Below are 57,671 nucleotides of genomic sequence, written 5' to 3' on the forward strand. Positions count from 1 at the left end.
TTTTATAGCATTGGTATTTATGAAATAAATAGGTATTACATCGGATCATAAATTGCTATAAAAAAAACCTCTGAAGAATTTCTTCAGAGGTTTTTTAGCGTTTAACCAACGTAGTTAGTTAGTTCAAAGTGTTGTTATGCTAGCATAGCTGTAACATCTGCAGTTTTAACTGTTTTAACAATTCTAGCTGCAATCTTGTATGGATCACCATTAGAAGCTGGACGACGATCTTCTAGCCATCCTTTCCAACCATTTTCTACAGTGATGATAGGAATTCTTATAGAAGCACCTCTATCTGATACTCCATAAGAGAATTCATTAATAGACTGTGTTTCGTGCTCACCAGTTAATCGCTGATCATTAAACTCACCATACACAGCAATGTGTTCTTTTGTAACTGGTCTAAATGCTTCGCAAATGGTTTCGTAAACTTCTTTAGATCCACATGTTCTTAAAACTTCGTTAGAGAAGTTTGCGTGCATTCCAGAACCGTTCCAGTCTCCCTTGATAGGTTTTGGGTGATAATCTATATAGTACCCATATTTTTCTGTAAGACGATCTAATAGATATCTGGCTACCCATATCTCATCTCCTGCTTTTTTCGCTCCTTTAGAGAATAATTGAAATTCCCACTGTCCACTAGCAACTTCTTGGTTGATTCCTTCAAAATTAAGTCCTGCATCAATACAAAGATCGGCATGCTCTTCTACGAAATCTCTACCATGAGTGTTTTTTCCACCTACAGAACAGTAGTACATTCCTTGTGGTCCAGGATAACCACCAACAGGGAAACCTAATGGTAACTGTGTGTTCCTGTCCATAATAAAGTATTCTTGCTCAAAACCAAACCAGAAATCATTGTCATTATCATCAATAGTAGCTCTTGCATTTGATTCATGAGGAGAACCATCAGCATTTAAAACCTCTGTCATTACCAAATATCCATTTCTTCTTGTAGGATCTGGATAAATAGCAACAGGTTTTAATAAGCAGTCTGAAGAACCGCCTTCTGCTTGTCTTGTAGAACTACCGTCAAAAGACCAAGTTGGGCAATCTTCAAGCTTTCCGCTAAAATTTTCTTCAACTTTTGTTTTACTTCTTAGATTAGCGGTTGGCTTATAACCATCTAACCAAATATACTCTAATTTTGATTTACTCATAATTAATACTTTATAAATTGAACTCTGTATAGAGGACAAATTTAGTTTTCTTTTTTATAAACATAAAAAAAACAAGGGGTTAAAGTTGATTTATTACCTAAATTTTATTAACACCCTAGTTTTTTAGGGGGTATTTTTAAAAATATTCAATTTTAAAAGAGTATATTTTCCATATTAACAATAAAAACTTGTTTTATATTTGTAATAAAACTCACTCAATTATGTCAACACTCAGATTTCAGGCCTTAAGAGAAACATTAAATCGTGATTATGTGGTCGTTAATGAAACAGAACGCCGTTCTGTATTGTTTGGAGAAAATGTTTTTAATCAGGCAACAATGTTACAGTCTTTAACTAAAGATGCATACAATAGTGTAATGGACGCTATTGAGAGTGGAGCTAAAATTGATCGTAAAATAGCAGATCAAATTGCCTCTGCGATGAAAGACTGGGCATTATCTAAAGGAGTAACACATTATACACATTGGTTTCAGCCACTTACAGGAGCTACAGCAGAGAAGCATGATGCTTTTTTCGAAACTGTCGGTGATGGGAAAGCTATAGAGAGGTTCGGAGGTGGGCAGTTAGTGCAACAAGAACCAGATGCTTCTTCTTTTCCGCATGGAGGAATTCGTAATACTTTCGAGGCGCGAGGATATACCGCTTGGGATCCAACCTCGCCAGCTTTTATTTACGGAACGACGTTGTGTATCCCTACAGTTTTTGTAGCATATACTGGTGAAGCTTTGGACTATAAAACCCCATTGTTAAGGGCATTACAAGCTGTAGATCACGCAGCAACAGCGGTGGCAAAGTATTTTGATAAAAATGTAAAAAAAGTGAATGCTTCTTTAGGTTGGGAGCAGGAATACTTCTTGATTGATAGCGCTTTGGCATACTCAAGACCGGATATTGTCATGACCGGAAGAACACTTCTTGGGCATTCTTCGGCAAAGGGGCAACAATTAGATGATCATTATTTTGGTAGTATTCCCACTAGAGCTCTAAATTATATGATGGATTTAGAGATTGAATGTATGAAACTTGGCATTCCGGTAAAAACAAGACATAATGAAGTTGCGCCAAATCAATTTGAGTTAGCACCTATATTTGAAGAAACAAACTTAGCAGTAGATCACAACTCCTTACTTATGGATGTTATGGAGAAAGTTGCAGCCAGACACAATTTAAAAGTGTTATTGCACGAAAAACCATTTGCAGGAGTAAATGGGTCAGGAAAACATAATAACTGGTCTTTAGGGACTAATACAGGTGTTAATTTATTAGGACCTGGTAAAACTCCAATGAGCAACCTTCAGTTTTTAACGTTTTTCATTAATACGATAAAGGCAATTAATGATAACGAAGAATTAATGAGAGCAGGAATAGCCTCTGCCAGCAATGACCATCGCTTAGGGGCAAACGAGGCACCGCCGGCAATTATGTCTGTATTTATAGGCGAGCAATTAACCGCCGTACTTAAAGAATTAGAAGGAGTTACAGATGGTAAATTATCACCACAAGAGAAAACGGATCTTAAGTTAAATGTAGTAGGAAAAATACCTGAAATTTTATTAGATAATACCGATCGTAATCGAACTTCGCCATTTGCTTTTACAGGAAATAAATTTGAGTTTAGAGCTGTTGGTTCTAAGGCAAACTGTGCTAATCCCATGACTATCCTTAATACTATTGTTGCCAAGCAATTAGTTGATTTTAAGAAAGAGGTTGATGCTTTGGTAGATAAAAAAGGATTGAAAAAAGATGAGGCTATTTTTAATGTTTTAAGAGAATATATAAAGAAGTCTAAAAATATCCTTTTTGAAGGGAATGGATATAGCGATGATTGGGAAAAAGAAGCTAAGAAGAGAAAATTGAGTAATAACAAAACAACTCCAGAGGCATTAAAGGCAAAAGTCTCTAAAGAAAATATAGCGCTGTTCGAAAAGATGGGGGTAATGAATAAAACGGAAGCCGAGGCTCGCTATGAAATTGAGGTTGAAGAATACGCGCTTAGAATTCAGATAGAAGGTCGTGTACTCGGAGATATTGCCCGTAACCATGTTATCCCAACTGCTATTAGATATCAAAATATGCTCATTAATAATGTTTCTGGTTTAAAAGAACTTTATGGTAAGGATTTTGGAAAATATGCTAAAGAACAAATGGAGATCATCGAAGAAATCTCTGAGCATATTGGTAAAATTAATGCCAAAGTAAATGAAATGACAGATGAACGAAGAAAGGCTAATAAGTTATTAGACTCAGAACAGAAAGCTGCCGATTATTGTGATAAGGTAAAACCTTTGTTTGATGAAATTAGATATAGTTGTGATAAATTAGAATTGCTTGTTGATGACGAATTATGGCCTTTGACTAAATATAGAGAGTTGCTTTTTACGCGATAAAGTAAGAATTCACTGACGAAGACTGTTTTTGTATTATTTTTAACAAAAAAAATATATTTGTTAAATCCTTTTAAACTCGTAATAATATACTCATATTACGGGTTTTCCGTAACGCTTTTCATCGAATTGTTACGAAATTCGTAAAAATAGCCTTAATATTTTCATAGATTTGTCCTTGTCATAATTTATGACAGCACCCCTAAGATCTCCCCGAAAATACTATAATACTAAATTGGAATTAAAAAATTATTTTTTTTAACCTAATGGCTTGTATGTGGTTTTAACAAAAAAGTAAACTCATTAATCACTTTAAATATTTTACGTATGAAAACAATGATTCTTAGTCTAGCAGCTTTATTAAGTGCATCGGTGGTGATGGCACAAGCAAATGCTAGTAATGTTAGTCAAGAAGGGGAAGATAATGTTGCCAATATTTCTCAAGTTGGATCTTTTAATTCTTCTATGACAATTCAAGCAGGTGGAGGAAATAATGCAGAAGCTATTCAAGGGGATGCATTTGATTCAAGAAGCGGTATTGTAGAACAAACTCAAACAGGAGATAAAAATTCTGCTTTCGCAAAGCACGAAGAAGATGAGAACCAAGTGTATCAAGTACAGGTTGGTAATGGAAATTCTGCTAGTGCCACTCAAAATTTAGCATTCTTTGGAGGAGATAACTTTACTTTACAAACTCAGGAAGGCGATGGTAATGATGCTGTGTCTTCACAAGAAGGTTTAGGTAATACAGCTTTTCAGGAACAATTAGGTGATGGTAATTCTGCTACATCTACACAAGAAGGTGTGGATAACTTTAGCGATAGTTACCAAGAAGGAGCATTTAACACGGCTACTATAGCACAAGTTGGAAGCACTAACATTTCACAACAAACACAATTCGGAGAAGCAAATATTGCTAATGCAGAGCAATGGGGTACAAACAATTTCGTAATCCAAGACCAACAAGGTGGAGGAAACCTTGCAACTTCTATACAAGGTAGTGTTGCTTTCGACTCTAGAGGAGGAGAAGTACAACAAGTACAAATTGGTGATGAGAACGAAGCGTTTGCTAATCACGAAGAAGACGACAATACAATTCTTCAAGGTCAAATAGGAGATGCTAATAGCGCAAGTGCAGAGCAAAATTTAGGATCTTTTGGAGGAGATAACTTCTCTATCCAAATACAATCTGGTAACGGAAACGTTGCAGAAGTATCACAAAATGGAAGCAATAACAGTGCTGATCAATTACAAATTGGAGACGAAAATGTTGTAACTGCTGTACAAAATGGAACTAACAATGTTTCTGATCAGGATCAGAATGGTGTAGGTAACCTTGCTCAAGTAACTCAAGATGGTTCTGATAATACAAATATTCAGGATCAATCAGGTAGTGGTAACGTAGCAACATCTATTCAAGGAAGTTTCTTGTTTGATTCTAGAGGTGGTACTGTAGATCAGTTTCAGTCTGGAGAAAGAAATAATGCATTCGCACAGCACGAAGAAGATAACAACGTAGTTACTCAAACTCAATTAGGAAACGGGAATAGTGCTTCTGTAACACAGAATTTATTATTCTTTGGAGGTGATAACTTCACGCAACAATTTCAAATTGGTGATGGTAATATAGCTGAAGCTTCTCAAGAAGGTGATTTTGGTATTAACGGAGAGAATAATATTACTAGCCACATTCAGTTAGGTGATGAGAATATAGCAATGACATCTCAAAATGGAGCAGGTAACATAAGTGATATTTTCCAATCAGGAAATGGAAACATAGCTGAAGACACTCAGTTCGGAACGGATAACTTTACATTTGTTACTCAGACCGGTGATGCTCATAGTAGTATAATTCTTCAAGTTGGATCTAATAATTCATCAGTAGTTACTCAGACTAACGGTGCTGGAGGATTTTAGTAAGATTTGAATAAAATTTAATATCTTTAGAAGAGTTATGCTTAATCGTATAGATAAGCATAACTCTTTCTTAGTTTTTTAATTCCGAAAAGATGAAGAATACTATTTTATATTCATTAATGTTTGTTTTTCTTTCTGTGGTAGGTACATATGCACAGAATAATGATGAAGATCAAATTCTTGTTACAGATCAGGATAAATTTATAGCATTGTCACAAGTAGATAATTTACTATCTCAAGGAGCAAGAAATCAATCTTCTATATCAGAAGGAATAAATTCGGTTTTTATTCAACAAATAGGGGCTAATAATACTGTTTTTTCTAATATTGTTGCAGAGTCTTCTGATATTAAAATTTTTCAGAATGGTAATGAAAATACCGTCGAAATCAATGAATCTTCAAAAGAAATAGAAAAAGTAATTACTCAAAACGGTAATAATAATTCTGTAGTTGATTTTTCTTTTAACCCTGAAATATCTACAAATTTACAACTCCTTCAAGAAGGCGATAATTTGATTTTTGAACGTTTTGGAAGTAATGAATTATCCAAAAACCTTAAATTCAAAATGTCTGGAGATGCCAAAACTATAATAGTTAGAAGTTTTTAATTACCAATTACCCAATAAGAATGTATGAAACTGAAACTCATCATACTTTTTCTTTTTACTTTGATTTTTCAGGTTTCTATAGGCCAGTTTGTTAACGTTGATGTTGCAGCTAAAATAAAGACAGAAACCATTGATGGTGCTGTTGCTGTAACAAGTACCGCAACAAACACTACTGAGGTCTATAAGAGCTTGAAATATGTGTTCACAGTTTTTAAAACCGATGCCCAAAATAATATATCAAAAAATAATCAAGAAGGTAGATTTACCTTAGAAGCTAATGAAAGTAAAGAATTATCAAAAGTTTCGATAAGTATAGAAGATACAGATAACACAGTTGTGTTACTTTTACTCATTTATGAAGAAGATGTAATCATAGGGAAAGATCGCATAGCATTTAATGAGCAAATTAAAAAAGAACCTCAAAAAACTGAAGAAGAAGAGTCTGATGATGGATTGGAGCTAAAAGGTATTGTTGTAGAGGAAACCAAAACCAAACCTGGTAGAGATTTTTATGAATTTTTCTATAATTCTTACTCACTTAATCAAATAAATGGTTCTAAAGTAGTAGGAGTGTTTGAGTCATTAAGTTTTGGCCGGACCACAATTATTCAAGTAAAAATAGAGGATAATGTCATACATAAGTTTATAAGTAAACCTGACTTGGAATATTTAGAACAGATGTCAAAAATTTCAATTCGAAAAGTGTATAAATATTTCAAAGACCTCAAAAATCAGAAGAAAGATATTTTCCGATATTAAAAGTATGTAAGAATGAAATCAATTGTAATTAGTATATTTTTTATTTTTTCAATCTATAACCTTTCCTTTGGGCAAGATTTGATATATAGGCCAATAAACCCTGCCTTTGGGGGAGATACATTTAATTATCAGTGGCTTCTAAGCTCTGCAGAAGCACAAAATAAGTTTACAGATCCTAATGATACAGGTAGAGACGAAAGATCAGATCTTGAAAGATTTACTGAAAGTTTAAATAATCAGTTATTAAATGAAATATCCAGATCATTATTTGATGATCAATTTGGTGAAGGTGGTCTTACAGAGGGTACTTTTAGTTTTGGGTCGCTTTTTATAGAAATCTTTCCTTCGGGAGAAGGTTTAGTGATCAATATACTAGATACAAGCACCGGAGATCAGTCCCAAGTAATAATTCCTAATTAATTTTTAATGTACTATAAGTTTTATAAAGTAATCGCAGTAATTTCTTGCGCACTTTTATTGACCGGATGTGGAGCATATTTTAACCAGCCCATTACGGTAGAAAGCGCCAGAATTGGTGAAGATACAGAAGTTACTAAATCACTAAGAAATATTCCGTCACCAGTAGAACCAGTAGTGGTAGGGGTGTACAAGTTTAGGGATCAAACGGGGCAATATAAACCCACCGAAGCAGGAAGTACTTTTAGTACCGCAGTTACACAAGGGGCAACCACAATTTTAATCAAAGCACTCGAAGATTCTAAATGGTTCGTCCCAATAGAAAGAGAAAATTTAAGCAATTTGCTTAATGAGCGTAATATCATACGCTCTACACGAAAAGAATATAGAAAAACCAAAAATCCAAATGAACCTCAATTACCACCTTTATTATATGCAGGGATTATCCTAGAAGGAGGTATAGTTTCTTACGATTCGAATATAATCACAGGAGGACTGGGAGCCAGATATTTTGGAATTGGTGGATCTACTCAATACAGACAAGATAGAATCACAGTATATTTAAGGGCTGTTTCAACATCTAGTGGAAAAATCCTTAAAACGGTATATGTGTCCAAAACTATTTTGTCACAGGCACTAGATGCTAACTTCTTTAGATACGTAAAATTTAGAAGGTTACTAGAGGCAGAAACTGGATACACAAAAAACGAACCCGGGCAAATAGCAGTGTCTGAAGCAATAGAGAAAGCTGTAGAGTCTCTAATCATAGAAGGAATAGAGGATAAATTATGGAATGTAAATGCAGAACAAGAAGTGGTAAATGAATTAATAGGGAGTTATAAAGCAGAAAAAACCGAAGCGCAGAATACAGCCTTGTATGATCGATATTTTAAAGAAAGAAGAGCTCAAAAATCTATTACTATAAAAGGAGGTGCTGCTTTGATTAGTGGTGATTATAACAATCCAGAACTAACATATTCTGCCGAAATAGGAGCGCGATGGTACTTTAATCCATATATTAATGTAAATGCAAGTATCAATAAATTTGAACTTACCAATGAAAATGCATTTTCAAAAGGATTTAATGCAATAGGACTTAATACCGAATTAACATTACTGCCATTCGAAAAATTATCACCCTTTTTCTTTGCAGGAATAGGGGTAGTTAATGACGATGATTTTGATACTACCGCATTTAAGTTTCAGTACGGTGGAGGAGTGGAATATCTGATTTCTGATAAAATTGGTATTTCGGCTAATGCATCCCAAAACCTTGTGTTGAGTGATGAACTAGATGGTATAGTACAGGGAAAAAGAGATGATCAATATTTTAATTTTTCTTTTGGACTAAACTGGTATTTCGGAAGTCCGGTTAAAAGAGATAAAATTAAAAACTAAAACTGATATAGTTTCTAAAGAATAAAATTGTCAAGTAGATGAAAGAATTTATTATTAAAATAGTGAGCATTTTTGTGATTTTAACTACAGTTTCTTGTAGTGAAGATACTATAGATTTGGTTGGATTAGGCTCTGTGAAAGGACGAGTGGTTAGAATAGGTACTAACGAACCCTTAGAAAATGTAAAAATATCCACAAACCCTGGCTCAAGTACAGTGTTTACTGATGCAGATGGGGCTTATCTTTTAGAGAATGTTCCTTCTGGGGATTATTCGCTTTCAGCTCAGCGAGAAGATTTACTAGCTGTTTTTGAAGGTATTACGGTGATCTCAGATAGAGAATTAGAAGTGGTTTTCGAGATGGATATCGAAACCGCAGGAAACCGTCCACCAAATGCCCCTACATTACTTACGCCAACAGATAATGCGGTAGATCTTCCTATAGATGTAGAATTGATGTGGAGTGCCAGTGATCCCGATGATGATACACTTACGTATACAGTGAGTTTACGAAATGATGAAAATGCTGCTGTAGAACGTTTTGAAAATATAACAGATACTACTTTTACACTTTCTGGACTTTCTTATGGAGTAAAGTATTTTTGGGATGTGGCTGCTAATGATAATATCAATAGCCCTGTAAATAGCAATACCTTTGCTTTTGAAACTGAAACTCCACCAAATAACAGGATTGTGTATACCCGATTAGTCAATGGTAATAGTGTTATCTATTCTGCCGATGAGAGTGGCGGTACAGAGATTTCCCTTTCTGCTACCTCAAAAAATAGTTTTAGGCCTAGAAGAAATGCTAGTACAGGAAAAATTGCCTTTTTACAATCTGTAGGTTCGCAGACACATTTGTTTACCATGAATGAAGACGGATCGGAAGTTAAACAGGTAACATCCTCAATTGGTGTGTCTGGATTTAATCTAGAAGAAATAGATTTCGCCTGGGATGATAATGGAGCAAAACTATTATTCCCAAATCAGAATAGATTATATTCTATTAATGTAGATGGAAGTGGACTCGAAGAGATATATCAAACCACTGGAGATCTTATTACCGAAGTAGATAAAAATGAAAATACCGGAATAATTGCCATAAAAACCAATAATCTGGATGGATATGCCGTACAGATTTTTACAATAGACGAGACTGGAACAGTACAAGATGTTGTGTTGACTGGGCAGAATGGTGCCGCAGGTAGTATTAATTTATCTGTTGACGGAACAAAACTATTATATAGTCGTGATATTTCAGGATCAGAAAACCCTGTTACCTATCGTCAGTTAGATTCTCGTGTATTTATCTATGATTTTGGAGCGATGACTAGTACCGATTTATCCACAGACAAAATACCCGGAACTAATGATCTAGATGCAAGGTTTTCTCCTAATGAAGCTAGTATAATTTTTGTAAATACATCCAATGATGGTATTTCTGCTAAAAACATATTCACCGTTTCAATTACGGATTTAGATGCCAGAACGGCTCTGATAGAAAATGCGGCTATGCCCGATTGGGAGTAATATTAAAAAATCATTAAACTTTAATTCCAAATCCCGATAGAATATTCTCGGGATTTGGAATTTTATGTTTTCAGTTTAGTCTTTGAACTAAATTGAATTATCTTTGCGCTTTAATTTCTAATACCATGAGTCAAGAAGTAAGCAAACGTTACGCACAACGAGGAGTTTCTGCATCAAAAGAAGACGTGCATAGCGCAATCAAGAATATTGATAAAGGACTTTTTCCAAAGGCATTTTGTAAAATTGTTCCAGATTATCTCACTGGTGATGAGGAGTCTTGCCTTATTATGCATGCTGATGGTGCGGGTACTAAATCTTCTTTGGCGTACATGTATTGGAAAGAGACTGGTGATCTTTCTGTCTGGAAAGGAATTGCACAAGATGCATTGATCATGAATATTGATGATTTGCTTTGTGTTGGAGCTACAGATAATATTATGCTGTCTTCTACCATCGGAAGAAATAAAAACTTGATTCCAGGAGAGGTGATTTCGGCAATTATTAATGGTACCGAAGAATTGCTTGCCGAGCTTAATGATTTTGGAGTAAAAATTCATTCTACAGGAGGAGAAACAGCAGATGTTGGTGACCTGGTGAGGACTATCATTGTAGATTCTACGGTTACAGCTCGTATGAAACGTAAAGATGTCATTGATAATGCTAATATAAAAGCTGGTGACGTAATAGTTGGGCTTGCCTCTTTTGGGCAAGCAAGCTATGAAAAAGAATATAACGGTGGTATGGGAAGTAATGGATTAACTTCTGCTCGACATGATGTGTTTAGTAAAGTTCTTTCCGAAAAATACCCCGAAAGTTTTGATCCTTCAGTTCCTGCCGAATTAGTATATTCTGGGAAAACTAAATTGACAGATGAGGTTAAAGATTCGCCAATAGATGCTGGTAAATTAGTGTTGTCCCCTACCAGAACATATGCCCCGATTATTAAGAAGATTTTGTCGAAGTTTGATAATAAAACTATTCATGGAATGGTACATTGCAGTGGTGGTGCACAAACTAAAATTTTACATTTTGTGGATAATTTACATATTGTAAAAGACAATTTATTTGATGTTCCTCCATTATTCAAATTAATACAAGAAAACTCGGGTACAGATTGGAAAGAGATGTATCAAGTGTTTAATATGGGTCATCGTATGGAATTATATGTTGCTCCCGAAGTTGCAGATGAAATTATTTCGATTTCTAAAAGCTTTAATGTGGATGCGCAAATTGTGGGTAAAGTAGAAGCATCTAATAATAAGAAACTCACCATTAAAAGTGAATTTGGAGAGTATATCTACTAACTATAATTACTTAGTGATATTTGAATATTTTTCTTTTAAAAAATCTAATTTGGGATTAATATACTTTTCGCAAAAAGGTTTGTCTGGATTCTTCTGGTAATAGTTTAAAAGCGCTGACCTTGAAGGCAAAAACTCCTTAAATGGTAATACTTTAGTTATTATTAAGGCTTCAAAGTTCTTTTGTTGTTCTAAAAGAAAATGTTCAATAGCATGCTTTATGTCTTCTTCAAAATAATAAATAGCACTTCTGTACTTTTTTCTAAAACTATGATTAACTGTACTTTTATGAGTGTGTAGATGAATTTCTATAAGATCCTTTAAGAGTATTATTTCAGGATGATAGTGCACAATGACGGCTTCAGAGAAATCCATATTTTTGTCCAAACTTTTGATGTAACCTTGCTCAACCTTTATAACACCCTTTAAAGATTGAAAAACAGCTTCTGTACACCAGTGGCAACCACCACCTAACCCTATTTTTTGTGATTCCATACCATTTAAAGATATTAGATTTATAAAAAACCACCTAAAAATATTTATGGTATTAAGACGTTATAATATCCTAAGCCCAAATATCATGAAAACCCCTACATTCTACATTTTTGCTTTATGCCTTGTATTTGTTTTTACAGTTTCGTGTTCATCAGATGATTCTGAAAATTCTTCTGGTAACCCTCAGGTTGTAACTACAGACCTCTCTGGTGCAGAGAATATTCAATTATTTCCGGCAGATCATCCATTAAATATGGATATTTCTGCACAGACAGTTGACCCTAATTCTGATTTAATTTTGAATAATATAGGTCTTAACGAAAGTCTATTTGCAGATTTTGGTAGCGGTTTGTATGAAGGTTCACCAATAGGTATACCCTATGTTGTTGTAGACGGAAGCCAGCCACGTGTACCCATACTATTTAGGGCTAATAATTACGACGGTGATTATGGGGATGAAAGTGATCCAGGGCCATTTCCTATTCCTTTAAATGCTCCAATAGAAGGAAATGGAGGAGGAGATAGCCATATAATCTCTGTAGATATAGAGAATAAAATGTTGTATGAATTGTATAACGCATCACTGGCAGGATTGGGATTCGAGGCTTCGTCTGCGGCAGTTTTTAATTTAAACACAATTGTATATAGACCCGACGGTTGGACATCTGCAGACGCGGCAGGATTACCTATATTCCCATTGTTGGTTCGTTATCCGGAAATAGAAAAAGGAGAGATAGATCACCCTATTCGATTTACTATCACTCGATCAAAAATATATGAAGGGTATATATTACCTGCACGACATTTAGTTTCTGGCGAAACCAGAGACGAGCTACTTCCTTTTGGTGGTAGACTAAGACTCAAAGCTGATTATGACATAAGTAGTTTCTCAGATACAAATCAAATTATTTTAAGAGCAATGAAAAAATATGGGCTAATATTGGCCGATGTAGGTTCGGATATGTTTATAAGTGGCGCTCCTAATGATAATTGGGATAACGATGATCTAAGAAATTTACGACAAGTAACACTGGATAATTTTGAAGTCATTGAGCTGGGAGAGATAACTACCAGAACAAATTGATCTAAAAGTATGTAGAGTATGAAGTTATGAAAATAACTCATGGTCTAACTTTTTGGTTTTAATTTGGGTCTTATCTTCTTGAGACTCTACAAGCTCTATATTATTATCCTGGTTAAATTTTCCTGCCTTTTTTTGAAAAAGAAAAGGTACAGGAACTAAACAGGCAATCATAATAAATAGGATCAAGGCAAATCTCCTCAATATTTTTTTGAATCTTTTCATGTTGTAAATTGATGATAGATGTCATCATCTTTAGGTAAAGATGTGAACGTTTAGAATACACTAAATTGATTTTACATAATGTATAACAGGTGGTTATACTACTTGAAAAGAACCTTCTTCGTCTGGATACGAGATGGTAAAGATTAATCTGTCTAGAAAGCAAACAGTGAATAGGGAGGTGTTGACTTTTGTTTTTGCACGTTGCGTATGAAGCAGTGTTAATTCGTTATTTTTTATATGAAAAAAACAGCAATCAATATGTAGTACCTGTCTTTTTTGATAACAAACAGTTGTAGATGATCGTTCCTTAGGTTGGATGATTAGTTCAGAAGTGATTTGTCTAGCTTCTGGCGATACATAATTAGAAAACCCTCCTAAACTGAATAAAATGGTAATGATAAAAAACCATTTTGTGATCGAATGATGGTGATATGTAACAGCGTAATTTTTCATATCTATTCCAAAAATACGTTTTTTATGATAGAAAAGCATATTTAGAACACTAAGAAGATGTCGGCTTTTGTGCAAAAAACCTTACTTTTGTAACTTCCACAGTTAGGATAGATAATTATGATTGATAAATTAAATATTGTAAAGCAACGATTTGATGAGATAAGTGATTTGATCATTCAACCTGATATTATTGCTGATCAAAAAAGATATATAAAGCTCAATAAAGAGTATAAAGATTTCAAAGCCATAATGGATAAAAGAGATATCTATATAGAGCTAACGAATAATATCAAAGAGGCAGAAGAAATAATCGAGGATGGAAGTGATGCCGAAATGGTAGAGATGGCCAAAATGCAGTTGGAAGAAGCTAAAGAAGAGTTGCCAGCTCTCGAAGAAGAAATACGCTTTATGTTAGTGCCTAAGGATCCAGAGGATGCAAAAAATTGTGTGGTAGAGATCCGAGCAGGAACGGGTGGTGATGAAGCGAGTATTTTTGCAGGAGACTTGTTTAGAATGTATACTAAATATTGCGAAGGAAAAGGTTGGAGTACTAGTGTGGTTGATCTTAATGAAGGTACCAGTGGCGGTTATAAAGAAATTATTTTTGAAGTCAATGGTGAGGATGCTTACGGAACAATGAAATTCGAAGCAGGGGTACATCGCGTACAACGTGTACCTCAGACCGAAACTCAAGGCCGTGTACATACTAGTGCTGCTACAGTAATGGTGCTTCCTGAAGCTGAAGAATTTGATGTAGAATTAGATATGCAGGAGGTACGTATCGAGCGTACTACATCTACAGGCCCTGGAGGTCAATCTGTAAATACGACCTATTCGGCAATTAAATTACATCACGAACCAACAGGAATGATTGTAAGCTGCCAGGATCAAAAATCTTCGCATAAAAACCTGGAGAAAGCTTTAAAAGTACTACGTTCGAGATTATATGAGATGGAGCTGGCTAAAAAACAAGCCGCAGATTCTGAAAAACGTAAAAGTATGGTGTCTTCTGGTGATCGATCGGCAAAGATTAGAACCTACAACTATCCGCAAGGCCGGGTAACAGATCATAGAATTGGATTAACATTATATGATTTGGGTAATATTATTGATGGAGATATTCAAAAAATCATCGATGAGCTTCAGCTAGTTGAAAATACAGAAAAACTTAAAGAATCTAACGAAGTGTTTTAGCTTCTATAAGAGAATGATTATAAAAAAACCGATTCAAAACGAATCGGTTTTTTTATATAGAAATTTTTAATTTACTTCTTTTTTCTTCAGCGATCGTATTATAAAGAATAATCCAGCCAGTATAAAAGGAACACTTAGCCATTGACCTGTGGATAATACATCTCCCAGAGAATCTTCAAATCCTCCCTGGCTTTTTTTAACGAATTCAACGATAAATCGTACGGTCCATAATAAAACTAGAAAAGCTCCAAAAAGAAAGCCTGGATTATTGCGTTTGTCTGTTTTCCAATAGAGTAACCAAAGGATGGCTGCAACAAAAACATATCCAAAAGCTTCATATAATTGTGCAGGATGACGATAAGGAATTGCTTCTAAGGTGTCTGTGAATTTTGGATCATTTACTATAGCAGAGTATGCATCATTAATATTTTTAATTCCAGTTTCTTTTACAGCTTCAGATTTTCTTAATCCATCTCTAACGAATTTAACTCCAAAAGCCGAATCTCCAGATGGATTACCTATAATTTCAGAATTAAAGAAGTTGCCTAAACGTACAAATATGGCCCCAAAAGCAACAGGGATAACTATTCGATCTAGAATCCATAATATATGTTTCTGAATTATATTTTTTGAATAATAATACATGGCGATAATGATCCCAATAGCAGCTCCGTGGCTAGCTAATCCTTGGAAACCAATAAATTCGAATGTTGGTTTAAACCTAAAAGGTAATATAATCTCTAAAAGATTGTTTTTGTAATAATCCCAATCATAAAAGAAAACATGCCCTAAACGTGCACCGATTAAAGTAGCTACTACTGCATAAATGAAAATTGAATCTAATTTCTCTATGGATATGTTCTCACGGATATAGATTTTTTTCATTAAGTACCATCCTAAAGAGAAGGCAACAACAAACATTAAACTATAAAATCGTATTATAAAAAAGCCAAGGTCTATTCCTTCAACGGGGTTCCAGATAATTTTTGAGAATATCATGTATGTGTTTATTTTTCGAGAGTAAATATAGGTATTTAAATGAGAAATGTATTAGGAATACTATAACGAGAAAATGAACAAATAATTTATTAAAATTACGATTGTTGTTTTTTTATTAAGTCACTTTTTGGTCGAATCATTCTCTACTTCAGGTACAGGGTCATAACCACTGCCTCCCCATGGGTGACAACTAAAAATTCTTTTCACAGAAAGTTTACCTCCTTTAAACAGTCCATGTTTTCGCAAAGCCTCAATGGTATAATGAGAGCAAGTAGGTTGATATCGACAAGTCGCTGGGGTTAAGGGAGAGATCAAAATTTGGTATAGCCTTACAAAACCTATAAAAGGCGAAATCAGGATCTTTTTTATGCTAATTTTTGATGCCAATTCTGTTTGCTCTTAGTGTAAAGAAAAACTAGTGCCTTCTCGACCATCTTTTAACTGAATTCCTATTTCTTGAAGCTCATCTCTGATTTTATCACTGGTCGCAAAATCTTTATTCGCTCTTGCTTCGGTTCTTAGTTTAATAAGTAATTCTACTGTGCCAGAAAGCTTATCATTAATATCAGAAGAGGTTTCATGAATATTAACTAACCCTAAAACATCAAAAACAAATTCATTCATGGTTTTACGAAGTAATTCCAAGTCTTGCTTTGATATTGTAGCTTTTTCTTCTTTAATAGTGTTAATAAACTTAACGGCATCAAACAAATTGGCGATCAATATCGGACTATTAAAGTCATCATTCATGGCGTCATAACAAGCCGTTATCCATGCGTTAACATCAAATCCTTCAGTGTTCTTACTTGTCTTTAACCCTTCAATGGTTTGTACAGCATCCATTAGTCTATGAAATCCTTTTTCTGAGGCTTCTAAAGCATCATTAGAAAAATCCAAAATACTTCTATAATGAGCTTGCATCATAAAAAACCGAACAATGCTGGCATCAAAAGGTTTGCCTAAGAAATCGTTATTTCCAGAGAATAATTCTTCTGGAGATATAGTGTTTCCTGTAGATTTAGACATTTTTTTACCATTAAGCGTGAGCATATTGGCATGCATCCAATAGTTTACCGGTGTTTGTCCGCAGGCAGCTTCACCTTGTGCAATTTCACACTCATGATGAGGGAATTTTAAATCCATTCCGCCTCCATGAATATCAAAACGTTCTCCAAGATATTTAGTACTCATTACAGTACATTCTAAATGCCAACCAGGGAAACCATCGCTCCAAGGTGAGGGCCACCTCATAATATGTTGTGGTTCTGCTCTTTTCCATAATGCAAAATCCTGAGGGTTTTTCTTATCACTTTGAGCAGATAACTCACGGGTATTGGCAATCATATCTTCTAGATTGCGGCCACTTAATTTTCCGTAATGATTAGTTTCATTAAACTTTTGTACATCAAAATATACAGAACCATTAGAGATGTATGCAAAACCATTATCGATAATAGTTTTGATGATTTCAATCTGTTCTACAATATGCCCGGTTGCTGTAGGTTCTATGCTAGGAGAAATCGAATTAAATCTAGACATTACATTATGAAAATCCAGCGTATATCGCTGTACAATTTCCATAGGTTCTAACTGTTCTAAACGAGCTTTTTTAGCTACTTTGTCTTCACCTTCATCTGCATCATTTTCTAAATGCCCAGCATCAGTTATGTTTCTAACATAGCGCACCTTGTAGTCCAAATGTTTTAGGTATCTATACACCAGATCAAAAGAAATAAACGTACGACAGTTTCCTAGGTGTACATTACTATAAACCGTTGGACCACATACATACATGCCTATATTACCTTCGGTAATAGGTTTGAATGTTTCTTTTTGTCCTGAAATAGAATTGTAAATTTTCAATTCCTGAATTTTGTACAATGGAGTTACCGCCATAATCTAATGTAATGCTAATAATTATAGTTGAATAAAATTAAAAGGTAGTATCTAACTTAATGTAATCTAAGAATTCTCTTCTTACAGCATCTTCTTTAAATTTACCACCAAATTCACTGGTTACAGTACTGCTTTCGATATCACGAATCCCTCTTGAATTAACACATAAATGCTTAGCGTCAATAACACAAGCAACATCCTTGGTTCCGAGTACTATTTGTAAATCCTGTACTATTTGCATAGTTAAACGTTCTTGTACCTGGGGACGCTTGGCATAATAATCCACAATACGGTTCATTTTGGATAGTCCTACCACAGTGCCGTTAGAAATATAAGCAACATGCGCTCGTCCAACAATCGGTAGTAGGTGATGTTCACAGGTTGAGTATACTGTTATATTTTTTTCTACTAGCATTTCACCATATTTATAGTGATTGCTAAATGTAGAGGCATCTGGTTTTCTTTGAGGATGAAGTCCAGAAAAAATTTCATTTACAAACATTTTTGCTACTCGTTGTGGGGTACCTTTGAGACTATCATCGGTTAAGTCTAATCCCAGAGTTTCCATAATATGTCTAACATCTTCTTTAATCAGAGCAATTTTTTCTTTGTCACTAAGTTTAAAGGCATCTTCTCTAAGAGGAGTGGTAGCGCTAGTAGCTACATGATTATCACCTAGCGCTTCAATAGCTTCAAGGGCCTTGTCAATTTTCACACTTCAATTTTTTATAATTTACTAATAATCCCAACAGGGGGCACATAAAAAAGAGTAATCTTTATGAGTACTCCGATAATATGGTTTGCAAAGATACGATTTTGTTGTTTTACTTGGTAAAAGCTATGTTAAACAATTATATTTTACATATTTCTTAGAGAAGTTGTGTATATTTAAATCCCAAATGTGACTATGATACAAGAAAAATATAGTTTTTAACGTTATATAAAAATGACCAAAATATTATATCAAACCCTATTATGTATAGCAGTTATTCTTATTTGTAATACTACTGTTAACGCCCAGGATGAAGATCTTGCATGTAGAACAGCTAATCCGTTTTGTTCTGATGCCTCTCAAGAATTAACGTTTCCTAATATAACAGGAGAAGATATAAGTTTTCAAGGACTGGGATGTCTAAATACCACTCGTAATTCATCATGGTATTATATTCGTATAGATCAACCCGGAGAGTTGATTTTTGATATTCAACAATGGATGGAGATTAATGTGAACAATACTTTGGATAGAGGAGAAAGGCAATTGGATGTTGATTTTATCGCATGGGGGCCTTTTAATACTTCATTTATAGATTGTGATATATTGGCTACTGGATGTGATAATAATGGAGATGGTGAAAACTTACGTCCAGAAGAGTGTGTTAATAACGTTGATGATCCGGATTATTATACGCAAGGTATTCTTGGTATGGATAATACTAATATTGTAGATTGTAGTTATGCCAGGACTCCTGAAGATAATATTTTTATTGAAACATTTACTATTCCTAATGCGCTATCTGGGGAATATTATATCATATTGATCACGAACTTTTCTGACGAGGCTGGTGTGATACAACTTCAGCAAACTAATCTTGGTGATCCAAATGCAGGGACAACAGACTGTAGTATTTTAGAGCCTGGTGTGGGTATGGATGTAGCTGTTTGTGGGCCGTCTGAGTTTCCGGTTACCATTGAGGGGCGTTTTCCAGATGCGATAGCGTATCAATGGAGGAGAGCCGATTCGGGAACAACTAATTTCCAGAATATTCCTGATCCTGAAGGCGGGGTTCCGTTTTTAGAAGTAAATTCACCAGGAGTGTATGAGTTAATTGGATATTCTGATACTGCTAGAACAGTAGAGGTGGGGAGAGATGATTTGGTAGTTTTAGATGTTTCTGATGCTGTAGTTTCTGTGTCGCATAGTATAGCCGAAGAATCTTTTGCGGGTGCTTACACCATTACTGCAGAAGTGACCGCTAATCCAGATGTTGAAGCAGCTGAATTTACTGATTTTGAATATAGATTAGATAGAGATTTGGGCAATGGGTTTATTGTGTATAGAGAATTTCAATCTTCTCCTGTATTTAGTAATGTCCCACCAGGAGATTATCGAATAACAGCTAGATATGCTAACTGCCCTGATAGTGAAAGAGAGTCAGAAATTTTTATGATTCTCGGGTATCCAAAATATTTTACTCCTAATGGAGATGGTTTTCATGACACCTGGAGTCTTATTAATATAGAAGATCAACCCGATGCCTTGATTTATATATTTGATAGATATGGCAAGCTCCTAAAGCAACTACGTGCAGGTGGAGTAGGTTGGGATGGAACTTATAATGGTAGAAATATGCCTTCTTCAGATTATTGGTTTAGGGTAGAGTTTAATGAGCCCACAGATCCTAATATGAGGCGAAGAGTTTTTGCAGGGAATTTTTCTTTGATACGATAGTAAAACAAAAAAGCGAAAGGCTGGTAAGTCATTACCAGCCTTTCGCTTTTTGAAATAGGGTTGTGTTACTTATCAAAAACCCATGGCTAGGGTAAATGTAAAGTTATCTCTGTACGAATCTACCACAGCAAAATTGCTAAAGCCGGATGCAGGAAAAAATTCTTCTTCTCTCTGTTGCTCTGAATAATCATAAGCAACATCAAATTTAAATTTTCCGAAATTATACCCTGCTCCAACAGAGTATCCTGTTCTGTCTCCAAGAAACAAATCGTTCTTATAAGGGCTTTCTTCGTAGCTAAATCCACCTCTAAAACTCCATTGTCCATTTCTCCATTCTGTACCTAGATTTATGGCGGAAGCACCTTGTAAATTATTACTTATTTCTCTATTAACATCAGAAAAAACAGCACCTTGATCAGAACTCAGTTTGATAGATGAATAATCTTTATAAGAGTAATCTAGGCTGATTAATCCTTGTTGACCAAATAAGAAAGCAATACTTCCTGTAGCTTTTAAAGGAGTGCGTAATCTGTATTCAGGAAAAATATTGACTACCCTTGGATCTATTATTTCTCTACCATCAACATTACTAAATGTTTCTAATCGTTGAGTTGTTTCTTCTTCGATATAATACCAAGTTGGTGTTTCAAAAGAAGCTCCTAAACGAACCATTTTGGATACTTTTGCAATTCCTCCTATTTGAGCCGAAAAACCTGCACCTGTTGTAGATAATCTATTGGTAAAAGTTACTTCGTTTATAGTACTTCCTTGGTTGTTGTTTCTTTCATAAAATTGAGTGATCTTATCATAACTTATAAAATGAGAATTAAGATTGAAACCGACATAATAGTTTTGATTGATTTGTGCACCTCCATTAAGTGTGAACTTACCATTTAACCCTCTATTTTCGATAAAAAATTCTTGGTCAAAAACACCTGAACCAATATTTGAGAAATACAAGGTGTTATCTGGATCGTTAAGATCATTAGCTTCAATCAAAAATGATTCGTGGCCAAGAAAAGCTTGTTGAGTACTAAAACCTTCGGTTTCTCCTAAAAAAGAGTATAAATCATCAATATTTTCTCCAGATCTAAGGGTGATTAAGTCTAAAGGGACTCCTTGCGCTTCATTAAGAAAATAACTGTCTATAGAATTTGTACTTCTCCCAAAGGCAAATACTTCATCGGCATTATCTGCGGTTTGATCATATGCCAAGCCTAAAGAAAATTTATTAACTCCCTTAGAATCCTTATTGTATTCATAAATAAAAACGGCTCCTAATTGATTGAAATTTAGATTGTTAGAGCTATTGTTGCTAAATCCATTAAAATAACTTGCGTCATTATCGATACTACTTGTCGAAAGTGTAACCGATCCATAAGATTCTAAAAAAACGGCAGATCCCGCTGGATTGATTTGTAAAGCAGATAAATCACCACCAAGAGCACCAAAGGCTCCACTCATAGATCTAAAACGAGCTGTACCCATGATGTTTTGTTGCGAGTATTGTAGTGCGTCTGTAATATCTTGAGCGTTCAAAAAAGACATAGACATGACGCATATGAATAGAAATAGCTTTTTCATCTGTTTTTAAATTTTTAATTACAGAATATCTCAAAAATAACAAGATATTCGGGAAAGTTATCTGATAATGGTCAGGTTTAGATGTGTTCTATAGTTTTAACCTCTTCCTCGGCTTCTGCCACCACTGCGGCTACCGCTACTTCTAGATCTGCTTCCTCCACCACGAGAATATCCACTGCTGCGAGATGACCCTCCTCGTGAATAACCCGAACTTCTGCTAGAAGATCTGGAAGGGGTGTACCCTCTGCTTCTGTTTGAAGAAGAACTGCTTCTAGACCGGGTCGTAGAACCAGAATATCGATTAGAACCACTTCTATTAATAGAGGAGGATCTCGATCGAGTACTGTTGTTATTATAATAGCTCGAAGATCTTGTTCTGCTTCTAGAATCTGCGGATACTCTTCTTCGATTGGTATAGTTTTGTCTACTTCTGTTGTAGCTTGAAGAGCTTCTTGATCTTGTATTGTATCTTGAATTGTAATTGGATCCACGACTTCTATTAGAATAGGCATATGCATTTCGGGCACCTCTATTGTATGCGTAATAATTTCTTCCGTAAAATCCTCGATTGAAACCTCTATAAAAAGGGGGGCAATAAAAACCACCACCGTACCATGCGTTACCCCATCCAAAACCAATACCCCATCCTGGGCCATACCATCCGTTCCAACCCCATCCTGCGTTCCAACCCCATCCTGGGCCGTTCCATCCGTTCCAACCCCATCCAGCGTTCCATCCTAATCCCCATCCTGGGCCATTCCATCCCCATCCGGTATTAAATAGATTTACATTTACTTCTGTGGGATTGCTTCCCCATGATGGTTGTCCCGTTTCATAGTTAAGTGCAACATCGGTACTATCTGTAGCATCATATTCCTGGCTAGAATATGAATCGACATCGGTGAAAATCTCACTGTTCTCAATTACATTATCAATCTGAGCAGATTTTTCTGAAAAGTAATTTGAGTAGTAACTTGACTTTGGATTGTTATTATTAGGTTGAGTTTCAATATTTCTTTGGCTTCCTGCTTCTCCATAGATACCATCATTATGGGGTACATATTCATATGAGCTACAAGACGTCAACATAAATATGCTGCCGAGAAGTAAAGCTCCTACAGCACCATTCCTGTGAAAATAATTTTTAGACCGCATATCTTCTTATTTTATTGTTGAACATTACAAATTTAGTTAGTTTTGCGCTAATTAAATTATATTTAACAAAGCCACAACATTTGTGCCAAATAGCAGTTTATGAGCAAGAATTTAACAAAGCGTAGTGAGGATTATTCGAAATGGTATAACGAATTGGTCGTAAAGGCTGATTTAGCTGAAAATTCGGCGGTAAGAGGTTGTATGGTTATTAAACCATATGGGTATGCTATTTGGGAAAAGATGCAAGCAGAATTAGATAGAAAGTTTAAAGAAACCGGTCATCAAAATGCATATTTTCCGTTGTTTGTGCCAAAAAGCCTTTTTGAAGCCGAGGAAAAAAATGCTGAAGGCTTTGCAAAAGAATGTGCTGTAGTAACGCATTATAGATTAAAGACGGATCCCGAGGATGCTTCTAAGTTAATAGTAGACCCAAAAGCTAAATTAGAAGAAGAGCTTATTGTACGGCCTACTTCTGAAGCAATTATATGGAATACTTATAAAGGTTGGATACAATCCTATAGAGATTTACCGTTGCTAATAAATCAATGGGCGAATGTAGTGCGTTGGGAGATGAGAACACGTCTATTTTTGCGTACAGCAGAGTTTTTATGGCAAGAAGGGCATACTGCTCATGCAACCAGACAAGAAGCCATTGCAGAAACTGAGCAAATGAATAATGTGTATGCTGATTTTGTTGAGAATTTTATGGCTATTCCTGTTATAAAAGGTAGAAAAACCGAAAGTGAGCGTTTTGCTGGTGCGGAAGATACGTATTGTATCGAAGCATTAATGCAAGACGGTAAAGCATTGCAGGCAGGAACTTCTCATTTTTTGGGTCAGAATTTCGCAAAAGCTTTTGATGTAAAGTTTACTTCTAAAGAGGGGAAATTAGATCACGTGTGGGCGACCTCTTGGGGTGTTTCTACAAGATTGATGGGGGCATTAATTATGACGCATAGTGATGATAATGGATTAGTGTTGCCTCCTAATTTAGCTCCGATCCAAGTGGTTATTGTTCCTATTTATAAAGGAGAAGAGCAATTAGATCAGATTTCGGTAGTTGCTAATGAGTTAGTTGCAGATTTAAGGTCCAAAGGGATTTCGGTTAAATTTGATAATCGTGATACGTTTAGACCAGGGGCAAAGTTTGCTCAATATGAATTACAAGGAGTGCCTCTTAGAGTTGCTATAGGTCCAAAAGATTTAGAAAAAGGAACTGTAGAGTTGGCAAGAAGAGATACATTAACGAAGCAATTTGTGGCAAAAGATGATGTGGTAGATACAATCGATTCTTTACTTAAAGAAATTCAGGAAAGCTTACATCAAAAGGCAACTCAATATAGAGATGATCATATTACAGAGGTAAATACTTTTGATGAGTTTAAAGAAGTGTTAGAGAGTAAAGGAGGATTTATTTCTGCACACTGGGATGGTACTATAGAAACAGAGCAAAAGATTAAAGAGCTTACCAAGGCCACTATACGTTGTATTCCTTTTGATGCAAAAGAGGAAATAGGGAAGTGTGTTTATAGTGGTGAGCCGTCTAAAATTCGTGTATTATTTGCTAAGGCATATTAAGTTTTAGAAAAAAATAAAATAACACTTGCGCCATTAAAAAATAGTTGTATTTTTGCATCCGCAATTAGGTAAATAGATGGCCCGTTCGTCTATCGGCTAGGACGCCAGGTTTTCATCCTGGTAAGAGGGGTTCGATTCCCCTACGGGCTACAAATATTGAAATTAATTGCAGATTTATAACGAAAGCTATAAATTTGCAATCTTTGAAAGAGAAAATGGCCCGTTCGTCTATCGGCTAGGACGCCAGGTTTTCATCCTGGTAAGAGGGGTTCGATTCCCCTACGGGCTACAAATTTATAGTAAGAAATTTAACAGAAGAGAGATGGCAAATCATAAGTCAGCATTAAAGAGAATTAGAAACAGTGAGACTAAACGTCTTAGAAACAGATATCAGCATAAAACTACGCGTAATGCTATTAAAAAATTACGTGAAGCTGATAAGAAAGAAGCAGAAACTTTGTTTCCTACTGTAGTTTCTATGCTTGATAAGTTAGCTAAGAATAATGTTATTCATAAGAATAAAGCAGCTAACCTTAAGTCTCAATTAGCTAAGCACGTAGCTGCACTTTAGTAGTAGTATACGTTTTACGATAATATAAGCTTTTCCATTATGGTGGAAGAGCTTTTTTTGTTATTATATTTTACGCTATAGACTCGGGTTCTAAGTATGGTAATTACTTGTTTTTCTCTTCTATCCAGCGAGACATAAACTCTGTGCTCCTCATGGTGTGATATTGCAACATATTACCAATAAAGTTATTAGTGCGATGCTCTTCTAGATTGTTTTGTATTGTTTTGATTTGCTGCACTAAATGCTTCGAGAATTCTTCTTTTTGAAAACGGGTATTTATAATTTCTATGCCGTTTTGTTGCGATTGTTGCCAGATATTTTTATCAGAGTAGAGGCGCACGGCGGCTTTTGCAAAATGTACAGGATCATCTGCGACAAAACCATTCCAATCTGATTCTTCATCAAGCATTCCTTCGGTACCGATGGTGGTTGTAGTACTTGGTGTGCCGCAAAGCATTGCTTCGGCAAGTTTCCCTTTGATTCCTGCGCCAAATCGCAAAGGAGCTAAGCATACTCGTGCTTGTTTAACTACTTCCTGTGCATTGTTTGCCCAACCTTTTATATAAAAGCCTTCTTTAGGATTGTTAAGTTGGGTAACCTTTGCAGAAGGATAGGATCCATAAATGTGTACTTCTGATTCTGGTAGTTCTTTTTTGATTAACGGCCAGATGGTTTCTTTAAGGTATATTACGCTATTCCAATTGGGTTCATGACGAAAGTTTCCGATAGTTATAAAATGTTTTCTGTTCTCGTAATTTGGCCAATCCTTTTTTGTTTCTTGGGTTATAGGATTTAATAGAAAAGGTAGGTAGTATAGTAGACTCTCCTTTATTTTGAATGTTTCTGTCAATACTTTCATTTCATAATCTGAAATAATTAACGAAACATCACTTCTATAGATGCTAGCGATTTCTCGTTTGGTGATATCTTGTGTAAATAAATCCTTGGTGTTAAAAGTTTTTTTATTCTTGAATGATTCTTGTCTTGTTTTACGCAAACTATGCAGGTCTTCGGTGTTTAGAATTCGTAACGCTTTTGGGCAGTGTTTTGCTACTCTCCAGCTAAACTGCTCTTCTATCATAAATCTATCGAATATTACGATGTTTGGTTGTAATTGTTTTATAAGATGATCAAAGCTAGGGTTATTGATTTCTATGGGGGTGGTTGTGATATTGTAATCACCGAGGTTAGTCATGTGCTCTGTCTCTGTTGCAGGGCTGGCAAAAGTAATCTTCCAGTTTTGTGATAAAAAAAGCGTAATGAGCTGCATCATTCTACTTCCGGCTGCAGAAGAATTAGGTTCTGGCCAAACGAAACCTATGATTAAAAGTTGGTTCATTTGTTGTTGGGTTTTTACAATCAAAAAAAGCCTCAGTTTTATACTGAGGCTTTCTTATATATTTTGACCGTTATATTTTTATTATAGTTTAGAAAAAAGAGTGTCCATTTTCTCTTTTTGTTCTTTAGCTAGTTCTTGGTCTACCAAGATTCTACCACTATGCTCATCGGTAATTATTTTTTTACGAGAAGCAATTTCCATTTGTACTTGTGGCGGAATAGTAAAGAAAGATCCACCTGAGGCTCCACGCTCAATTGGTACAACAGCTAATCCGTTTTTTACATTCTTTCTGATTCTTTTGTACGCTGCTACTAATCTTTCTTCAATCTCTTTTTGATAATCTTCGGACTTTGAAATTAAAGCTTGCTCTTCTTTTTCGGTTTCAGCTAATATAGCATCAAGTTCCCCTTTTTTGTGCGAAAGATGTTCATTACGCTCGCCAAGTTTGTCTTTAGTCTGGCCAATGATTTCATTTTTCTGAACAATTTGCGCCTTGTGCTCTTTAATGTGCTTTTCTGCCAATTGAATTTCTAATTCCTGAAATTCAATTTCCTTGCTTAAAGAGTTGTACTCACGATTGTTACGTACATTTTTTTGTTGCTCTCCGTACTTTTTGATTAGTGCTTTAGCTTCTTCAATTAGATTCTTTTTGCTCTTAATACCGTCATCAATAGTTTCGAGGTCAGTATTTAACTTTTCTAATCTTTTGTTTAATCCGGTTACTTCATCTTCGAGATCTTCAACTTCTAAAGGTAGTTCTCCACGTACGTTTCTGATCTCATCAACTCTAGAGTCAATTAATTGCAAGTCATATAATGCTCTTAATTTTTGCTCAACAGTAACTTCTTTCTTTGCCATATTTTAAATGTATTGTATAGGATTGGTATTTTTATCCGATAAAATGATTGCAAAATTACTGATTTTTTTTCTAAGATAAGTAACAATTAAGTTTTTTGTGTACTGTTCACTTTCATAATGGCCAATATCTGCTAAAATCAACTTCCCCTCGGCTTCATAGAACTGATGATATTTTAAATCTGCCGTGATAAAAATGTCTGCCCCGGCTCGTTGTGCATTTTTGATTGCAAAACTACCGCTGCCTCCTAAGACAGCAACTTTTTTGATGGGTTTACCTAATAAGACGGAATGTCTTACGCACCCTGTTTTAAATACTTTTTTGAGGTGAGTTAAGAATTTTAATTCGTCTATAGCTTCGGGTAATTCGCCTATCATCCCCATGCCTATATGTTGATTTTTATTTTCAAGAGTCGTGATTTCGTAGGCAACTTCTTCATATGAATGATTTTCGAAAAGAGCTTTTAGTATTTTGCTTTCATTGTGTTTTGGATAGGTGATCTGGATTTGAGTTTCTTTTTCATAATGGATTTTCCCGATCTCTCCAATTGATGGATTCGCATTTTCTGAAGCTTTAAAAGTCCCTGTTCCTTTTACAGAGAAGCTGCAATTATCATAATTCCCGATACTACCCGCTCCGGCTTCAAAAAGCTTGGTTCTTAAATTATCAGCTTCTGCCTCTGGAACAAATGTGGTGAGTTTTTTAATGTTTCCGCCTTGCGGAATAAGAATTTTACGATTAAGAAGTCCTAATTGCTCACACATCATGTAGTTAACTCCATTAATGGCATTATCTAATGCGGTATGAATGGCAAAAATGGCAATGTCGTGTTTGATGGCTTCCATCACAACGCGTTCTACATATGTAGTACCGTTGAATTTTTTGATTCCTTTAAATACAATGGGATGAAAGCTAACGATGAGGTTACAATCGTTTTTTATAGCCTCGTCTATTACGCTTTCTAATGTGTCTAAAGTGACCAGAATTCCGGTTACATTAGTGTTCTGATTTCCTACTAACAGCCCAACATTGTCAAAATCTTCTGCATATGCACTTGGAGCGAAGGTCTCAAGGTGTTGTATTACCTCTTTAATTTGCATTTTGATGTGTTTTTGAATATAAATTGAATGTAAAAAAACTTTTGCCAATAATCAAAATTTCGTTTTATACTTTTGTTAGCGAAAAATACCTGTTAAAATTAGAAGTGCATGAATATATTGCGAAAGATACTTTTTCCTATAGTTCCTATTTATTATATCGTGACATGGTTACGAAATAAAATGTATGACCTGGGGATTAAAAAATCCAAGTCGTATGATTTTCCGGTTATCGCTGTAGGTAATCTTAGTGTTGGAGGGACAGGTAAGTCCCCGATGGTTGAGTATTTGATTAAGCTGTTAAAGGATAAAGTTCAACTAGCAACACTTAGTAGAGGATATAAAAGAGAAAGCGAAGGATTTCAATTGGTATCATTATCTTCAACGGCTAAAGAAGTAGGAGACGAGCCTTTGCAGTTTAAAACGAAATTTAACGATGTTATTGTGGGGGTAGATAGCGATAGAAGAAATGGTATTGCTAATTTACGATCAATACAGTCAAAGCCAGAAGTAATTGTTTTGGATGATGCATATCAACACCGAAAGGTAAAGGCAGGACTTTATATTTTACTTACTCCGTATTATGATCTTTATAATACTGATATTGTATTGCCAACAGGAAATTTAAGAGAACCAAGAAAAGGTGCTGATCGAGCAGATATTATTGTGGTAACTAAATGCCCTAAGGATGTGTCTTCTGTTAAAATGGAAGAGATTGCAGAAAAGCTTGATGCCAAATCAGAACAATCTTTGTTTTTTGCTACTATTGAGTACGGGGATCAGATCATAGGCATTTCTGAAACAAAATCCATTGATTGGTTACAAGATATATCTTTTACACTGGTTACGGGGATTGCGAATCCAACTCCGTTATTAGAATATTATACTTCGTTAGGTTTAAAATTTAATCATATTAGTTTTCCTGATCATCACAATTTTACGGACAAAGAGTTAAAAGAATTAGCACATCATGAAACTATAGTGACTACAGAAAAAGATTATGTAAGATTAGTTCCTAACCTTTCTGGAAATAGTTTGTGGTACCAACCCATAAAAATGAAGTTTGTTAAGGATGGGCATTCTTTTGATGATTTAGTATGTGGGTTTATAAAAAAATGAGACCTAAATTGAAGCCTCATTTTGTGTAATTAAGTAGTCGTTTGTTTTTTTACTAATGCTTTATGAAGTTTTGTAAAAAACTCTTCAGTCTTATATGGTTTAGGAATAATATCATTAAAACCGCTATCATAAAACTCATCTAAATTATCGTCTAAGGTAACCGCTGTAAGCGCGATGATAGGTATTTCTTTATCGAATTCTCTAATTTGCTTAGTGGCTTCAATTCCGCTTATGCCTGGCATATGGATATCCATTAAAATTAAATCAAAAGAGTTTTCTTTAGCTTTATTTACTGCAATATCTCCATTGTCGGCTACATCGCATATTATTTTATTTTTTTCTAATATTTTTCTGGTAATTAATTGATTGATTTTATTATCCTCGACAATCAGTATATGCTTTTCGATCATTGCACTATAATCAATCTTCTTGGCTGCTTCGATGTAGTCAGTGCTTTTGTCTTCGAAGATTTCAAATTTTAAATCAAATATAAACTTAGATCCTTTTCCTAATTCACTTTCTAAATTAATTTCACTATCCATTAATGATAAAAGGTTTTTTACAATGGATAATCCTAAGCCGGTACCACCAAACTTTCTATTTATCTGAACAGATCCTTGGGTAAAGTTCTCGAATATACTTTGTTGTTTCTTTTCTGAAATTCCTACTCCGTTATCTTCTATTTCAAAACTAAGGAATACTTTGTTGTCAATTTGTTGGGTGTATTTTACCCGTATCCAAATATCCCCATCTTGAGTAAACTTTATGGAATTGCCTATAAGATTAATTAGAATTTGTGATACTTTTAATGGGTCTCCTTTTAATTTTAAAGGGATTGAATCATCAAACTCATAATGAAGCCTGTTTTTTCTGTCTTTTGCCGATTTACCCAATGCGATTAATACATCGTTAATTCTTTTCTTAAGATTGAATGAAGTATTTTCTATTTCTACCTTATTGGCTTCAAGCTTATTAAGGTCTAAGATATTGTTTATGAGTGATAAAAGATATTCTCCAGAAAATTTAAGAGAGTTGAGATGTTCTTTTTGGTTTGGTGTTGGGCTCTCTTCGAGTAATAAGTGAGTTAAGCCAGTTACGGCATATAAAGGTGTTCTTAATTCATGAGTTATTGTCGACAGAAATTGAACTTTAGCTTCGCTTGCTCTTTCTGCATTTTCTTTGGCAAGAATCAATTCTGTATTCTTGTTTTGTAATAACTCATTTGCCCGAGCTCTAAGATTATTGTTTTTGTATAACGAAAGTGTTAATAATGATAATATTGTAATTAATGCAATACTTAATATGGTAGTTAGGCGCCCTAGTTTTAACGATTTTTGCTGCTGAATATTTTCTTCAGTTAGTTCTTCTATTAAAACATTATTTTCATTAAGATTTAGTTTAGCACCAGCTTCTTGTGCAATAATTTCTTTATTAATGTTAAATAAAGAGTCTTTTATTCTTTGATGGGCTTTTAGGTTATCTAAAGAAGTTAGGTACTCTTTTTTCTTTTCATATATCTGGCTATATAGCTCAAAGCAGACCGACCTAATTTCAGAATAGCCCTTGTTCTTACTAATCTGCATAGCTAAGTTGGTCGTTTTTAAGGCTTCTTCTGCTTGATCTAGCGATAACTGAGCTTTTGCTTTATTAACATATACTTTAGCCTTAAAGTAGTGTTGGTCGTGATCATTAATATAAGGTAGGCTACTATCAAAATGATTAATGGCTTTTTCGGCCTGATTATTTTCAAGTGCTAAAAGTCCTAGGTTTAACTTTACAGGCCCTATTTGATTTTTTATACTGTTTTTTTTAGATAAAACAAGTGCTTTTTCAAGAACAAGACTTGCAGTTTCGTAATCTTGTAGTTTTGTTGCTATAGACCCGTATATAGTATATGCACAGGCTAAACCATTTTCATTATTGTCTTTAGATTGGATTTCAATGGCGCTAAGGATTTGTTCTTCGGCCTTTTTTAAGTCTCCTAATTCTCGATAGAGTTTGGCAAGCACCATATTCGTACTTGCACGATATTTCATGTCTTGATTTTGCAAAGCTAACTCTTTAGCTAAAACCGCATTGGATAATGCTTGCCCTAATTGAGCTTGTTCTATAGATCCAGAAGCTTTTGTTAAATAATTTGCAATAGAGTCCTTGACTTGACTGCTTTTTATGGTATTATTTCCCTCTTGGGAATACGTAAAAAAACAACAAATAAGTAAAGTTACAACTATAGAATATCTAATTGGGGTTGGCATTTTTCCTCTAAAAATCTCAACTAAGATAGTTATTTCTTACAAATGTTAATAATTAAATCAATTATTCTGTGACTATAACCAATTTCATTATCATACCAACCGATGATTTTTACCATTTTTCCGATGACCGATGTCATTAAAGAATCAAACACACAAGAGTGGGGATTACCTATAATATCTACAGATACAATAGGGTCTTCGGTATATGCTAAGATATCTTTTAGGTAAGAGTCTGAAGCATTTTTAAAGGCCTGATTAATTTCTTGAATTGAAATTTCTTTTTTAACATTAAACGTAATATCAGTTAATGATCCATCCGGAACAGGAACTCTAATACCACATCCACCAATTACATTACTAAGCTCAGGAAAAACTTTGGTAAGTGCTTTTGCAGCTCCAGTGGTAGTAGGTACAATAGATTGACTAGCAGCTCTAGCTCGTCTTAAATCTCTGTGTGGCTGATCATGTAAGCTTTGATCTGTAGTGTAGCTATGTATTGTAGTGATGTACGCTTGTTCTATACCACATAAATCATTAATCACCTTAATCATTGGTGCGGCATTGTTAGTGGTACAAGAAGCGTTAGAAATTATTGTTTCCATTCCGTCTAGGATATGATCATTTACGCCCAAAACAACAGTTTTGATGCTATCCTCTAACGGAGGGGCAGAAAGAATAACTTTTTTTGCTCCTGCTTCTAAATGCTTTTCTGCAAGTTCTCTGGTTTTAAATTTACCCGTGGATTCTATAACAATATCAACATCGTATGCCGACCAATTACAATTCTCTGGGGCTTTTTTATTGAGAAGCGGTATGGATTTTTTATTTACTACAATGTGATCAGGTGTATGGGATACCTCAAACGGTAAAACACCATGAATACTATCATATTTTAAAAGATGACTTAGTGTTTTAGTATCGGCAAGATCATTGATTGCTACTACTTGTATGCTTTTATGATTTATTAATAACCTAAAAAGGTTACGGCCTATTCTTCCAAATCCGTTAATGGCTACTTTTATAGGTGTATTCATTAAATCCTTAATTATTGATTTTTTGAATTATGTTAGATGTTTTTGAGCTTTATACGAGGATCTTACCAATGCACCACTTTCTACATGTCTAAATCCCATCTCTAATCCTATCGCTTCGTATTTTTTGAATTGATCAGGCGTTATAAACTCTTTTACAGGAAGGTGTTTTTTACTGGGTTGTAAATATTGACCTATAGTAACAATATCTAAATTTACCTTTCTAAGATCTTCTAAAGTTTGTATAACTTCTTCTTCTTTTTCACCTAAGCCTAGCATGATTCCGCTTTTAGTACGATTGATGCCATTGTCTTTAAGATACCTAAGCACTTCTAGGCTTTGTTCGTATTTGGCTTGTATACGTACCTCACGAGTCAATCTTTTTACGGTCTCCATGTTATGAGAGACTACTTCTGGCTTTACAGTAATTATTCGATCTATGTTTTTAGTTTTTCCTTGAAAATCCGGAATTAAAGTCTCTAAGGTAGTCTCTGGGTTCATTCTTCTTATGGCTTGTATGGTTTCTGCCCAGATAATAGAACCGCCGTCTGCCAAGTCATCTCTATCTACAGAGGTTACTACAGCATGTTTTATATTCATGATTTTTATAGACCGTGCTACTTTTTCGGGTTCTTCCCAATCTACGGTCTCAGGTCTTCCGGTTTTTACACCACAAAAACCACATGAACGAGTACAGGTATTACCTAATATCATAAAAGTAGCAGTACCTTCACTCCAGCATTCTCCCATATTAGGACAACTACCAGAGGTACATATTGTATGTAAATTGTATTTATCAACTAAACCTCGAAGTTCTGTATATTTTTTTCCTGTGGGAAGTTTTACACGTAGCCATTTTGGTTTTCCTTTCGGAGGTGCTACAGAAGTAACATCATTATTCATACAAGCAATATTTTCTGTAAAAATACAAAGAAAGGTTAGATTAATAAGAAGTTTTAGCTAAAGTTAGAACTTATGTTCCAGTAATAGATGTAGTATTTGTTTAGGGCGTTGGCATAATAAAATTGAAGTTTTATAGGCTAAATTTTATTTTTTACTTGATTTTTAAGAGGTAATGTTCTTGATAGCTAAAGTTTTAACACGAGGTTAAAATTAAGTTAAGATAAAATTTTTTTATGATTTGAAAGTTATCTGTCTTAAAAAGAGGAAAAAATGATGCCCGAAGAATTGGTAACCCCCAAGAAAATATTAAACAATCGGAAGCGCGTAGAGAAGTGGTTGATTAATAATCATAAATATATTAACATTACTGCAATCGAAAAAGAGATATCCGCTCCAAAAGGATTAGTTCAAAAATTCGTGAAATACGATAAGAAAATTAATGATAAATGGATTAGTCCGTTATATGTCGTTATAAAAAGATTTACTTCTTTTAACTTAAGATAACATTACTTCGAGATTAATTTTTAGTATTCGTTATTATTTCAGATAAAAGCTTTTTTGCTCTTAGTAATTTCACCTTTATATTATTCATAGGTTCATCTAACTGATCTGCAATCTCTTTGTAGCTTAGTTCCTGAAAATACCGCAAATTAATCACCTTTTGATAGTGCGGTTTTAGTTGTTTTATATACTGTAGTAGTTGTGCTAAATTTTGCTCAGTAATTAATTTATCCTCGGGAGAAGGATTGTCATCTATGATTCGATATACAGAATCATCTACTTGTGTTGTTGTTTTTGACTGAATCGAGGCATTTTTTTTTCGTAGCAGATCGATATGAATGTTTTTTGAGATCTGTATCAGCCAGCTTTTAAAATTAAATTCTTCCTTAAAAGTATCAATTTTATCAAATGCTCTAGAAAAACTTTGTATGGTGATATCTTCGGCTTCATATTCATCCTGAGTTCTTTTTAACTGAAAATTATAAACATCATTCCAAAAGGTGTCAAGAAGATAATTAAAAGATGTTTGTTTTCCTTCTTTAGCCTTTTTTATATGATCTTCTAATGAGATAGGATGTTCTTTTTTCAATGAAATAAGTTTGAATAGAATACCGGAAGTACTAATTTAGTTAGAATGTTCTTCTTCATTACAGGTTGAATACTGATCGGGTGTTTTGCCACAAAGAGAACATGATTCCCCTTCTTTATTAAGAAAAGGACTTTGACTAGCACATGTACCGGCAAATTTACCATCTTTCTTTGCCCAAAGTTTAATAGCAATTCCTGCAAAGGCTAGTAGTAATAAAGCAGTTGTAAGTAAAAAAAGTTTCATAACAATCTAATATAATCGAAATTGATTGCAAAGATACAAAGAATGAATGGCTATAAAAGTGTTAAACAAAAAATTAAGAGTGATTTAATAGGGTAATACGTTCTTTATATAATGATTACTTATATAATGTTTACCTCGGTTTCTAATTTGATAGCAAATTTTTCGTTTATTTCTTTTTGAATTTTTCGGGCTATAGTAAGAATCTCTTCTCCTGTTGCGTTATTGTAATTTACTAAAACTAACGCTTGCTTTTTATGCACACCGGCATCACCCCAACGTTTTCCTTTAAAACCACCTTGCTCAATAAGCCAACCGGCTGGGACTTTAATATTCTGGTCGTCTAATTTATAAGACGGAATGTCGGGATACGTTTTTTGGAGTTCTAAAAAATGAGCGGCAGAGATTACAGGATTTTTAAAAAAACTACCGCTATTGCCTATTTCAGCTGGATCAGGTAGTTTACTTTTTCTTATTTGTATAACCGCTTCAGAGACATCTTTAATTGTTGGATTTGTAATTCCTTTATCGACTAAGGCATTTTCAATAGCGCCATAACTTGTGTTTAAAACGTGGTTATTTTTGCTTAGTTTAAAAGTAACCTTGGTGATGATGTATTTCCCTTTTACTTCATTTTTAAAGATAGAATTACGGTATCCAAACTTACAATCTTTATTAGAAAAAACATGTTTCTTTGCTGTGGCGATATCAATGGCTTCACAACTTTCCATGGTGTCTTTAAGTTCTACGCCATAGGCTCCAATATTTTGAATCGGTGCACTGCCTGCGTAACCAGGGATTAAGGATAGGTTCTCTATACCTCCAAAATTGTTTTTTATGCAATATTGAACAAAATCATGCCAGTTTTCACCCGCATTTACAGCCACTTGTACAAAAGTATCTGTCTCTTTTAAAATGGTAATTCCTTTTATAGCAATATGCACAACCAAAGTATCAAGATCTTTGGTAAGCAACATATTACTGCCACCACTTAATATAAATAATTCCTTATCAATATTACTAGATAGTGTGTTTATAAGTTCTGATTCTGAAGTGATCTCTATAAACTCTTTAGCTGTGGCATCTATTCCAAAGGTGTTGTATTTTTTTAAGGATTTATGATGTTCAATTTTCATTGATTATTATATTTTTCTAATCCTAATTTTAATATTTCAATAGATTTTTTAAGATCCCTTCGATTTAAAACATAGGCGATTCTAACTTGATTTTTTCCTTCGTTAGGGCTAGAATAAAACCCAGAAGCAGGAGCTAACATAACAGTTTGTTTATTTAAATCAAATTTATTTAATAACCATTCTGCAAAATGATCAGCATCTTTTACTGGTAATTCGGCGATGCAGTAAAATGCTCCTTTTGGAACGGCCACTTTAACGCCAGGGATTTCTCTAAGCCCAGATACCAAAGTGTCTCTTCTTAGTCTATATTTTTCTACGGTTTCTTTGTAATAAGAATCAGGTGCTTCTAATGCTGCTTCGCTTGCAATTTGTGCTAGGGTAGGAGGGCTAAGCCTGGCTTGAGCAAATTTCATTGCCGTTTCGATAACACTTTTATTTTTACTAACTAAACACCCAATACGAGCACCACACATGCTATATCGTTTAGAAACTGAGTCTACAACAATTGCATGATCTTCTAAATCTCTTTCTTGTAAGATGGAGTAATGTTCTGAGGAGTCATAAACAAATTCGCGATAGACTTCATCAGAGATCAAAAATAAATCATATTTGATCGCTAATTTTGATAATTCCTGTATTTCTTCTTTGCTATATAGGTATCCCGTTGGGTTTCCCGGATTACAAATCAGTATGGCTTTTGTTTTTGGGGTAATAAGTTTTTCAAAATCTGCAATAGGAGGTAATGCAAAACCCGTTTCTATTTTTGAGATTACAGGAACTACTTTGACCGTAGATTGCGTTGAAAAACTATAATAATTAGCATAAAAAGGCTCTGGAACAATAATTTCATCACCAGGGTCTGTTATACTACCCATCGTAAAAATAAGCGCTTCGCTACCTCCGGTTGTCACCAAAATATCATCAGATGATATGGTTATGTCATGTTTAGCATAATAACCAGCAAGTTTTTTTCTGAAACTCTCAAAACCAGCAGAGTGACTATATGCAAGAATGTCCAATTTATGATTTCGAACGGCATTCATGGCTTCAATTGGTGTTTTGATATCCGGTTGCCCTATATTCAAATGATATATATGCTTGCCTTCTTTTACAGCGTTTTCTGCAAAAGGAACCAATTTTCTAATTGGTGATTCTGGCATAGCTTTGCCTTTACGAGATACTATTGGCATTTAATCTGATTTAAAAAGTAAAATAGGGGTAAATTTCTTAAAATATTTAAGAAATAGGTGTATTATTGAGATGATTTTTCAACTATTTTTCTATATTTAGCAGAATGAAGGTTTTATTATTGGATTTTTATCATTTTCTTAAAAGTATTACCCTGATGCTTGCTCTATTTGTAAACTTTGCTCTTTTAGGCCAAGCTAATTTTAAGTTACCTCAAGGTATGGATAGCGGTAAGTTAAAGTTTGAATTAGCAAATAACCTTATTGTAATACCTGTAACCCTTAATGGCGTTGAGCTTTCTTTTATTCTTGACACTGGAGTTGGATCAACAATTATCTTTAGTGTAGACAATAAAAGTTCTTTAGAGCTTAAAAACGCATCAAAAATCTACTTAAGAGGATTAGGGGATGGAGAGCCCGTAGAGGCAATTAAATCCCTAAATAATCAATTAAAAATCGGAAAAGCAATTAGTAATGACCACACAGTATATTTGGTTTTTGATGAGTCTATTAATTTTTCCCCAAGAATGGGCTTCCCAATACATGGAATCATAGGGTACGACTTCTTTAAAAACTTCATCTTAGATATTAATTATACAAAAAAGATTATAAAAATTAATGAACCTAAATCTTATGGTTACAAAAAGTGTAAGAAGTGTTATCAAACCAAGATCGATTTCAGGGATCAAAACAAAAAACCATATGTAACCGCTAAGTATAAATCACAAAAAGGATTGATTGATATAAATCTACTATTGGATTCGGGGTCTGGTTCATCATTATGGTTGTTTGAGAATAAGAAAAGAGGAATAAACATACCTAATAATTCATTTAGAGATTTTTTAGGAAAAGGTTTTAATGGAGATATTTACGGAGAGAGAACTAAAGTCGAAGAACTTCGTATAGGTGATTTTGTGCTTAAAGAAGTGACTACTTCTTTTCCTGATTCTATATACATACAAGGTATACCAATACAAAAGAGGCAAGGATCATTAGGGGGTAATGTTTTAAAACGATTTAATTTGATTGTAGATTATCCTAATCAGAAAATTTCTTTTAAGAAGAATGATTTTTTTGATAAGCCTTTTTACTATAACATGAGCGGTATTACGGTTCAACACACGGGGTTTGACATTGCTGTTGATACCACGGCACTCAATAGTTTAGCTGGACTTTCAGAAAAAAACCGACGATATCTGGGGTTAAACAAGGTAATAAGTGAAAAGACAGTTACTTTATCAAATAGTTTTGTATTACGACCTAAGTATGAGATTTCTGATATACGACCAGGTTCACCCTCGGATGTTGTAGGATTAAGAGAAGGTGATATTATTGTAGAGGTAAATGGTAGAAAGGCATATAATTATAAATTATCAGCGCTTAATGATTTGTTTTATTCTCAAGAAGGTAAAAAAATAAGAATAAAAATAATTCGGCTAGGTGTAGAAATCAAATTTGAGTTCTATCTTAAAAAAGTAATCTAAAAAAAAGAGCCTTACATTCGTAAAGCTCTTTAATACTATTTTATTGAGGTTGTATTAATTTTTCTTTTCAAGAACACTCTTGTCTAATACAGTTCCTTTAATTTTTATAGCTTTTGTAGCTTCTTCGGCATTAGAGTATACCGTTATCGTTTTGCGAATAGGGCCCACTCTTTTGGTATCATACTTAACCTCAATTACTCCAGTTTCGCCTGGTGCTACTGGTTTTTCTGGTTTTTTAGGAATAGTACAACCGCAGCTTGAATACACTCTGGAAATAACTAAAGGCGCATTTCCTGTATTCGTGAATTTAAATTGACGAACACCATCACTGCCCTTGGCGATCTCACCATAGTCAACAACTTCAGTTTCAAACTTTATTTGTGCCTTAGTATCCTGAGCATTAATGGTTGTGCCCAGAAAACCAATAAATAAAATTAACATTACTTTTTTCATAGTGTAGGTTTTTTGTTGGTTGTAAAAGTACTTACTTTTTATCCAACTTCAAAATTGTGTACCAATGTACAACGTTTTGAAGTTTGTGTTTGTATGTTAGAAGATTTAACAATAGTCACTTTTATTTTTTTTATGATCATGCTCATATTTCTAACATCGAGCTTCGTACTTCGTACTTTAATAATTACTTTTGCACTCTAAAATCCAAAAATCGGACCAAAGTATGGCTTTAGATGCAAAATATGATGCAAAATCTGTAGAAGAGAAGTGGTATAGCTACTGGATGGAAAATAATTATTTCCATTCTGAAGTAGATGATCGTGAGGCATATACAATCGTTATTCCGCCACCTAATGTCACTGGTGTACTACATATGGGACATATGCTTAATAATACAATACAAGATGTATTGATTCGAAGAGCACGTCTTAAAGGGTATAACGCTTGCTGGGTACCGGGAACAGATCATGCTTCTATTGCTACCGAAGCTAAAGTCGTTGCTAAATTAAAAGAACAAGGAATTGATAAAAACGATCTTACGCGTGAAGAATTTCTTGAACATGCGTGGGAATGGACACATAAGCATGGTGGGATTATCCTGGAACAGCTTAAGAAACTAGGAGCTTCTTGTGATTGGGAACGTACGGCATTTACAATGGATGACAATTTGTCGGCATCTGTAATTAAAGTTTTTGTGGATTTATATAATAAAGGTCTTATATATCGTGGATATCGAATGGTAAACTGGGATCCCGAAGCTAAAACTACATTATCTGATGAAGAAGTTATTTATGAAGAAAAGCAAGGAAACCTATACTACCTAAAGTATAAAATAGAGGGAAGTGAAGATACACTTACCATTGCAACTACACGACCAGAAACCATTATGGGGGATACTGCCATTTGTATTAATCCTAATGATGAGAGGTTTACGCATCTTAAAGGGAAAAAAGCAATTATTCCTATTGCTAATCGTGTGATCCCAATCATTGAAGATGAATATGTTGATGTAGAGTTTGGTACTGGTTGTCTTAAAGTAACACCCGCTCATGATCCTAATGATAAAGTTTTGGGTGATAAGCATAATCTCGAAGTAGTAGACATTTTTAATGATGATGCTACTCTAAACTCATTTGGTTTGCATTATGAAGGAAAAGGCCGTTTTGTTGTTCGTAAAGAGATTGTAAAAGAGCTTGAGTCTATTGGTGCGTTAGAAAAAACAGAAACTCATCTCAATAAAGTAGGTACTAGTGAGCGTACAAAAGCGGTAATAGAGCCTAAATTGAGTGATCAATGGTTCTTAAAAATGGAAGGGCTCGCAAAACCCGCATTAGATGCCGTTTTAGATAAAAATGTTAATCTGGTTCCAGAGAAGTTTATCAATACCTACCGTCATTGGATGGAAAATGTGAGAGATTGGAACATTTCACGTCAATTATGGTGGGGACATCAGATTCCGGCGTATTTCTATGGGGATGGCAAAGAAGATTTTGTGGTCGCAGAAAGTAAAGAAGAAGCACTTGCTCTGGCAAAAGAAAAAACAGGAAATACTTCGCTAAAAGACGCTGATTTAACTCAGGATCCGGATGCCTTAGATACATGGTTTTCTTCATGGTTATGGCCAATGAGTGTGTTTAATGGTATTTTAGAGCCTGATAATAAAGAAATTAATTATTATTACCCGACTAATGATTTGGTTACAGCACCCGAAATCCTGTTTTTCTGGGTAGCTCGTATGATTATAGCGGGATACGAGTATAGAGGAGAAAAACCGTTTACCAATGTGTATCTTACAGGTATTGTTAGAGATAAACAAAGACGTAAAATGTCTAAATCTTTAGGTAATTCCCCGGATCCATTAGATTTGATAGACTTGTATGGAGCCGATGGGATTAGAGTAGGGATGTTGTTAAGTTCTCCAGCCGGAAATGACCTGATGTTTGACGAAGATCTATGTAAACAGGGTAGTGCTTTTGTAAATAAAATATTTAATGCATCAAGACTTGTGCTTGGTTGGGACGTAAATTCAACTATACAACAACCTGAAGCTTCTGTTGTTGCACTTAATTGGTATAGATCAAAATTCCAAAAAGCATTAGTTGAATTAGAAAACAACTATAATAAATATCGTATTAGTGATGCGTTAATGACAACGTATAAGTTAATATACGACGATTTCTGTGGATGGCTATTGGAAATGATTAAACCCGCTTATCAAGCACCGATTGATGCCAAGACCTATCAAGAGGTAATTGAGATTTTAGAAAATAATTTAAAAATACTACATCCGTTTGTGCCATTTATTTCTGAAGAGATATGGCAGGAGATTTCTGATAGAACTCCAAACGAAGCATTAATCATCGCTAGTTGGCCAAAAGAGGTTTCTGTGGATACCGATTTGATTAAAAAGTTCGAAATAGCTTCAGATGTGATTTCAGGAATTAGGACTATACGTAAAGAAAAGAATATTCCTTTTAAAGAAACAATACAGGTATCGATTTTGAATAATGAAAAGGTAGATGCAACATTTGATTCTGTAATTTCAAAAATGGGTAATCTTTCTTCTTTTGAGTACGTAAACGAAAAAGTAGAAGGGGCACTTTCGTTTAGAGTAAAGTCTAATGAGTATTTTATTCCAATTTCTGGAGCAATAAATGTAGAAGAAGAGCTTAAAAAACTTAATGAAGAATTAGTATACACCGAGGGTTTCTTGAAATCTGTACAAAAGAAACTTCAGAACGAGAGGTTTGTTAATAATGCTCCAGAACAAGTAATTGCAAACGAAAGAAAGAAAGAAGCAGATGCAGAAGCAAAAATAGCAACACTAAAATCTAGTTTGGCCGGGTTGCAAGGGTAAACAATACTATTTTTACAATAAAAGGATGCTTTGATTACCTCGTGTAGTTAAAGCATTTTTTGTTAATCAACTATATATTTATTAACTAACTCGATATACGCTAATTTAGCCTGCTTAGGAGTAAGGTTTTTAACCTGAAAAAGTGCATTAAGTTTAAATGCATTTCTAAGATCAATATCCCCAGAAGGGTTATGAAATCCTTCAGTATGGGTGGCTTGTTTATAATGTGCGTAGAAATGAAGCATAATATCAGGAGGCAATAGTATTTTTGTATTGCAGGCACGCTGATACGCTTTGTCGAAAGCAATATTTAATTCTTCTTCGGTCATGACTATACATTAGCGATAACACTTTCTCCACCTTTTACCTTCTGATTTAGAGTAACATTAATTTCAGTTCCTATAGGTAAATATACATCTACTCTAGAGCCAAATTTTATAAACCCACTATCAGAACCTTGAGCTACTTTTTCTCCTTCCTTAGCATAGTTAACAATTCTCTTTGCTAATGCTCCGGCAATTTGTCTGTACAGTATCTCTACGATATTATTTTTTACTACAACCGTAGTCCTTTCGTTTTCTTCTGAGGCTTTAGGATGCCATGCTACCAAATATTTTCCAGGATGATACTTGCTAAAAGTCACTTCGCCATTAATAGGGTGTCTGGTTACATGAACATTTATAGGAGACATAAAAATCGATACCTGAAGCCTATTGTCTTTAAAGTGTTCTTTTTCAAAAACTTCTTCAATAACAACAACTTTTCCATCCACTGGTGCAACTACAGTATTGTCGTTAACATTTGTTCTTCTTTTTGGGTTTCTAAAAAATTGTAAAATTAGAATCAAAAAAGCTAATGTAACTACGAATATGGCAATTTGCCATTCCTCTATTTGAATTGCAACGTATGAGGCTACATTAATGCCTAAAAACAACACAATTGCAACAGAAATTATTTTATATCCTTCTTTATGAAACATAGTTCAAGATTTGTAAAAATACGTATAAAAATGGGCTGGCAAATATAACACTATCTAAGCGATCATATATGCCACCATGTCCAGGCATTATCGTGCCACTATCTTTAACCCCAGCTTGTCTTTTAAACTTAGATTGGATTAAATCTCCTAACGTACCAAAAATACTCATAATTATGCTTATAATCAACCATATGGTGATAGATAACGTATGAGAAAAAGTTGCAATTAAGTAACCTGCTAGTAGTGAGAAGATAAAACCACCTACAAAACCTTCGATAGTTTTTTTAGGAGAAATTCGTTCAAGTAACTTATGTTTTCCGAAATTTTTTCCCACCAAATAGGCAAAAGTGTCATTAGTCCAGGTAATTAAAAACGCTCCGGCGATAATCAATGGTTGATACTCCCCTGAGTAATTAGGAACAAGTGTTAAAAAAACAATACAAGTAATTAAGTAGAAGATACTGGTTCTGTATTTTCTTTTTTCGAACATAGGAATAATACGAATAGTAACCAGATCCTTAACTAAAAATAGTTCTGTAATTATTGTTAGTGCTAAAATAGGAATGATGAGGTAAAGTTGATCCTGAAATAGATTCATTACAACCAAAAGAATAATAAAAATTACATAAAGTCTTTTGTTGTTAAGATGGATTAATTTTTGAAATTCAAAAATGGAGATCATCCCAAAAATCAGAAATACGCCAACAAATGTATATTTTGAAATAAATATTGATACTAGTAATATTGAGACGTATAAAAATCCCGATAAAGATCTTGTAAGCAGTTCCTTCATATTATAAATCTTCCAACAGGAGCAAATATAGATTTTTTGAACTACTTCCGTAGCTTAAGAAATCCTTTTCTTTTTGTGGTTCGAAATCTTTTATTGTAGTAATATTAGAAGGAATAGAGTTTTTATTTTTTTCTTTAATGCCTTTAAGGCCTTCTCCAATATTTTTAACTAATTGACTTGTAGCTGCTAAAATCACAAAATTGTCAGGCAACTCGGTGAGTTTTTTTCCTCTAAGTTGATTCGAAGAAACTAATATTGCCCCGCTATCAGCAATTAAGTACTCGCAAGTAGCAAAAAAGAAAGAAGCAGAAGAGTTTTTGACAAAATTTAGGTTAAACCCCGAAAATTTATGTTCTAAACCAATATCAAAAGAACATACATCTTTCTCATACCAATCATTTTCTATAAGGATATTGTCAAAAGAATCTAAAACTTCATTTTCAGTATCACAATAAAGAAATTTGCCTCCATTTCTTTTGAAATTCATCATAAAGCTTTCATCAATCGGGAGATCGATTTCCGGCATATACTTACTGCGATCTTCTATATGGCGTTCCTTACTCTTTTGGTCTGATTTAGATTTTGAGGAAAATATTCTTCTAAATAGACTCATTTTTTGAATTATGATTGGGGTATTACAATTTTACAATACTTTCAAAGATAAAAAAAATCTTAACCTAATATTCTGTTAGGTTAAGATTTTTCAATTTACAAGTAAAAATACTTTGTTTTAAGAAGGTTCTGTAATGATTTCTTCTTCTTTTTTACCAAAAGGTCTTTCACCAAATATTTTCTCTAGATTATCTTTAAAGATTACTTCTTTTTCCAATAATACTTCAGCAAGCTCAGTAAGTTTATCTTTATGCTTCTCTAATAATTGTATAGCACGTTGATACTGTTGTTCTATTATGTTTGAGATCTCTTTGTCTATAAGCTCACTGGTTTGTTCACTATATGGTTTAGTGAAATTATATTCACTTTGTCCAGAAGAATCATAATAGGTTAGGTTACCCACTTTGTCATTCAATCCATATACCGTTACCATTGCTCTGGCTTGTTTAGTCACTTTTTCAAGGTCACTTAATGCACCTGTAGAGATTTCATTAAATATTACTTTTTCTGCAGCACGTCCCCCCAAAGCAGCACACATCTCGTCTAGCATTTGGTTTGGTCTTACTATTAATCTTTCTTCTGGTAGATACCATGCGGCTCCTAAAGATTGACCTCTAGGCACAATAGTTACCTTTACCAAAGGTGCAGCATGTTCTAACATCCAACTTACGGTGGCATGTCCTGCTTCATGAAAAGCAATAGCACGTTTTTCTGCTGGAGTAATTATCTTGTTCTTTTTCTCTAATCCGCCAACGATTCTATCTACTGCATCCAGAAAGTCTTGCTTACCTACAGCTTTATTACCTTTTCTAGCCGCTATCAATGCTGCTTCATTACATACATTGGCGATATCAGCTCCAGAAAAACCTGGGGTTTGTTTCGCTAAAAATTCTGTATCTAATTCGTTTGCTACTTTTTTAAGAGGTTTTAAATGCACTTCAAAAATCTCTTTACGCTCACGAATATCTGGTAAATCAACATAAATCTGTCGGTCAAAACGACCTGCTCGCAATAATGCTTTATCAAGTACATCTGCCCGGTTGGTCGCAGCAATTACAATTACATTAGTATTGGTGCCAAAACCATCCATTTCTGTTAGTAATTGATTTAAGGTGTTTTCTCTTTCATCATTCGATCCCGAGAAATTACTTTTCCCTCTTGCTCTACCTACAGCATCAATTTCATCAATAAATATAATAGCAGGAGATTTTTCTTTAGCTTGTTTAAATAGGTCTCTTACCCTCGAAGCTCCCACACCTACAAACATTTCTACAAAATCTGATCCTGATAATGAGAAGAATGGTACTTTGGCTTCTCCGGCCACAGCTTTAGCTAACAATGTTTTACCAGTTCCTGGAGGTCCTACTAATAAGGCTCCTTTGGGTATTTTTCCTCCTAAAGAGGTATATTTCTCTGGGTTTTTTAAGAAATCAACAATTTCTTGTACTTCTTCTTTGGCTCCTTCAAGACCTGCTACATTTTCAAAAGAAACTTTAACTTCTGTATTTTGATCAAAAAGCTTAGCTTTAGATTTTCCAATGTTGAAGATCTGTCCGCCACCGCCACCGCCGGCACCACCACTCATTCTGCGCATAATGAATATCCATACTCCAATGATTAAAGCAAAGGGTAATAAGGCGACAAAAACCTCGCCCCAAAAATTACTTTCGGTGTCATAGGTTACTTGAGTAGTTAAATTATTTTTGGCTTTTGCCTCTGCAATTTCATTTTCAAAATTCTGCAAATCACCAAATTCAAACTGATAATCAGGATCATTTGGACTAGCCGGTAATAGAGATTTACTTTTTTTATCTCGATGCTTTTCTAAAGATTTAGCTTCACTGGTAAGAAACACCTTGGCGTTACGGCGATTAATAATCACCACTTTTTCTACTTCTCCGTTACTTAAAAAATCTTGAAACTCTGAAGGGGATGTAGTTGGAGCTGATCCTAAACTACTTCCGCCCATAAAATTGAGTGCTATAAAACCAATAATAATAACGGCATAAATCCAATATGCGCTAAATTTTGGTTTTTTATTAGGTTCTGTTTTTTTATTTTCTTTGGCCATTTACGGTTTTCTTTTAATAATTTGTTTCGATAACTGTAGTTTTTGCATCTCCCCAAAGTCCTTCTATATCATAGAATTCTCTTATGTGTTTTTGGAAAACGTGCACTACCACATTTACATAATCAATTAATACCCACTCTGCATTTTCACTACCTTCTACGTGCCAGGGCTTGTCTTTTAGCTCTTTACTTACAGTTTTTTGGATAGAATTAACAATTGCATTTACTTGGGTATTAGAAGTTCCATTGCAGATAACAAAGTAACTACATACAGTATTTTCGATATCTCTAAGATCTAAAATATTAATATCATTACCTTTTACTTCTTCAATACCTTTTAATATTTGGGTGATTAATTGGTCAGTACCGATTTCTTTTTTAGTCATGCATTTTTTTAATTTGTGTAAAGTTATTACTTTTTATCATTTTAATGTCTTTATTATTCTGACATTTATGAAACTTTTACACCTTTTACATGGATATAATCAAAGTTGATGCCATTGCCTCTACAAATACTTTTCTAAGAGATCTCAATCGTGAAAAACGCCTTACCGAACCCGTTTGTGTTATGGCTACAGAACAGCTTGCGGGTAAGGGACAGATGGGTACAGTATGGCAAAGTAACCCAGGAGAAAATCTTACTTGTAGTGTGTTCATGCCTGTCGAGGGATTAAATTTAATAGATCAGTTCTACATTTCGATAAGTACCGCATTAGCTATTTATGATATGTTGAATGGTATAATGATGCCAAAATTATCTATAAAATGGCCTAACGACATTCTGTCAGACCGACTTAAGATATGTGGTGTTTTGATAGAAAATATTGTTAAGAATGGCAGGTTGACCGGAGTTATTGTAGGGATAGGAATTAATATCAATCAAGTAAGTTTTGATAATCTGCCTCAAGCAGGATCTTTAAAACAGATTGTAGGCAAGAGTTTTACTATTGAAGAAGTTTTACTTGCATTATTAACTCAATTAGAGCATCGTTTTTCAGAATTAAATCAGGCTAACTTTGAAAACCTTAAAAAAGAATATGAATCTGTACTTTTTAGAAAAAATAAACCCTCTACATTTATTGATGCAAAGGGTGATACTTTTGTAGGGATCATTCAGTCTATTACGAACCAGGGAAAACTTCAGGTTTTGTTAGAGGATGAAGTCGTTTCTGAGTATGGACTGAAAGAAATTAAACTACTTTATTAGTAAGTGAGTAATTGAGTTTTTTAGTAAGTGTGAGAACCTCTGAATATAATTAATTTTGTTAATTTACTCAAAGACTCAAAGACTCAAAGACTCAAAGACTCAAAGACTCAAAGACTCAAAGACTCAAAGACTCAAAGACTCAAAGACTATAGCTTCCCAATATTTTCACTAAGTGTATTGATGAAATTCTGAATAGGATTTTTGATCATCATTGCCATCATCGCATTAAATTCACCATCAAATGTAAGCTTGGCCGAGCTTTTTCCATCTCCTGCATCAACAATATCTGCTTTTAATGTAAAAGGTAGTTTATCACTAGCTGCTCCCAGTACCACTTGACTAGATGGAGTGCTTTCTTTTTGATCTAATACCAATTCTGGCATTCCTTTTAATTGAAAAAGAAACCTTGAGTCGCTTATTTTTTCAAATTTCTGCTTACTTTCTGGCATCAATTGCTCAAAATTTTCAACCTTAGTTAAGAATTCAAATACTTCTTCGGCAGATTTATTTACAGTTACAGTAGGGCTTTCTAAATTCATACTATTATTTTATTGTTATATATTCCATGCTGCTGGATTAGTTCTCCAGCTTTGCAATGCTTCTTGTTGTTCTTTTGTTATGTAGTCTGCATCCAGAGCTTGTTCCAAAAGATTTTCATAATTGCTTAAGGTGTGCAAAGACAATGCCGCTTCTTCAAAATTTTGTACAGCGATATCAAAACCATAATTAAAAATAGCCACCATACCCATTACATTGGCATCTACTTCTTTTAGCGCTTTTACGGCATTAAGACTACTCTTCCCGGTACTTATTAAATCTTCTACCACGACCACGTTTTTACCAGTGGGTACGATACCTTCTATTTGATTCTTTCGGCCATGTTTTTTTGCCTCTGGGCGCACATAGATAAACGGAAGATCCAAAGTTTCGGCTACCAACATCCCTATACCAATGGCACCAGTGGCTACTCCTGCAATTACATCGGGGTTACCGTATTGTTCTTTAATAAATTGGGCAAGGTGTTCTTTTAGGTAATTGCGTATCTCTGGATACGACAATGTGATTCGATTGTCGCAATAAATAGGAGATTTCCATCCAGAAGCCCAAGTAAAAGGCTCTTGCGGTTGTAATTTAATTGCATTAATTTGCAATAATAACTCAGCAGTTTTTTTTGCTGTATTTTTGTTAAAAATCATAGTTGCAAATGTATAAAGTTTTTGTGAATAATACGCCTATTATTCTGTCTACAAAAAAGTCTATAGAAGGGTATGAAACGATACGTATTAAAGAGGCTGACTTTCCTACAATCATAAGAGATGTCCTTGCTAAAGAAGCCGCTAATGAAGAGGCAAGATATCATCTGTATCATAAAAATGAAGACAAGCTCATCGAGCATTTGTATAAAAAGCTGCCAGTTGTAGTAGCAGGAGGAGGAAAAGCATATAATGCAAATATGGATATCCTTTTTATCAAACGTAATGGTAAATGGGATTTGCCTAAAGGAAAAATAGAAAAGAATGAACATATTGAAACAGCAGCCATTAGAGAGGTCGAAGAGGAAACCGGAGTTACCGGATTAGAAATTACTAAGTTTTTATACAAAACCTTCCATATATTTAAAAGAAGTGGAGAATTTAGACTGAAGGTTACCTACTGGTTTGAAATGAAAACTGAATTTAATGGGGAATTAATTCCTCAAACTAATGAAGGAATTACCAAAGTAAAATGGAAGAATAAGAAAAAATCCAAAAAGGCTTTGATTAATTCATATGCAAATATCAAAAAACTATTTTCCCACGATTATTTATCGTAATATCCGATACACCGGATACTTCATATGCGCTTTTTCGTAATTATCAGATTGTTTATGTATCCAATCCAATTGTATATACCACCTATTGGCAAAAGCTGTATCTTTTTTTTGTTCTTCAAACCTAATTCGTAATTCGTCATCATTCTGTAGTAATTCTACAGCCTCATCTTCCCAGACATAAGGAGAGAATCCTTCTTTTTGCTGTAAAATAGTATCAAAAAAGTTCCAGTTAAAGAATGAATCCGGTGCCTCAGGTTCGAGAGTTTCTATGAGATATCTAAATCCTTTTTGGTCAGTAGGAATCATAATATCTCCTTTTGTGAATATAATTTCTTGATTACTTTTCTTTACCGAAGTTTCATAATGCAGATAATGACCCTCGTACGGCATTTTTCGAGTTTTGTAATCTTTAATACGGTACAATTCTACGGCTATGGTAGTATCTTTTTCTAAGGTTTTGAATTCAATCTTATTTAATTTCAATACTTCAATAACATGCCACCATCCTTGGGGGATAATATAGGCTTTAGGAATCGAGATGTCTGTTGTTGAAGTAAAATAATTCTGATATTTGATTTCTTTTGAATAGGGTTTGTCTTGATTATATTTTAATCGTTTTGCCCCGGTAATTTCACTATCGATGTACTCTCCTTCGTATCCTTTGAAGTTGAATTTGGTAACCTGAGCGGTGTCGACTTTCCAAAGTACTGGATAGGTTTTTCTTTTAGATTGTTCTGAAAAAGCCTTTTCTCTTAATGATCGTATTGTCGAGCCGTCCTTTTCGGTAATTTCAATCATAGATTTCATGAGTTCATAGGTTCCTTCGACCCTTTGCTTATAGGGTTTTAACATATGGGTTTCTACCATCATTCCTAGAGTATTCCATAATGTAGTATATCCGGTCGAATATCTGGGAGAATCCATAAACTGTGCCCATCCTTTATCAGGTGTAGTTCCCCATACATTTACATACGGAGTGATATCCCATTTTTTAGCTTCAAGTGAAGTTTCTAACTGTGGGTGCATTTTGGTATGTAGATAATTTCCTAATGTACCTCCCAATTTATTATGCTGCGTAAAAAGATGAGTCAATGTATATTGATAATCCGCACCATTACTCACATGATTGTCAATAAAAACATCGGGTTGAACAAGGTGAAATATTTGGGCAAAAGCTCGAGCATTTTTTGTGTCATTTTTTATAAAATCACGATTGAGATCATAGTTTCTGGCGTTTCCTCTAAAACCATATTCCTTAGGGCCATTTTGATTAGTTCGCGTGCCCGAGTTTCGATGAAGAGCACCACCAACATTATAGACAGGAATAGCAACCAAAACGGTGTTTTTTGGAGCTTCGATTTTACCCTGAACAATATCTCTAAATAATAACATGGTAGCATCGATACCATCACTCTCCCCTGGATGAATACCATTGTTAATTAATAAAATCTGTTTGGCCTGACGAATTTTTTCAAAATCAAATTCGCGATCGGGATTTAAGGTGATACTATGTAAAGGGTTACCGCTATCGGTTATTCCAATTTCCTGAATATCAATTTCAGGATATACTGAAGCTAAATGATTATAATACTCAATAACTTCTGGATACGTTGGGGTTTCGGTCCCGTTGCTTTTTTCAAAAGTTGTAGTAAAATCAGTGCTCTCCGTTGTATTTCTTTCTGAAGTAGTGCAAGAAATAATAAGCAGAAAGCTAAAAACAAGTATGATTCTTTGCATGATTGATAAATGTGAAGATCAAATATACTAAGTTTTAGAAATTAAGAATCTTCTATAACGTTTTAGTTCTTAGTAGAAGCCAGATACATTCCAATTTTACTTGTCGTACTCTAAAATAAACGTATTTTTGCAGCCTCAAATACCACAACTATGACAGAGTTTGTAAGAAAAAGAGTGGCGAATGCCAAAAATGATATCTTATCCGGGTTAACGGTTGCGTTAGCTTTAGTTCCAGAAGCGGTTGCTTTTGCCTTTGTAGCGGGGGTAGATCCTTTGGTTGGATTGTATGCTGCATTTATGATTGGGTTAATCACATCGGTCTTTGGTGGTCGCCCGGGAATGATCTCTGGTGCTACCGGAGCATTAGCAGTGGTAATGGTAAGCCTGGTTGCCGAAGGAAATGCCATGGGAGCTCCCGGAGAAGAGCTGGGATTATACTATCTTTTTGCAACAGTAATTCTTATGGGAATCATACAAATGCTGGCAGGAGTATTTAAGTTAGGTAAATTTGTGCGTTTGATTCCGCACCCTGTGATGATGGGATTTGTAAATGGTTTAGCCATTGTAATCTTTCTTTCTCAGTTAGGTATGTTTAAGGAGTATGTAGACGGAGAAAAAGTGTGGATGCAAGGAACCGGTTTATGGTTAACGCTTGGATTGGTATTGTTAACTATGGGGATTATGTGGGGATTGCCAAAGCTAAAGGCAACTTCAAAACTACCAGAAGCATTAATCGGTATTGTGGTGGTTTCTGCAATAGTAATTTTAGGAAAACTAGATGTAGCCACAGTAGGTAGTTTTATTAAAGATGGAGGAGGAGAAGGTCTTAAAGGAGGATTACCGCAATTTCAGTTTGATATATTTAATAAGGTACCCATGACTTGGGAAACCTTTAAATTTATAGGTCCATATGCCTTAATACTGGCAGCTATTGGGTTAATAGAGTCATTGATGACCTTAAATCTTATTGACGAATTAACCGAAACCAGAGGTAATTCTAACAGAGAATGTTTAGCGCAAGGTGGCGCAAATATCGTTACAGGACTTTTTGGAGGAATGGGTGGTTGTGCTATGATCGGGCAATCTATTATTAATATCAAAGGTGGTGGTCGTACCAGGCTCTCTGGTATTGTGGCTGCAGTTACACTACTATTATTTATTTTGTTTGCTTCAGGATTAATCGAACAAGTACCTATTGCCGCTTTGGTAGGGGTAATGTTTATGGTCGTGATCGGTACTTTTGCCTGGTCTAGTTTTAGAATCCTAAATAAAATCCCGCTTACCGATGCTATTGTATTAATATCAGTTTCTTCATTAACCGTATTTTTTGACTTAGCTGTTGCAGTAATTGCCGGAGTCATTATGTCGGCCCTGGCATTTGCCTGGGAAAATGCTAAAAAGATTCGAGCAAGAAAGCATATTAAAGAAAACGGAACCAAGGTATACGAAATCTGGGGACCACTTTTCTTCGGAAGTATACAAGCCTTTAACAATAAATTTGATGTAGCAAATGATCCAGAGATTGTAGAAATCGATTTTATTGAGTCTCGTGTTAGCGATCATTCTGCATTAGAAGCGATCTTTAATTTGGTGGGTAAATATGAAGAAGCGGGCAAGAAGGTGAGGATTAAGCATCTTAGTGAAGAATGCCAGGCATTAATGATCAAAGCTTCTCCTAGATTAGCTAATGTAATAGAACATGATGTAGATGATCCAAGATATCATGTGATGGCCAAAGCGATGAAGTAAGGCAATTAATGCTACTTTTTTTCTAATAGATACATAGTTTCATTAAGGATTTCGGTTTTATCCTTTATTGTGCTATCGGGAGCATAGATTTTTGAAAGTTCAAATTCATCTGTGTTTTCTAATACAGTATAGTCATTTATATTCTCAAAGTAAGAATGAGGTATGGTTTGATGATTGAAAGAATCGTTTGTATCATTATTACTGTCAAAATAATGCAGTAAACGACGGTATACAGCAGTTGTTTCTACTTCGGGTAAATAAGTAACACAACCTACTATATCACCAGGCTCTTGTACGGCAGTAAATATTTTAAATAATTTGTTAGTTGTTTTTAGATCCAGAAAGAAGAAAACCCCTTCAATAAGAATAAATGTTGGTTCTTTATTGATTAGTGGTTTAAGTATTTCGACAATCTCTTCTGTAGTATTTTGATTAAAATCAACGGCTACATACCGAACATCTCGAGATGGTAATTTTCTTTCTCTAGTCCAATGGTCAACTTTCTCTTTTTTATAATCTATGATATCTTTTTTATCAATTTCAATAGTAGAAACATTATCACTAAATGAGAATTGATACATGCTAAAACCTGACCCAAAGTTGATCAACGTTCCGCCATTATGTTTTTCAAAAAATGATTTCATTCTTTCATAAAAGAACCGATTTCTTAAGCTGTGCAAAATGGCTTCATACTCAGATACGCTTTTAAGGATGTTTGGTATTAAAGCATCTGTAGCAGGATTGTTCCATAACTTGGCATAGATATCTTTACTAATATCTTCATGATACGACCTATAGGTAGATACGGCAAAAGCGGTTTCATGGATTTGCATCCATAAATTTAATTGTTTTTATTTACTTATTCCTTCAATTTTATATTTATCTATTCAAAGCCTAGATTGATTGCAGGAAGTAATTGCTTTTTACAGTTTTCGTTGTGAAAAAATAGACTGTTGGGGTTTTGTTTTTCTGAATTTTCCAATTTTATTAGTCGTCAAATATTCCTTTTAATACTAGATACTCCGGTATTTATAGGCGATAAAAAAACGACCCCTTTATAAAGAGATCGTTACTATATTTTTTTGGATGACTTTTTATCTTATGGCAACAAAGCAACTATAGGAGTAGACTTTTCGTTGGTATTTGTTTCTTTAGATGTTGCGTTATTGTTCACTAACCTTGTAGTTTTTGAAGCTTTAGGTGTAAAACCATTCTTTTCTAATAATAGATTGTAAAATTCTGATTTACTTTGTATAGAAACTTCTTTTTTGTAATTTTTTATCTGAATATCAAAGTTATTCTTTTCTACTAGAGCTTGAAAATAGTTGATTTTTGAAGCTTCTATATCAATAGAGTTTACTTTAGTGTCAGAAACAATACGTTCTTGTGCACTAATGTTAGAGAAAGTAAATAAAATGATTAAAGTAAAAAATATAGTTTTCATAGTTTGGGGCTTTATGAAGTTGCTAACTGATTCTGTATCAAAGTTAAGATGAAAAAAGTCTCAGGGAAAATGTTTTTAAAACTTTTAGATAAAGAGGTTTTTTGCATCGACGAAATACACAAATTTTACGGTTTAACCGTATTTTTTATAAGGCAAATTAATCAAAAATGTAGAATTTTTTCGATTTCTGATGAGATAAATCTTGAGTTTTTATTCTTAAAGTTGCTGATTTTTAATGGGATCCAGAATTTAGTTCTGTTTTATAATCATAATTGTTGTGAGATATGCTCTACCCACAATTATTGAGTACAAGATAAAAGAAAAGCAGGATATAGTTAAAACTAAAGGAGTATGAAAAACATACTCCTTTAGTTACATTTTATACAATACCTATAAAAATATCGACTTCGGCATTAGTAGGATCTTGGGCTCTGTCATCATAGACTTCAAAATCGGTAGCAAATACTCGGTTTAGGTTAGCATTCCATATTTTTCCCCAGGCATCAGGTATGGCATCCTTTGTTACATCTCCCTTAGCTGTAAACCTTGAATAATCTCCATCTTTAATCGTGATGCCCACCATCCCTTCAGGAATGGTATCTAGACTACTTACTTTACAACCCACAATTGTGGTATAGTAACCAGAAGCACCATTTTCATAATCGGTATAAATACCAAAAAGGGTATCATCTAATCTATTTGGAATTTTAAGAATAGTGTTTTGCTTTATAAAAGTATTCCATAGATTTTGAATATCCTTTGTAATGTGCTGATCTTTATTTCTAGTGCGTACTGAAAGACCGATTACGTGAAACTGGTTTAATTTTGTTGTTATCATATTTATGGTTTTTAAGATGAATACTATACCAAAAATAGAAGGGGGGTATGACAAACGTATGTCAGTAGCAATGTAGAGAGGTGTATTTTTCTTTGGCAATTGATATTTTTAACAATTAAGTTAATGCTTCTGACAATGTGTACACCCATTTTGACAAAGTGAAAGGAGTTTTTGACAAAGCGGAAGGAGCTCTTGACAAGGCGGAAGGAGTTCTTGACAAGGTGAAAGGTGTTCTTGACAAAGTGGGAGGAGTTCTTGACAAAGTGAAAGATGTTCTTGACAACAAGGAGGATACTCCTGATAAGATGAGAGCACCTCCTGACACTATTAAATGAACCCCAATGTTTTAAAATTTGCATTCAAGATGTTTTGATCATTTACTTCTAACCAATTATTGAGTATTGATGCATATACACTTCTAAAATCTACAGAGTATTTAATATCTCCATTATCATCAAGATCAGATAGATTAGGAATTTCGTTATATACTCCGGCTTTTTTAAGAGAACCACCAATAGCAATCACATTATTGGCTGCGCCGTGATCAGTGCCTCGGCTTCCGTTTTGTTTTACTCGGCGACCAAACTCAGAGAAAGTAAGAATTAGCGTGTCTTTAAATCGATCATTTTTCTTGAGGTCTTTAACTAACGCGCCCACAGATTCAGAATACATTTTTAATAATCGATCCTGGCTGCTTAATTGATTAACATGACTGTCAAAACCTCCAAGAGAACTATAGAAGACCCTTGTTTTTAAACCCGAAACTATAAAATCGGCAATAGTTTTCAGGTTTTTGGCAAAAGGGTTTTGGGGGTATTCGGTATTGGTTGTATACATCTTAGAGGTTTCATGGATATAAGAGGCCGAAGAATAGGTTTCTAACATCGTTTTATAGAGATATCCTTGATTATCCTCATCCAGCATTTCTTTTTTGGCATTAGCAACAAGGTTTTTGAAGAAGGGTTCCCTGGTTGTTTTATACAATTGATTGGGGTCAGAAACGGCTATGCCGTTCATAACATTACCTTTCATGGCCAGTGATAAAGAATTATCAACCTCGATAGCCTGATAAGGATGCTCGCAATTAGCATCCAAGTACCTGCCCACCCAACCTGTTGATAGATATTCGTTAGTACTACTGGCTGTTTGCCAGATATCTGTACTTCTAAAATGCGATCGATTAGGGTTGGGGTATCCCACATTATTAAGTATAGATACTTCACCTAGATCATATAATGCTGCGATGGCTTTAAGATTGTTGTTAAACGCTAAATCATTAGTTATTTTTAGAGTCTGAGCTTCTTTTTTTGCGATTGAAGGCCTTAGACGATGATAGATATCATTACTAACCGGAATGATACTGTTTAACCCATCATTTCCTCCCGAAAGTTGAATGATAATAACATTTCTGTATCCCGATAACTGATCAGGAGATAAAAACTCCATCCCTTTTAAAAAAGAAGGAACCAGTGTCATTCCTGATGCAAAAACCGATTGCTTTAAAAAATCTCTTCGTTTCATGTCTGTTTGGGTTTTAGCAAAGTTGATATTCTGGTAAACTCAATAATTCGATAACAAAATTCTTAGTATCAGTAGCATCCAATTTTAGCACCACATCTTTTGCTGCTATAGAAAGTTCGGGTTGAAGCATAAAACTCACAATGTCTGCCTTATCTTTTGTTTGTAGGGTGGATAAAAATACATTCCAGTTCGGTGTTGCTTTTACCTTTTTCTGAAACTTGGATTTCATTGTATTATATATCTGTTGTCTCATCATCATGTTTTCGGGCATATCACCTTTATCATGCCATTCGATCACACCACTATTTAATGTTAACGAAGCTAATTTTAATCGAAGCATCAATGTTGAATTGTCTATCCACGACGTGCCACCAGGCCATCCGGCCACATTAGGTGGAAAGAATAACATTTGATTTAATTTGCGCTGAAGATACAGAAGTACCTTAGGGTCTTTATATTGTATTTGAAATGATTTACTTAGGCCTACTATCAATTCTATGGGAGATTTGATTTTGGTTCCAATATTTTTGGGGTGATAAAACCAATCACTTTTTAGCAGGGTATTTATAACAATTTTTAGATCGTAATTAGAGTCGTAAAAAGCATTCGTTAGGGCTTCGATATGGTCGTTGTTGATGTCTTCATTCACAAAATACCTGTATATTTTTTCACAGATATACCTGGCAG

Annotated in this window: 57 protein-coding genes and 2 tRNA genes (2 of these 59 only partly in view); 24 read left to right on the plus strand and 35 right to left on the minus strand. The window is 34.5% G+C overall.

Annotated elements, in window-relative coordinates; all coding sequences use genetic code 11:
- Positions 1–28: the 3' end of a calcium/sodium antiporter gene (locus tag ABW637_RS18165; RefSeq protein ID WP_367586147.1), read on the plus strand. The gene continues 926 nt to the left of window position 1, outside the view; the window shows 28 of its 954 coding nt (coding positions 927–954); its start codon lies off the left edge, out of view; its stop codon occupies positions 26–28.
- Positions 29–134: 106 nt separating this feature from the next.
- On the opposite strand, the gene ABW637_RS18170 is transcribed toward ABW637_RS18165, so the two are convergent.
- Positions 135–1,160, minus strand: a complete 1,026-nt coding sequence (locus ABW637_RS18170; RefSeq protein WP_367586148.1) for a glutamine synthetase beta-grasp domain-containing protein — start codon at positions 1,158–1,160, stop codon at positions 135–137.
- Between the two features lie 221 nt (positions 1,161–1,381).
- Between ABW637_RS18170 and ABW637_RS18175 the strand changes: the two genes are divergently transcribed.
- The 8 genes from ABW637_RS18175 (at position 1,382) to ABW637_RS18210 (ending at position 11,497) form a co-directional block, all read left to right on the plus strand.
- Complete coding sequence (locus ABW637_RS18175) at positions 1,382–3,568, plus strand: glutamine synthetase III family protein (RefSeq protein WP_367586149.1); 2,187 nt, start codon at positions 1,382–1,384, stop codon at positions 3,566–3,568.
- A 324-nt stretch (positions 3,569–3,892) separates the two neighbouring features.
- Positions 3,893–5,482, plus strand: a complete 1,590-nt coding sequence (locus ABW637_RS18180; RefSeq protein WP_367586150.1) for a hypothetical protein — start codon at positions 3,893–3,895, stop codon at positions 5,480–5,482.
- A 92-nt stretch (positions 5,483–5,574) separates the two neighbouring features.
- The gene (locus tag ABW637_RS18185; protein WP_367586151.1) at positions 5,575–6,090 is read left to right on the plus strand and encodes a hypothetical protein; all 516 of its coding nucleotides are present in this window, start codon (positions 5,575–5,577) and stop codon (positions 6,088–6,090) included.
- A gap of 24 nt (positions 6,091–6,114) precedes the next feature.
- Positions 6,115–6,849: a CsgE family curli-type amyloid fiber assembly protein gene (locus ABW637_RS18190; protein WP_367586152.1), complete on the plus strand. Its 735-nt coding sequence runs from the start codon at positions 6,115–6,117 to the stop codon at positions 6,847–6,849.
- Positions 6,850–6,861: 12 nt separating this feature from the next.
- On the plus strand, positions 6,862–7,269 hold the full coding sequence (locus tag ABW637_RS18195) for a curli production assembly/transport component CsgF (protein ID WP_367586153.1): 408 nt from the start codon (positions 6,862–6,864) through the stop codon (positions 7,267–7,269).
- A gap of 6 nt (positions 7,270–7,275) precedes the next feature.
- Positions 7,276–8,664, plus strand: coding sequence for a CsgG/HfaB family protein (locus ABW637_RS18200; protein WP_367586154.1), 1,389 nt, complete (start codon positions 7,276–7,278; stop codon positions 8,662–8,664).
- A 38-nt stretch (positions 8,665–8,702) separates the two neighbouring features.
- Positions 8,703–10,193 carry a carboxypeptidase regulatory-like domain-containing protein gene (locus ABW637_RS18205; protein ID WP_367586155.1) on the plus strand — a complete coding sequence of 497 codons (1,491 nt, stop codon included), beginning with the start codon at positions 8,703–8,705 and terminating at the stop codon, positions 10,191–10,193.
- 125 nt (positions 10,194–10,318) lie between these two features.
- Positions 10,319–11,497 carry an AIR synthase related protein gene (locus ABW637_RS18210; protein WP_367586156.1) on the plus strand — a complete coding sequence of 393 codons (1,179 nt, stop codon included), beginning with the start codon at positions 10,319–10,321 and terminating at the stop codon, positions 11,495–11,497.
- 6 nt (positions 11,498–11,503) lie between these two features.
- On the opposite strand, the gene ABW637_RS18215 is transcribed toward ABW637_RS18210, so the two are convergent.
- Positions 11,504–11,989 (minus strand): peptide-methionine (S)-S-oxide reductase, encoded by a 486-nt coding sequence (locus ABW637_RS18215; protein WP_367586157.1) that lies wholly within the window; start codon positions 11,987–11,989, stop codon positions 11,504–11,506.
- 85 nt (positions 11,990–12,074) lie between these two features.
- Between ABW637_RS18215 and ABW637_RS18220 the strand changes: the two genes are divergently transcribed.
- The gene (locus ABW637_RS18220; protein WP_367586158.1) at positions 12,075–13,073 is read left to right on the plus strand and encodes a hypothetical protein; all 999 of its coding nucleotides are present in this window, start codon (positions 12,075–12,077) and stop codon (positions 13,071–13,073) included.
- Between the two features lie 24 nt (positions 13,074–13,097).
- Here ABW637_RS18220 and ABW637_RS18225 read toward each other — a convergent pair whose 3' ends face one another.
- Both ABW637_RS18225 and ABW637_RS18230 read right to left on the minus strand, forming a co-directional pair.
- A complete protein-coding gene (locus ABW637_RS18225) occupies positions 13,098–13,295 on the minus strand; it encodes a hypothetical protein (protein WP_367586159.1) in 198 nt (65 codons plus the stop codon).
- Positions 13,296–13,388: 93 nt separating this feature from the next.
- Positions 13,389–13,748 (minus strand): hypothetical protein, encoded by a 360-nt coding sequence (locus tag ABW637_RS18230; RefSeq protein ID WP_367586160.1) that lies wholly within the window; start codon positions 13,746–13,748, stop codon positions 13,389–13,391.
- A 117-nt stretch (positions 13,749–13,865) separates the two neighbouring features.
- Between ABW637_RS18230 and prfA the strand changes: the two genes are divergently transcribed.
- Positions 13,866–14,942, plus strand: coding sequence for a peptide chain release factor 1 (gene prfA / locus ABW637_RS18235; protein WP_367586161.1), 1,077 nt, complete (start codon positions 13,866–13,868; stop codon positions 14,940–14,942).
- Between the two features lie 66 nt (positions 14,943–15,008).
- Here the strand turns inward: prfA and lgt are convergent, their stop codons facing one another.
- The 4 genes from lgt to folE all read right to left on the minus strand — a co-directional run bounded on the left by lgt (position 15,009) and on the right by folE (position 18,552).
- The gene (gene lgt, locus ABW637_RS18240; RefSeq protein WP_367586162.1) at positions 15,009–15,941 is read right to left on the minus strand and encodes a prolipoprotein diacylglyceryl transferase; all 933 of its coding nucleotides are present in this window, start codon (positions 15,939–15,941) and stop codon (positions 15,009–15,011) included.
- Between the two features lie 120 nt (positions 15,942–16,061).
- A complete protein-coding gene (gene yidD / locus ABW637_RS18245) occupies positions 16,062–16,310 on the minus strand; it encodes a membrane protein insertion efficiency factor YidD (RefSeq protein ID WP_367586415.1) in 249 nt (82 codons plus the stop codon).
- A 30-nt stretch (positions 16,311–16,340) separates the two neighbouring features.
- On the minus strand, positions 16,341–17,837 hold the full coding sequence (gene cysS / locus ABW637_RS18250) for a cysteine--tRNA ligase (RefSeq protein WP_367586163.1): 1,497 nt from the start codon (positions 17,835–17,837) through the stop codon (positions 16,341–16,343).
- A gap of 37 nt (positions 17,838–17,874) precedes the next feature.
- Positions 17,875–18,552, minus strand: coding sequence for a GTP cyclohydrolase I FolE (folE, locus tag ABW637_RS18255; protein ID WP_367586164.1), 678 nt, complete (start codon positions 18,550–18,552; stop codon positions 17,875–17,877).
- Positions 18,553–18,783: 231 nt separating this feature from the next.
- Here folE and ABW637_RS18260 point away from each other — a divergent pair, with 231 nt between their 5' ends.
- Positions 18,784–20,286, plus strand: a complete 1,503-nt coding sequence (locus tag ABW637_RS18260; RefSeq protein WP_367586165.1) for a T9SS type B sorting domain-containing protein — start codon at positions 18,784–18,786, stop codon at positions 20,284–20,286.
- 72 nt (positions 20,287–20,358) lie between these two features.
- Here the strand turns inward: ABW637_RS18260 and ABW637_RS18265 are convergent, their stop codons facing one another.
- Together ABW637_RS18265 and ABW637_RS18270 are read right to left on the minus strand one after the other, a co-directional pair.
- Complete coding sequence (locus tag ABW637_RS18265) at positions 20,359–21,870, minus strand: outer membrane protein transport protein (protein WP_367586166.1); 1,512 nt, start codon at positions 21,868–21,870, stop codon at positions 20,359–20,361.
- Positions 21,871–21,966: 96 nt separating this feature from the next.
- A complete protein-coding gene (locus ABW637_RS18270; RefSeq protein WP_367586167.1) occupies positions 21,967–23,025 on the minus strand; it encodes a hypothetical protein in 1,059 nt (352 codons plus the stop codon).
- A gap of 99 nt (positions 23,026–23,124) precedes the next feature.
- On the opposite strand from ABW637_RS18270, the gene proS reads away from it, so the two are divergent.
- The 4 genes from proS to rpsT all read left to right on the plus strand — a co-directional run bounded on the left by proS (position 23,125) and on the right by rpsT (position 25,174).
- Positions 23,125–24,603, plus strand: a complete 1,479-nt coding sequence (gene proS, locus ABW637_RS18275; protein WP_367586168.1) for a proline--tRNA ligase — start codon at positions 23,125–23,127, stop codon at positions 24,601–24,603.
- Positions 24,604–24,681: 78 nt separating this feature from the next.
- Positions 24,682–24,753: transfer RNA gene (locus tag ABW637_RS18280), tRNA-Glu, on the plus strand.
- Between the two features lie 67 nt (positions 24,754–24,820).
- A tRNA-Glu gene (locus ABW637_RS18285) sits at positions 24,821–24,892 on the plus strand.
- A 33-nt stretch (positions 24,893–24,925) separates the two neighbouring features.
- Positions 24,926–25,174, plus strand: a complete 249-nt coding sequence (gene rpsT, locus ABW637_RS18290) for a 30S ribosomal protein S20 (RefSeq protein ID WP_201921740.1) — start codon at positions 24,926–24,928, stop codon at positions 25,172–25,174.
- A gap of 103 nt (positions 25,175–25,277) precedes the next feature.
- Here rpsT and ABW637_RS18295 read toward each other — a convergent pair whose 3' ends face one another.
- The 3 genes from ABW637_RS18295 to ABW637_RS18305 all read right to left on the minus strand — a co-directional run bounded on the left by ABW637_RS18295 (position 25,278) and on the right by ABW637_RS18305 (position 28,469).
- Positions 25,278–26,513 (minus strand): glycosyltransferase, encoded by a 1,236-nt coding sequence (locus ABW637_RS18295; RefSeq protein WP_367586169.1) that lies wholly within the window; start codon positions 26,511–26,513, stop codon positions 25,278–25,280.
- Positions 26,514–26,594: 81 nt separating this feature from the next.
- Complete coding sequence (locus ABW637_RS18300) at positions 26,595–27,371, minus strand: zinc ribbon domain-containing protein (protein ID WP_367586170.1); 777 nt, start codon at positions 27,369–27,371, stop codon at positions 26,595–26,597.
- Positions 27,372–27,374: 3 nt separating this feature from the next.
- Positions 27,375–28,469 carry a Nif3-like dinuclear metal center hexameric protein gene (locus ABW637_RS18305; protein ID WP_367586171.1) on the minus strand — a complete coding sequence of 365 codons (1,095 nt, stop codon included), beginning with the start codon at positions 28,467–28,469 and terminating at the stop codon, positions 27,375–27,377.
- A gap of 108 nt (positions 28,470–28,577) precedes the next feature.
- Between ABW637_RS18305 and lpxK the strand changes: the two genes are divergently transcribed.
- A complete protein-coding gene (gene lpxK / locus ABW637_RS18310) occupies positions 28,578–29,585 on the plus strand; it encodes a tetraacyldisaccharide 4'-kinase (protein WP_367586172.1) in 1,008 nt (335 codons plus the stop codon).
- A 29-nt stretch (positions 29,586–29,614) separates the two neighbouring features.
- Here lpxK and ABW637_RS18315 read toward each other — a convergent pair whose 3' ends face one another.
- From ABW637_RS18315 to lipA, 3 genes are read right to left on the minus strand one after another with little or no spacing between them, the layout of a single operon-like run.
- Positions 29,615–31,840 (minus strand): tetratricopeptide repeat-containing hybrid sensor histidine kinase/response regulator, encoded by a 2,226-nt coding sequence (locus ABW637_RS18315; RefSeq protein WP_367586173.1) that lies wholly within the window; start codon positions 31,838–31,840, stop codon positions 29,615–29,617.
- 29 nt (positions 31,841–31,869) lie between these two features.
- The gene (gap, locus tag ABW637_RS18320; RefSeq protein ID WP_367586174.1) at positions 31,870–32,874 is read right to left on the minus strand and encodes a type I glyceraldehyde-3-phosphate dehydrogenase; all 1,005 of its coding nucleotides are present in this window, start codon (positions 32,872–32,874) and stop codon (positions 31,870–31,872) included.
- A gap of 27 nt (positions 32,875–32,901) precedes the next feature.
- Positions 32,902–33,774 (minus strand): lipoyl synthase, encoded by an 873-nt coding sequence (gene lipA / locus ABW637_RS18325; protein ID WP_367586175.1) that lies wholly within the window; start codon positions 33,772–33,774, stop codon positions 32,902–32,904.
- A gap of 270 nt (positions 33,775–34,044) precedes the next feature.
- On the opposite strand from lipA, the gene ABW637_RS18330 reads away from it, so the two are divergent.
- Positions 34,045–34,278 (plus strand): hypothetical protein, encoded by a 234-nt coding sequence (locus ABW637_RS18330; protein WP_367586176.1) that lies wholly within the window; start codon positions 34,045–34,047, stop codon positions 34,276–34,278.
- 13 nt (positions 34,279–34,291) lie between these two features.
- On the opposite strand, the gene ABW637_RS18335 is transcribed toward ABW637_RS18330, so the two are convergent.
- From ABW637_RS18335 to ABW637_RS18350, 4 genes are all read right to left on the minus strand, one after another.
- The gene (locus ABW637_RS18335) at positions 34,292–34,864 is read right to left on the minus strand and encodes an RNA polymerase sigma factor (protein ID WP_367586177.1); all 573 of its coding nucleotides are present in this window, start codon (positions 34,862–34,864) and stop codon (positions 34,292–34,294) included.
- 36 nt (positions 34,865–34,900) lie between these two features.
- Positions 34,901–35,107 (minus strand): membrane or secreted protein, encoded by a 207-nt coding sequence (locus ABW637_RS18340; protein ID WP_367586178.1) that lies wholly within the window; start codon positions 35,105–35,107, stop codon positions 34,901–34,903.
- Between the two features lie 119 nt (positions 35,108–35,226).
- Positions 35,227–36,240 (minus strand): UDP-N-acetylmuramate dehydrogenase, encoded by a 1,014-nt coding sequence (gene murB, locus ABW637_RS18345; protein WP_367586179.1) that lies wholly within the window; start codon positions 36,238–36,240, stop codon positions 35,227–35,229.
- Positions 36,237–37,430: a pyridoxal phosphate-dependent aminotransferase gene (locus ABW637_RS18350; protein ID WP_367586180.1), complete on the minus strand. Its 1,194-nt coding sequence runs from the start codon at positions 37,428–37,430 to the stop codon at positions 36,237–36,239. The genes murB and ABW637_RS18350 overlap by 4 nt, the downstream gene beginning before the upstream one ends.
- 104 nt (positions 37,431–37,534) lie before the next feature.
- Here ABW637_RS18350 and ABW637_RS18355 point away from each other — a divergent pair, with 104 nt between their 5' ends.
- Positions 37,535–38,911: an aspartyl protease family protein gene (locus tag ABW637_RS18355; RefSeq protein ID WP_367586181.1), complete on the plus strand. Its 1,377-nt coding sequence runs from the start codon at positions 37,535–37,537 to the stop codon at positions 38,909–38,911.
- A 54-nt stretch (positions 38,912–38,965) separates the two neighbouring features.
- On the opposite strand, the gene ABW637_RS18360 is transcribed toward ABW637_RS18355, so the two are convergent.
- Positions 38,966–39,364 (minus strand): DUF1573 domain-containing protein, encoded by a 399-nt coding sequence (locus ABW637_RS18360; protein ID WP_367586182.1) that lies wholly within the window; start codon positions 39,362–39,364, stop codon positions 38,966–38,968.
- A 223-nt stretch (positions 39,365–39,587) separates the two neighbouring features.
- Here ABW637_RS18360 and ABW637_RS18365 point away from each other — a divergent pair, with 223 nt between their 5' ends.
- The gene (locus ABW637_RS18365) at positions 39,588–42,221 is read left to right on the plus strand and encodes a valine--tRNA ligase (RefSeq protein WP_367586183.1); all 2,634 of its coding nucleotides are present in this window, start codon (positions 39,588–39,590) and stop codon (positions 42,219–42,221) included.
- A 62-nt stretch (positions 42,222–42,283) separates the two neighbouring features.
- Here ABW637_RS18365 and ABW637_RS18370 read toward each other — a convergent pair whose 3' ends face one another.
- From ABW637_RS18370 to rsfS, 6 genes are all read right to left on the minus strand, one after another.
- Positions 42,284–42,550, minus strand: a complete 267-nt coding sequence (locus ABW637_RS18370; RefSeq protein WP_367586184.1) for an acyl-CoA-binding protein — start codon at positions 42,548–42,550, stop codon at positions 42,284–42,286.
- A gap of 2 nt (positions 42,551–42,552) precedes the next feature.
- Positions 42,553–43,200, minus strand: coding sequence for a phosphatidylserine decarboxylase family protein (locus tag ABW637_RS18375; RefSeq protein ID WP_367586185.1), 648 nt, complete (start codon positions 43,198–43,200; stop codon positions 42,553–42,555).
- A complete protein-coding gene (locus tag ABW637_RS18380) occupies positions 43,190–43,993 on the minus strand; it encodes a phosphatidate cytidylyltransferase (RefSeq protein WP_367586186.1) in 804 nt (267 codons plus the stop codon). Before ABW637_RS18380 ends, ABW637_RS18375 begins: the two co-directional genes overlap by 11 nt.
- A 1-nt stretch (position 43,994) precedes the next feature.
- Positions 43,995–44,606, minus strand: a complete 612-nt coding sequence (locus ABW637_RS18385) for an LUD domain-containing protein (protein WP_367586187.1) — start codon at positions 44,604–44,606, stop codon at positions 43,995–43,997.
- Between the two features lie 117 nt (positions 44,607–44,723).
- A complete protein-coding gene (gene ftsH, locus ABW637_RS18390) occupies positions 44,724–46,676 on the minus strand; it encodes an ATP-dependent zinc metalloprotease FtsH (protein ID WP_367586188.1) in 1,953 nt (650 codons plus the stop codon).
- A gap of 13 nt (positions 46,677–46,689) precedes the next feature.
- Positions 46,690–47,061 (minus strand): ribosome silencing factor, encoded by a 372-nt coding sequence (rsfS, locus tag ABW637_RS18395; protein WP_367586189.1) that lies wholly within the window; start codon positions 47,059–47,061, stop codon positions 46,690–46,692.
- 89 nt (positions 47,062–47,150) lie between these two features.
- Between rsfS and ABW637_RS18400 the strand changes: the two genes are divergently transcribed.
- Positions 47,151–47,882 (plus strand): biotin--[acetyl-CoA-carboxylase] ligase, encoded by a 732-nt coding sequence (locus tag ABW637_RS18400; RefSeq protein WP_367586190.1) that lies wholly within the window; start codon positions 47,151–47,153, stop codon positions 47,880–47,882.
- A 146-nt stretch (positions 47,883–48,028) separates the two neighbouring features.
- On the opposite strand, the gene ABW637_RS18405 is transcribed toward ABW637_RS18400, so the two are convergent.
- Both ABW637_RS18405 and pyrE read right to left on the minus strand, forming a co-directional pair.
- Entirely contained in the window at positions 48,029–48,421 is a 393-nt protein-coding gene (locus ABW637_RS18405; RefSeq protein ID WP_367586191.1) for an SRPBCC family protein, read from the minus strand.
- Between the two features lie 15 nt (positions 48,422–48,436).
- Entirely contained in the window at positions 48,437–49,078 is a 642-nt protein-coding gene (gene pyrE / locus ABW637_RS18410; protein WP_367586192.1) for an orotate phosphoribosyltransferase, read from the minus strand.
- 8 nt (positions 49,079–49,086) lie between these two features.
- On the opposite strand from pyrE, the gene ABW637_RS18415 reads away from it, so the two are divergent.
- Positions 49,087–49,695, plus strand: coding sequence for an NUDIX hydrolase (locus tag ABW637_RS18415; RefSeq protein WP_367586193.1), 609 nt, complete (start codon positions 49,087–49,089; stop codon positions 49,693–49,695).
- On the opposite strand, the gene ABW637_RS18420 is transcribed toward ABW637_RS18415, so the two are convergent.
- Positions 49,687–51,432 (minus strand): M14 family metallopeptidase, encoded by a 1,746-nt coding sequence (locus tag ABW637_RS18420; protein WP_367586194.1) that lies wholly within the window; start codon positions 51,430–51,432, stop codon positions 49,687–49,689. The two genes, ABW637_RS18415 and ABW637_RS18420, sit on opposite strands and share 9 nt — an antisense overlap.
- Positions 51,433–51,582: 150 nt before the next feature.
- Here ABW637_RS18420 and ABW637_RS18425 point away from each other — a divergent pair, with 150 nt between their 5' ends.
- A complete protein-coding gene (locus ABW637_RS18425; protein WP_367586195.1) occupies positions 51,583–53,181 on the plus strand; it encodes a SulP family inorganic anion transporter in 1,599 nt (532 codons plus the stop codon).
- Positions 53,182–53,192: 11 nt separating this feature from the next.
- On the opposite strand, the gene ABW637_RS18430 is transcribed toward ABW637_RS18425, so the two are convergent.
- From ABW637_RS18430 to ABW637_RS18440, 3 genes are all read right to left on the minus strand, one after another.
- Positions 53,193–54,014, minus strand: a complete 822-nt coding sequence (locus tag ABW637_RS18430) for a class I SAM-dependent methyltransferase (RefSeq protein WP_367586196.1) — start codon at positions 54,012–54,014, stop codon at positions 53,193–53,195.
- Positions 54,015–54,280: 266 nt separating this feature from the next.
- Positions 54,281–54,625, minus strand: a complete 345-nt coding sequence (locus tag ABW637_RS18435; protein ID WP_367586197.1) for a hypothetical protein — start codon at positions 54,623–54,625, stop codon at positions 54,281–54,283.
- A 379-nt stretch (positions 54,626–55,004) separates the two neighbouring features.
- Positions 55,005–55,463 (minus strand): GyrI-like domain-containing protein, encoded by a 459-nt coding sequence (locus ABW637_RS18440; protein WP_367586198.1) that lies wholly within the window; start codon positions 55,461–55,463, stop codon positions 55,005–55,007.
- A gap of 158 nt (positions 55,464–55,621) precedes the next feature.
- Here ABW637_RS18440 and ABW637_RS18445 point away from each other — a divergent pair, with 158 nt between their 5' ends.
- A complete protein-coding gene (locus ABW637_RS18445) occupies positions 55,622–55,798 on the plus strand; it encodes a hypothetical protein (protein WP_367586199.1) in 177 nt (58 codons plus the stop codon).
- On the opposite strand, the gene ABW637_RS18450 is transcribed toward ABW637_RS18445, so the two are convergent.
- Positions 55,791–56,984: a DUF1501 domain-containing protein gene (locus tag ABW637_RS18450; RefSeq protein ID WP_367586200.1), complete on the minus strand. Its 1,194-nt coding sequence runs from the start codon at positions 56,982–56,984 to the stop codon at positions 55,791–55,793. The genes ABW637_RS18445 and ABW637_RS18450 overlap by 8 nt on opposite strands.
- Before the next feature lie 13 nt (positions 56,985–56,997).
- Positions 56,998–57,671 carry the 3' end of a DUF1800 domain-containing protein gene (locus ABW637_RS18455; protein ID WP_367586201.1) on the minus strand. The gene runs 724 nt beyond the window's last position, so 674 of the gene's 1,398 nt are visible here — the last part of the coding sequence; the start codon falls outside the window, past its right edge — the gene reads right to left on this strand; its stop codon occupies positions 56,998–57,000.

Source organism: Aquimarina penaris (genome assembly GCF_040786285.1).
Lineage (GTDB): Bacteria > Bacteroidota > Bacteroidia > Flavobacteriales > Flavobacteriaceae > Aquimarina.

What these genes read in the sequence shown, in the direction of transcription:
- ABW637_RS18170 (WP_367586148.1), bottom strand. Translation starts at nt 1,160, where the DNA reads ATGAGTAAATCAAAATTAGAGTATATTTGGTTAGATGGTTATAAGCCA.
- ABW637_RS18175 (WP_367586149.1), top strand. Translation starts at nt 1,382, where the DNA reads ATGTCAACACTCAGATTTCAGGCCTTAAGAGAAACATTAAATCGTGAT.
- ABW637_RS18180 (WP_367586150.1), top strand. Translation starts at nt 3,893, where the DNA reads ATGAAAACAATGATTCTTAGTCTAGCAGCTTTATTAAGTGCATCGGTG.
- ABW637_RS18185 (WP_367586151.1), top strand. Translation starts at nt 5,575, where the DNA reads ATGAAGAATACTATTTTATATTCATTAATGTTTGTTTTTCTTTCTGTG.
- ABW637_RS18190 (WP_367586152.1), top strand. Translation starts at nt 6,115, where the DNA reads ATGAAACTGAAACTCATCATACTTTTTCTTTTTACTTTGATTTTTCAG.
- ABW637_RS18195 (WP_367586153.1), top strand. Translation starts at nt 6,862, where the DNA reads ATGAAATCAATTGTAATTAGTATATTTTTTATTTTTTCAATCTATAAC.
- ABW637_RS18200 (WP_367586154.1), top strand. Translation starts at nt 7,276, where the DNA reads ATGTACTATAAGTTTTATAAAGTAATCGCAGTAATTTCTTGCGCACTT.
- ABW637_RS18205 (WP_367586155.1), top strand. Translation starts at nt 8,703, where the DNA reads ATGAAAGAATTTATTATTAAAATAGTGAGCATTTTTGTGATTTTAACT.
- ABW637_RS18210 (WP_367586156.1), top strand. Translation starts at nt 10,319, where the DNA reads ATGAGTCAAGAAGTAAGCAAACGTTACGCACAACGAGGAGTTTCTGCA.
- ABW637_RS18215 (WP_367586157.1), bottom strand. Translation starts at nt 11,989, where the DNA reads ATGGAATCACAAAAAATAGGGTTAGGTGGTGGTTGCCACTGGTGTACA.
- ABW637_RS18220 (WP_367586158.1), top strand. Translation starts at nt 12,075, where the DNA reads ATGAAAACCCCTACATTCTACATTTTTGCTTTATGCCTTGTATTTGTT.
- ABW637_RS18225 (WP_367586159.1), bottom strand. Translation starts at nt 13,295, where the DNA reads ATGAAAAGATTCAAAAAAATATTGAGGAGATTTGCCTTGATCCTATTT.
- ABW637_RS18230 (WP_367586160.1), bottom strand. Translation starts at nt 13,748, where the DNA reads ATGAAAAATTACGCTGTTACATATCACCATCATTCGATCACAAAATGG.
- prfA (WP_367586161.1), top strand. Translation starts at nt 13,866, where the DNA reads ATGATTGATAAATTAAATATTGTAAAGCAACGATTTGATGAGATAAGT.
- lgt (WP_367586162.1), bottom strand. Translation starts at nt 15,941, where the DNA reads ATGATATTCTCAAAAATTATCTGGAACCCCGTTGAAGGAATAGACCTT.
- cysS (WP_367586163.1), bottom strand. Translation starts at nt 17,837, where the DNA reads ATGGCGGTAACTCCATTGTACAAAATTCAGGAATTGAAAATTTACAAT.
- ABW637_RS18260 (WP_367586165.1), top strand. Translation starts at nt 18,784, where the DNA reads ATGACCAAAATATTATATCAAACCCTATTATGTATAGCAGTTATTCTT.
- ABW637_RS18265 (WP_367586166.1), bottom strand. Translation starts at nt 21,870, where the DNA reads ATGAAAAAGCTATTTCTATTCATATGCGTCATGTCTATGTCTTTTTTG.
- ABW637_RS18270 (WP_367586167.1), bottom strand. Translation starts at nt 23,025, where the DNA reads ATGCGGTCTAAAAATTATTTTCACAGGAATGGTGCTGTAGGAGCTTTA.
- proS (WP_367586168.1), top strand. Translation starts at nt 23,125, where the DNA reads ATGAGCAAGAATTTAACAAAGCGTAGTGAGGATTATTCGAAATGGTAT.
- rpsT (WP_201921740.1), top strand. Translation starts at nt 24,926, where the DNA reads ATGGCAAATCATAAGTCAGCATTAAAGAGAATTAGAAACAGTGAGACT.
- ABW637_RS18295 (WP_367586169.1), bottom strand. Translation starts at nt 26,513, where the DNA reads ATGAACCAACTTTTAATCATAGGTTTCGTTTGGCCAGAACCTAATTCT.
- ABW637_RS18300 (WP_367586170.1), bottom strand. Translation starts at nt 27,371, where the DNA reads ATGGCAAAGAAAGAAGTTACTGTTGAGCAAAAATTAAGAGCATTATAT.
- ABW637_RS18305 (WP_367586171.1), bottom strand. Translation starts at nt 28,469, where the DNA reads ATGCAAATTAAAGAGGTAATACAACACCTTGAGACCTTCGCTCCAAGT.
- lpxK (WP_367586172.1), top strand. Translation starts at nt 28,578, where the DNA reads ATGAATATATTGCGAAAGATACTTTTTCCTATAGTTCCTATTTATTAT.
- ABW637_RS18315 (WP_367586173.1), bottom strand. Translation starts at nt 31,840, where the DNA reads ATGCCAACCCCAATTAGATATTCTATAGTTGTAACTTTACTTATTTGT.
- gap (WP_367586174.1), bottom strand. Translation starts at nt 32,874, where the DNA reads ATGAATACACCTATAAAAGTAGCCATTAACGGATTTGGAAGAATAGGC.
- lipA (WP_367586175.1), bottom strand. Translation starts at nt 33,774, where the DNA reads ATGAATAATGATGTTACTTCTGTAGCACCTCCGAAAGGAAAACCAAAA.
- ABW637_RS18330 (WP_367586176.1), top strand. Translation starts at nt 34,045, where the DNA reads ATGATGCCCGAAGAATTGGTAACCCCCAAGAAAATATTAAACAATCGG.
- ABW637_RS18340 (WP_367586178.1), bottom strand. Translation starts at nt 35,107, where the DNA reads ATGAAACTTTTTTTACTTACAACTGCTTTATTACTACTAGCCTTTGCA.
- murB (WP_367586179.1), bottom strand. Translation starts at nt 36,240, where the DNA reads ATGAAAATTGAACATCATAAATCCTTAAAAAAATACAACACCTTTGGA.
- ABW637_RS18350 (WP_367586180.1), bottom strand. Translation starts at nt 37,430, where the DNA reads ATGCCAATAGTATCTCGTAAAGGCAAAGCTATGCCAGAATCACCAATT.
- ABW637_RS18355 (WP_367586181.1), top strand. Translation starts at nt 37,535, where the DNA reads ATGAAGGTTTTATTATTGGATTTTTATCATTTTCTTAAAAGTATTACC.
- ABW637_RS18360 (WP_367586182.1), bottom strand. Translation starts at nt 39,364, where the DNA reads ATGAAAAAAGTAATGTTAATTTTATTTATTGGTTTTCTGGGCACAACC.
- ABW637_RS18365 (WP_367586183.1), top strand. Translation starts at nt 39,588, where the DNA reads ATGGCTTTAGATGCAAAATATGATGCAAAATCTGTAGAAGAGAAGTGG.
- ABW637_RS18370 (WP_367586184.1), bottom strand. Translation starts at nt 42,550, where the DNA reads ATGACCGAAGAAGAATTAAATATTGCTTTCGACAAAGCGTATCAGCGT.
- ABW637_RS18375 (WP_367586185.1), bottom strand. Translation starts at nt 43,200, where the DNA reads ATGTTTCATAAAGAAGGATATAAAATAATTTCTGTTGCAATTGTGTTG.
- ABW637_RS18380 (WP_367586186.1), bottom strand. Translation starts at nt 43,993, where the DNA reads ATGAAGGAACTGCTTACAAGATCTTTATCGGGATTTTTATACGTCTCA.
- ABW637_RS18385 (WP_367586187.1), bottom strand. Translation starts at nt 44,606, where the DNA reads ATGAGTCTATTTAGAAGAATATTTTCCTCAAAATCTAAATCAGACCAA.
- ftsH (WP_367586188.1), bottom strand. Translation starts at nt 46,676, where the DNA reads ATGGCCAAAGAAAATAAAAAAACAGAACCTAATAAAAAACCAAAATTT.
- rsfS (WP_367586189.1), bottom strand. Translation starts at nt 47,061, where the DNA reads ATGACTAAAAAAGAAATCGGTACTGACCAATTAATCACCCAAATATTA.
- ABW637_RS18400 (WP_367586190.1), top strand. Translation starts at nt 47,151, where the DNA reads ATGGATATAATCAAAGTTGATGCCATTGCCTCTACAAATACTTTTCTA.
- ABW637_RS18405 (WP_367586191.1), bottom strand. Translation starts at nt 48,421, where the DNA reads ATGAATTTAGAAAGCCCTACTGTAACTGTAAATAAATCTGCCGAAGAA.
- pyrE (WP_367586192.1), bottom strand. Translation starts at nt 49,078, where the DNA reads ATGATTTTTAACAAAAATACAGCAAAAAAAACTGCTGAGTTATTATTG.
- ABW637_RS18415 (WP_367586193.1), top strand. Translation starts at nt 49,087, where the DNA reads ATGTATAAAGTTTTTGTGAATAATACGCCTATTATTCTGTCTACAAAA.
- ABW637_RS18420 (WP_367586194.1), bottom strand. Translation starts at nt 51,432, where the DNA reads ATGCAAAGAATCATACTTGTTTTTAGCTTTCTGCTTATTATTTCTTGC.
- ABW637_RS18425 (WP_367586195.1), top strand. Translation starts at nt 51,583, where the DNA reads ATGACAGAGTTTGTAAGAAAAAGAGTGGCGAATGCCAAAAATGATATC.
- ABW637_RS18430 (WP_367586196.1), bottom strand. Translation starts at nt 54,014, where the DNA reads ATGCAAATCCATGAAACCGCTTTTGCCGTATCTACCTATAGGTCGTAT.
- ABW637_RS18435 (WP_367586197.1), bottom strand. Translation starts at nt 54,625, where the DNA reads ATGAAAACTATATTTTTTACTTTAATCATTTTATTTACTTTCTCTAAC.
- ABW637_RS18440 (WP_367586198.1), bottom strand. Translation starts at nt 55,463, where the DNA reads ATGATAACAACAAAATTAAACCAGTTTCACGTAATCGGTCTTTCAGTA.
- ABW637_RS18450 (WP_367586200.1), bottom strand. Translation starts at nt 56,984, where the DNA reads ATGAAACGAAGAGATTTTTTAAAGCAATCGGTTTTTGCATCAGGAATG.